Below are 57,671 nucleotides of genomic sequence, written 5' to 3' on the forward strand. Positions count from 1 at the left end.
AGAAGGATGCAATGGAGTAATAACTTTAGGCTGGGTAGGAAAAACTATGCTTGACAAATACAGTTATCTGGCGGCAAGTATTGGATTAATAACAGTTCAAATATTAACGTCTACACATGTAATAGATGTAACAGTACATGAAGATGAAGCAGATAGTGAAGAAAAACTAAAACAAATTGCCATAGATAGAGCTTCTAAACATGCAAAAAATCTCGTTCTATTGGTAAAGGAAGGTAAAAACGCACTTACACCTTATGCAGGAAAAGGATTACGCCAGGGGTATAATAATGCAGGACCAATCGATTAGATTAGGAATAGTTGTGGCAGAGTTTAATTATGATATTACATATCTAATGTTACAAAGAGCTATATCTCATGCAGAATTTCTAGGGGCTACTGTAACAGTAATATTTAAAGTACCAGGTTCTTTTGAAATTCCATTAGCAATAAAGAAACTAATGAAAACTGATTCAGTAGACTGTATAGCAGCATTAGGCGCCATAATTAAAGGAGAAACCAAACACGATGAACTAATAGCTAATCAAATAGCTAGATTAATATCAGATTTAGAAATAGAATATGAAAAACCTATAGGATTAGGAATAATAGGACCAGGCGTAAGCCATGAGCAAGCAGTAGAAAGAATTGAAGAATATGCTACTAGAGCAGTAGAAGCTGCAGTAAAAATGGCAAAAAGATTAAGAAAACTACCAGAAAATATTAACGAAAAAGTGACTATAGAATGAAAATATTTCTTATTGAACAAGAGAACTATCGAGAATGGACAGAAAGTTTAGGCCATGATAGAGAATGGAAAATTCAAGAAATACAGCATCAAATATCTAACTTGCTAAATAGAATAACAGCAGAAAATAATGGATTTCTCCTACCACTAAGATACGATTTTCTTGCAATAATAGCCGATGGATTATCTAATCAATCTTTAATAGACATATATAATAAAGCAACAGAGATCTCTCCTACTAAAATAAAGGCATGTTTAGGATATGGAAAAACACCATTAGAAGCAGAGAGAAATGCGTTTAATTGCATTCATAAAAGCGATCATAATCTCTATCTGGACAAGTTAAATGACGAAATAGTAACTGTATGTCACTTTGATATAGATAATTTCACTAGTTTAACTTTAAATACATCAGCATATGATGCTATAATTCATTTTAATAACATCTACTACAAAATAAATGATAAGTTATATAGATTAGGAGGATTGACGCAATATTTAGGAGGAGATAATTTCATTTCATTTATTAATTATGAGAATATTAAAGATATAATAAGCATGGTAAATGAAATAGACAACATAAAGGTAGGTATTGGAATAGGAACAAATGCAAGAAACGCTATGGAAAACGCTACAAAAGCTCTAGACAATATTAGAAAAACAAGGGACAAAAAATGGGAGATATCACAATCAACGTTAGAATTGCGTTATTAGGCGAAGATCTTGAAATCAACAATGATGTACATATACAAATTGATGAAGACGGAATTATACAACATATTGGTAAAGGACATGTATCCAATTCAAAATCAATAAGTTTCAATAATGGAATTTTATTGCCTGTATTCTCAAATTCTCACGTACATACTGGAGATTTCTCATTCCCTGAAGTAGGAATACGAAATACTATAAAAGAATTAGTAGGAGATCCAGATAGTATAAAATACAAATTCTACTCAAAAATAGATAATTCTCAATTAAAGGATTATATCAAACAATTTATGAAATTAGAAGCTATATTTGGAATAAATAGTGTATTAGACTTCAGAGAGCAAGGATTAGAAGGAAGTATATTAGCGAATTCTGTTAAAGAAGAATATAAAGATAAAATAAACTATTTTATTTTAGGTAGATTAGAAAAAAATCAAATAACTAAAGAAAACCTAGATACATTTAGTAAAATAGCTGATGGATATGGAATATCAAGCATATCAAGCTATAATTTCGAAGAATTAAAAATGATAAGACAATACTTCAGAAATAAAATTATTGCAATTCATATTTCAGAAACATTAAAACAAAACTTACAAAATGATCTTGAATACGCATTAGAATATTTACAACCTAAAATGATAATACATGGAACTAACTTATCTACAGATCAAATTTCCGAAATAAAAGAAAAAGGTATATACTTAGTTGCTTGTCCAAGAAGTAATTTATGGTTTTCTACTGGAATTCCAAAAATATCTGAAATGGCAAAAGATAATAAAAAATTTTTATTAGGTACAGATAATGCGGCGTGGATAAACCCTAATATACTGGAAGAAGCTGAGTTTGCATTATTATTGTCAAGACTTCAAGAACCACAAAGTGATTATTCAAAAGAAGTTTTAAAAGCGATAACAATTAATGCAGAAGAATTTGGAATAAAACCTATAAAAGAAGGAGAAAAAGCCATATTCAATATTATAGAAGGAGAAAATTCAGGAATTTTACGAGCAGAAAATAAATATCCAGCAATAATAAAAAGAGGTAAAAAAATACTTTTTACATACGAGGAGCTATCCAAAAACTTAGACTAGCATCTTTATATAATGTAACTTCAGTCTTCATTGGCATATTATTTCCAAAACTTAGTTTTAGAGTATTTGCAAATCCTACAGCCGTAGATACTGTCTTTAATACTTCACCACTATATACTGCCTTTGCTGAGCTTTCTATAGTCAAATCGTTTAGTGGTTGTTGATTTTTTAAAATAGCCGTATAACTTTTACCAGATTCTTCACTGGTAACCATTAAAGAATCATTCTCAGCAGAAAATTCTATTTCTTCAGAAATCTTCAAAGAATCATCAACTATAGTTTTTAATATATCGCCTTCCAAAGAAGCAGAAACAGAAAGAGATACATTAGGTTCCTTAATTTCTTGAATATCACCTTTTTCTGCCTTTACATAAATATTACTCTTCGTTCCCGTTTTTTCATCTATTATAACTATTTTTAATCCGGATTCTGTCTCACTTAATTCTATACTAGAATTTTTAGATTTTGCTTTAGTCATTATCTTTTTAATATCATTAACACTAATTTTAATTGAAATGGGTTTTTCGATTTCATAATCATCTAACGAATCTTTAGTAAACTTAACTACTCCCATTAATACTTTATCATCTGTTAAATGCCTAATAATTATTCCATTTTCTGTGAAATTAAAAACAGGATTATCCGTAAGTTTAGATAAGGCAGTTAAAATATGATAGAAATCAGACGAACTTGAATAAACTGCCTTAAACATTATTCTTCCTCCTCATTTTCATCTTTGTCTTTCTTTTTCTTTGATTTGCTTTTTATAGGCTTTTTCTTTTTACTATTAGATTTTCTCTTTGTAGTAACTGAAAGCCTAGAATAATTTTCACTAAATAACTGCTTTGCTTCATCAACACTTATTTTACCAGAAATTAATTCATCCCATACTTCTGTGTTCTCCATTAATAATTCTATATCTTGCAGAGATAGAGGAGGAAGTTCCCCTTCTTCTTCCTCTTCTGTTTTATCTTCTTTTTCCTCTAACTTATTTTTCTCTTCAGTATCATTTGATTCGTAATCGTCTGGCATGGATTCCACCTAATTAGAACGAACCAAAATTATCTCATTCCGCAATATATCTCTTGTCATAATCAATCCACGATCTAATCTCTGTAAAGTATTATAGATAGCTTTATATATCTCAACATCTTGTCCACCTAATAATTTACTTAAATACTCAATTTCATTAGGATCTACCATGCTTAGTACTAACACATAAGAAGAATTAGGAATAAGCTTCTTAACATATTCAGCAGTCTGCGAAATTACCATAAATCCAAATCCAAACTTTCTACCTTCAGCAAATAATCTTTCAACTAATTGCTCTCCGCTCTCTTTTGAAAGAATAAAAGGAGCCTCATCAATTACTACAATCTTCCTTAAATCTGATTGCCCAGTTAAATACATATATGATTGGATTGAAGCTAGCAAAGTCTCAATGATAATATATTTTATTTCAGGAATAGTGACTTTTGAAAAATTTATTATGACATTTTTATTTAATATATCAAAAATATCTATAGAAGTATCCATAAACGTATTAGAAACTAAAAACGAAATATAAGGAGAAATAGACTCTAACCTATTTATTTCTTGAGTAGTATTAACTATCCTCTTCTTCTTTTCTACTAAAACCAATACATCTCTAAAATTAGGTGGTTTATTAATCCAGGTCTTTTCATCATCTTCATATATGCCTTTATCTTCATAAGTCTCCAAAATTAAATTATATAAATCAATAGTCTGCAAATTACCTAGATTAAATAAAGATCTTATCATATATGCGACTTCTAAAGCTCTCTGCCTAGGAGACTGACCAAACAATGAAAGCGGATTAATAGAAATCCTTGAAGCATCAATAACTTCCGCATCCCTTATATTATATTCACCATGAATATCAAAAATCAAAAATCCTAGTTTACTGTTAGAAATAATATTCTTAGCTAAATGAGACTTACCAGAACCACTAGTACCTAAAATTATCATATTAAAATTCTTATTATTATGCATATCAAGATAAAACTTAGACCTAGAAGAAACCCACTTATATACACTATTAGTAGTTATTCTTGACGAATTTATAATACTCCTCCTTAGTACACCAACAACATTTCCAATATATATTCCAGATCTGCTCCCACTTGCTCCAATTTGAGATAAAAGATAAGGAAAACTAACCCAACTCAAAAATAATAAAGGCGAGTATTCAACTTCACTAACAAACAATAAAACCAAAAAAGAAAATATTCCACCTATAGCTAGAAAAACATTATGTATAATCAACAAATCTAAAAATACTGATAATACAAAGATTATAGCTAATATAATAGTATTAATATAATTAATTTTAAGTCTAATACTACTTAATTGCGAAACAAAAGATTCATCAACCCTCCTTCTAATTAATGAAATAAAGAAAAAAGAAATACTATCCCCAGCAAAATAAGATGCAACATAAGTAAAACTTAAAATATTAAAATTGAATATACTAAAAATTACAACAATAGATAACAAATATGCCAAAGATATAACTATTGACGAAAATAATATGTAGGAAATAATAGCATCAGCAAAGACTACAAATATCAGAAATAGAGAATCTAAAACATCATAATATAAACTACTTGGATGATAAAAATAAAATCTAGCTACAATCCCCTCCAACAGTATCACAATAGAAAACGCCAAATGCCTAATGTCCTGCATACCCTTATTATCTCCATGATAATATTTTAATTAGATCATGACTACTGAAATCCAATCATTCGCTGATAAATTACACCAATTAGGATATAAAAATCTCACTCCAATCCAAAAGATAGCTATCCCTAAAATTTTATCCGGAAGTAATACTTTGATAATAGCACCAACAGGATTCGGCAAGACAGAAGCAGCAATAATACCAGTCTTTTACTTAATCTTCGCAAAAAGACCAAAAGAAATCTCATCATTATACATAACACCTTTAAGAGCACTAAATAGAGACCTTCAATCTAGATTAGAAAAAATAGGTAACGAACTAGGAATAAAAATAAAGACAAGACACGGAGATACATCAACTAAAGAGAGAAAAAATATAATTCAAGACCCTCCAGACTTACTTATAACAACACCAGAGAGCCTACAATATTTAATTTTAAACAAGAATTATCGTGAATTATTTAGAAACCTTAACTGGATCATAATAGACGAACTACAAGAAATGCTATATGAAAAAAGAGGATATGAACTATCAGTAGCACTACAAAGATTAAAAGCAATAGCAAACAATTTACAAATAATAGGATTATCTGCAACTATAGGTGATTTAAATTTAGCAACAAAATACCTTGACATTCAAAATAACGTAGAAATAGCCAAAATAGACGCAATAAAAGAATTCGATATATCACTAGAAGTACCAGATATTTCATCAGACCAGAGCATAATAGATTTATCAGTAAAACATGGGCTGAACCCTACAACAATAGCAAGATTAAAAACAATCTCAGAAATAATAGAAAAAAACAAACCAACTCTAGTTTTCACAAACACCAGAGAAACAGCAGAATTCCTTGCAAACCAATTACATTCACTATTTAGCCAAAACATATCCACCTACCACGGCTCACTATCCAGAGAAATAAGAGTAGACATAGAGAAAAATTTTAAAAATAAAAAATTAGACGCTATAATTTCAACATCCAGTTTAGAATTAGGAATAGATATAGGATTCATATCCTTAATAGTACAATATATGTCACCAAAACAAACCACTAGATTATTACAAAGAGTAGGAAGAAGCGGCCACTCAATTAATAAGAAATCAAAAGGAATAATCATACCATCAGACTATCCATTTGACATCTTAGAATGTGAAAATCTAATCAAGCTAGCCAAACAAGCATATTTAGAAAAACCAAACTACGAACACTCACCACTAGATGTATTAGCACACCAACTAGTAGGAATGATATTAGAAGGATACTCAAAAAAAGACGAAATAGCAAATATATTACATAAATCAGTTTACTTTTCAGATATAACAGAATCCGAAATAGACGACGTAATAGAATTGCTAGAATCAGAAAAAATAATCAAAAACAAAGACGGCCAACTTAAGCCATCAATGAGAGCATGGAAATATTATTATAATACAAGCATGATACCAGATTCCATCAAAAACTTTGAAGTAATAGAAATTTCATCAAATTCAAAAATAGGAACACTAGACCAAGATTTTGCATTAACACTAGATGAAGACACAATATTCGTCCTAGCTGGAAAACTATGGAAAGTAGTTTCAATTTCCGAAAATAACATATACGTAGAAAAAGCAACATTAAAAAATGGAATATTACCAAGCTGGTTCGGCGAATCAATACCAGTAGAAAAAGAAGTCTCATTAGAAGTTTACAAAGAATTACAAGACATATTAAATGAAAAAACAAAATCAGAATATAAAGAAATTCAGAATATAGTAGAAGAATACAAAAACAAAAAATTCCCCACACTTAAAGAAAACGAAATATTAGTAGAAGTAATACAACAAGATCTAATAGTAATTAACTCACCCTTTGGCAGTAAAGGAAACAATACCTTAGGTTCACTACTATCATTTACCATATCTAAAGAAAAAAACATATCCATCAATTATAGAAATGATCCTTACCATATAGTATTATCATCAGTAATTCCAATATCCACAGAAGACATTCAAAACGCAATAGACTACATACTAAAATTAGATAAAGAAAAAGCAAAAGAAATAATAGAAATCTCAATACAACAAACCCCACAATTCAAATGGAAATTACTTACAGAGGCAGAAAGATTCGGAGCAATAGACAAAGAAAAAGATATAAAAAACATAAGTTCAACCCTATTAAAAGCCTATACAAACACTATCATAGGAAAAGAAGCCATAAAAGAACTTTTAGTCAAAAACCACGACCTAGAAATACTCCACCTTTTAGAAAAATTCTCTTGGAAAATATTAGAAACTCCAATACCGTCACCATTATCGAAAGACTTTCTAGATAAACTCCTAATATTATCACAAAATACAGAATCAGAACCTATAATGCTAGAAATATATAAGAAAAGACTACAAGCAAAAGAAATCCAGATAATATGCCTAGTATGCGGTTGGAATCAACAAACATCAGTTAAAAACACACCAGATAAATGTCCAAAATGTGGCTCAGCATTCCTAACAGCAACATACCCAGAAGACAAACAAACAAAAGAAATAATAAGAAAAAAAATCAAAGGAGAAAAACTAAAAAGAAACGAAACATACAAACTAGAAGAAGCACAAAAAATAGCATCACTATTTTCAAGATACGGAAAAAATACATTCATAGCACTAGCAGTTAATGGAGTAGGACCTAACAATCTAGGAAAAGTATTAGGAAAATTACCAGAAGGAGAAGAAAAATTCTACTTAACCCTCATGGAAGAAGAAAAAAGATTCCTAAGATACAAAAAATACTATACAAAATAAAAAATACAGCACATACTAACTGAATAATACTTCAGCTTTTAGAACAAAGCGCGGCAAAAAGGCGCCGCAGCCGGGATTTGAACCCGGGTCAAGGGCTCGACAGGCCCTCATACTAGGCCACTATACTACTGCGGCATAATTTAATATTGAGTTACCTTATTTAAAGTTAATGAAATAACGAATAAATGTATTCAACAATCCCTTTCACTATGAATTTAGACGCACAAATAAAGTTAAAGAGGAAAAACTAGCTTTACAATATAAATATGCGGTTTACGGGAATTAACGTTTAAGCTTAATTATTTTAATTTATGACGTGATTACAGACATGTCCTTTTTAATTGTTGTTGTCGTCTCCATTTATCGAAAACGTTGAGATAAAAGATAACATATGCTACATCAAATGTAAAATGTGAGAAATTAAGGGCTGAAGGAGGTGTTTCTCCTTCAACGCCAGGGACGGGATTCGGACCCGCGCAGGGATTCCCCTACTGGCTCTCAAGGCCAGCCCCTTAGTCCGCTCGGGCACCCTGGCAATATTTAATTGACTATAATAGTTTTAATTATTAACTATTATGAGTGAATACCCTTTTATTCTTTTTATGACTTTTATGTTGTTGAAGTATTTTGAGAAATATTTTATTACATTTCTTTCTCCTTTATATACTATCATTTGGATAAATCCTTTTTCGTCTAACTTTTGAGAGGATTGTTCTGCAAATTTTTCTAGGAAATCTGTTCCTTTTGACAGCGGTGGGTTTGAATATATGGCTGCTACTTTAGTTTTTAGTTCTGTTAGTACGTCGCTTTTTTGTACTTCTATTCTGTTTTCTAGATGATATCTTTGTACGTTTAATTTTGCTGTTTTTACTGCTAATGGATTTATATCTAACATTATAATTTTCAGTTTCGGATTTTTTAATGCAATGAATATTCCTATTGGACCATATCCACAGCCTAGATCTACTACTGTGCCTTCTTCAGGTAGTATAAGGTTTTCTATAAATGCTCTTGTTCCTAAATCTAGTTTTCTTTTGGAAAATAATCCTGGATGGCTTACTAATGATAGTGGAATTCCTTCTACTACTTCATTAATTACAAAAATGCTCATTTTTTCCATGCCTTTGGATATAGATCTCTTTGTATTAATACTCGTTTTGTAGATATAACTTCTCCTCTGTCTGGAATTTTATCAGAATCTACTTTTGCTATTCCTATGCTTACTGCTTCTCCTTTTAACGTAAGTATTCCTACCATATCTCCTTTTCTGAAGTTTTGGTATGCGACTATTCCTGGAGAATTTAATGGTGCGCCGTAAGATATTGCATCTACTGTATTGTCGTCTATAATTATTTTTGGAATTCCGCAAAGTCCTATTTCCATAGGCATTAGTATTTTTCTTAAATCTGTTTCATCTTTACAGTTTTTCCACATGTATAAAGCTTCTGAAACTTCTTGTAATGTTACTAGGTTGTCTTCTGTAAATATGCCTGATTTTATTCTTCTTAGTTCTCTCATGTGGGCTCCACAGCCTAGGATTATTCCAATATCATGGCATATTTTTCTCATATAAGTTCCTGGATCTGAAGAAATTTTTAGTAAGTATAGTCTTCCTTCAGAGTCAACTATTTCTATATCGTGAATTTTTTTTACTCTTAATCTTCTTTTAACTGATGATCTTACGGGTGGTCTTTGATAGATTTTTCCTTTAAATTGATTTACTACTTCTGCTACTTTTTCTTTTTCTACATCCGAATGTAATTCCATTACGCACATGTAGTCTTTTCCTGCTTTGGTTGTATATGGTAATATTTTCGTGGCATTTTCTAGTCCTATTGGGAGTACTCCGGTTACTTTGGGATTGCCCCGCCTTTTAAGGCTCTAGGGTCCCTCCATGACCTACTTTATTTACTTTAAACATTTGTTTTATCCAAAATGCTACTTCATGGCTTGTTGGGCCTGCTGGTTTATCAATATTTATTATAGAGTTCTTAATTAGAAGAGTAATATCGCGTTTATCTGGAAAAAAACCTATATTTTCAGACGTTTGAGCTTCTTTTCTTATATTCCAATTATTTTTGTATTTACAGTATTCATCTATCTTATATATAAATGGATAAAAATCCATTTAAATCACTGGTATTTTTATCTTTAACTTTTCCTTCATAAATTCTGTAAGATTTGCTTCTTGAATTTTTTTCTCAATATCATCGTCTGAAGCTCCTTTTTGTATATCAATTTTTTTATCTGTTGGTTCTAAGTGTAATATGTTTGCTCTTTTTCTCTTTATTCCTGAAATTTTCTTTGGTCCTGTTATTAACACAAAATTATCGTCTAATATATCTGCTATTACACATTTTTTACCTGCATCTTTACCTCTTGTTTTTACACATATTCTTCCTATTTCTATTGCGGGCATTATAATCAAGAAAAACTTAATGCAAGCAATTTAAATTTAGCGTTTTCTAGAGACAGAAGAAAGTTAAAATGAGACGCCGAGGACGGGATTTGAACCCGTGTGGGGTTTCCCCCATCGGTTCTCCAGACCGACCCCTTAGTCCGCTCGGGCACCTCGGCACGTTTAATAATTAGATAAAAAACTTAAAAATCTTTACACTAACTCTATCTCAATATAAACATCTTCTGGAACTCTAACTCTCATTAATTGTCTCATTACTCTTTCGTCAGCTGAAATATCAATTACTCTTTTATGTATGCTCATCTCCCATTTCTCCCATTTTTTCCTTCCTTCACCGTGTGGCAATCTCATTAATGGAACTTCCATTCTCTTAGTGGGCAATGGCACTGGACCTCTCATACTTATACCAGTTTTATCAACTATAGCTTTGATTTGATTAACCACATAATTAAGATCAGTAACATTATTGCTCCATAATCTGATCCTAGCTTTTGAGGGCATAAAAACACCATAAGTCTAAAAATTATTTGATCTCAACTTTTTGTGGTTTTACGTCATTTATTACTCCTACTCCTACTGTTTTACCCATATCTCTCATTGCAAATCTTCCTAATGCTGGAAAGTCACTGTATTTTTCTGCGCATAAGGGCTTTATTGGTTTAAACTTTACTACTGCAATGTCTCCTTGCTTTATAAATTGTGGATTCTTTTCTGTTTCTTTACCAGTCTTTGGATCTAATTTTGAGACTATTTCAGATATTCTACATGCTACGCTTGCAGTATGAATGTGCAATACTGGTGTATATCCAACTGCTATTGCTGTCGGATGCCATATGACAATAATTCTAGCAGTAAATTCATCAGCAACCGTAGGAGGAACGTCTGTATGTCCTGCTACATCTCCTCTTTTGATATCTTTTTTGTCTACACCTCTAACATTAAATCCAATATTGTCTCCTGGTTCTGCCTTTTCTAATCTAGTATAGTGAGTCTCTATAGATCTTACTTCTCCAGTCTTTCCTGCTGGCATAAACACTAGTTTATCATTTACTTTTAGTACTCCGCTTTCTACTCTTCCCACTGGCACTGTACCTACTCCGGATTTAGAATATACTTCTTGAATTGGAATTCTCAATGGTTTGTCTACTGGTTTTGGTGGGACTTCTAATTTATCCAATGCTTCCTCTAATGTAGGACCATTATACCATTTCATATTTTCTGATCTTTTAGTTACATTTTCATCGGTTATTGCTACTACTGGAACGAATGTTACTTTATTCATATCATACCCAAAGCTTTTCATAAATTTAGTTACTACATCTTTAATTTCATTAAATCTCTTCTCATCATATGGAGGATCTGTTGCGTCCATTTTAGTTACTGCTACTATTACTTGGTTTATTCCCATAGTTTTTGCTAAAATTATATGTTCTCTGGTTTGTCCTTCAGCGCTCATTCCTGATTCAAATTCGCCTTTTTTAGCTGATATGGCTACAATTGCTGCATCAGCTTGGCTAGCTCCTGTAATCATATTCTTTACGAAATCTCTATGCCCTGGTGCATCTATAATCGTAAAGAAGTACTTCTGTGTTTCAAATTTCATGAAAGTTAAATTTATTGTTACGCCTCTTTCTCTTTCTTCTTTTAATCTATCTAATAAGAATGCGTATTTATCTGATTCTTTACCTAACTTCTTTGCTGCGTCTTCGGCTTCTTTGATTGTCTTTTCATCCAAAAATCCTCTTTCCATTAATAGTCTTCCAACTAATGTGCTTTTTCCGTGATCTACGTGGCCTATTACTATTAAATTCAAGTGAGGTTTTTGAGACATTTGTTATTCACTCTCACGCAATCTAATACATTCTTCATTAAAAAATTAGCTTATCTTGAACTTAGAGCAATTCTCTCGGTTTCTTCTTTCTTTCTCACTGCATAGCTTTTTGGATCGTTTGAGGCTGCTGCTAATATTTCCTCAGCTAATGATTCATCAATAGGTTTAGGATTGTTAAATGAGGAGTTTCTAGCTCCTTCTACTAGATATCTTAATGCTAAATCAACTCTTCTCTGTGGCGAAACATCTACTGCTACGTAGTAAACTATTCCTCCATACATTATTCTTGTGACTTCTTCTCTTGGAGCTGAGTTCTGAATTGCATTTACTAAAATTTGTATTGGATTTTGTCCAGTTCTAGCATAAATTATTTCGAAACAAGCTCTTACTATGTTGTAAGCAAGCATTTTTTTGCCTTTATTTTTGCCTGGTCTCATTAATTCGTTAATTAGCCTCTCTATAACTGGCATTTTTCCTTTTCCAAATCTTCTATGTTGATATCTACCACTTGAATGTGGAAGATAGACTGGCATTAATGATATATACTTCTTTAAGCTAGGATCTTTTATTTCTACTTTAGTATCCCATTTTCCAAATATTTTTACATCTAGTTTACTTAACTCGTAATCGCTCATTATACTTACCCATGTATTTCATAGATTAATATAACTAACTATTAATGAAGGGTTTAATATGTTTATAGCTAATATTTATTATGATAATGTCTGAGGAAGAAAGAGGTTACATAAAGGTAAATAAGGTTGATGCATTCATATACCCTCTAGATGGATTGCCTGTAATGGTATGCTATCTAGATGATGGACGAGAATTTAATTTATTTTATGTTCCAGTAGAAATAGTTATAGCAATAAATAAGTTAAAGAAACAGACTGAAGAAGATAGTATTCTAAATGATAAAAGAGAGAATATATTTGATATCTTAGCGTTTATCCCTGAGGTTACTGATGAATTAAGTAAACATATAAATAAAGTTATAATAGATGATATTTCTGGATCTTTATATATTGCTACTATCGAATTGAAGTTTGATGGTGTTATAATTCAAAAAAGGATGATACCTAGTCATGCGATATATCTAGCTTTAATTTCTAATAAGCCAATATATGTCAGGAAGACGCTTGTTGACGATCAAGAAAAAGAAAGAAAACAAGGGGGAGAAGAAAACAAATAGTATGTCTTAGCTATTTAAAGTATAACTAAAAATTATTTTATCTTACTGGTTTTTGTTTCTTTCCTTTGTATAATGCATCTAAAGATACTCCATTAACTAGAACTACTTTATATCTTACTCCAGGTAAGTCTCCCATTGATCTTCCTAATGTTCCACCAATTCCTGCTATTACTACCTCATCATGTTCATCGATAAAGTTAACTCCACCATCGCCAGGTACGAAAGCTGTAACTACTCTTCCATTTTTTACTAATTGAACTCTAACGCATTTTCTAACTGCTGAATTAGGCTGTCTTGACTCTATACCTACTTTCTCTAAAACTATTCCTCTGGCCATTGGAGCCCCTTCTAATGGGTCAAACTTCTTCTTTAATTGCAATACTCTAGTTTTAAATGATCTTTGACTCCATCTAAATCTTAATCTTTTCAATTTTAATTTCCTAGCTGCATATAATCCTTTTGGTGATTTGCCTGACACTTTACAACCCTCAAACTATAATTACTGAGTCTATATCCATATATCTTTTTAAAATTAATTTAGCTCTTAAAACGTTTTTACCACTTTTTCCAATTGCTAAGCCTTTATCTTGAGCATCTACAGTAATATAAACTGATTTTTTACTATCATTATCTACAACTCTTACGCTTTTTACTTTAGCTGGAGCCATGAGGTTTTTAACTAAATCTTCTAAATTATCACTATATGCTACGATTTCTACGTCTTTTCCTAAAATTTTTCTAAGCTTTTTTACATTATCTCCGCTTTTACCTATTGCTACTCCCATATTTTGAGGATTAACTAGGAAAATTATCCTATTATTTTCTTCATCTACTATACAATCTTTTGCTGTTATTTTTGTTACTGTTTGAAAAAGAGATAAATATCTTATTTCATCTTGGGTTATTTTGATTTCTGGCAATATTTACACCTCATGATATGGGCTTTCCTATCTCCATTATTTTAGAATTTCCAACGTCTAAAACACCTATAGTAGATATAAGAAATGGTTTACCTGCTAATTTTCCTAAATCCCATCCACTTCCAGGATACTCATATACTGGTATACCAGATATTTTAGAATAATATATTATATCTTGCCTTAACGTTGACTTTAAAGTAGAGGCTATAACTACCATCTTTAACTTTCCATTTTTTAATAATTTTATAGTTTTTCTACTTCCAAATATTATTTTTCCTGACTTTAATAGATTTTTTATTTCTGATTCTAACGAAATTTGTTGAGACATTTTTATCACCTCGAGGCAGGCTTCATCAGAAGCTCAACCATTCCAGTTCCTAGTTTTATAGGTTGCCCAATAATAATATTTTCTACTACACCTTTAAAGTCTTCAACGTCACCTCTAGCTGCTGCATCTAATAGATGTTTTACTGTAACTTCAAATGCTGCTCTAGCAAATACGCTAGTTTTTTCTCCAGTTACTCCATGTCTACCTATTTGTTTTACTTCTCCTGTTCTTGTCATTATATCAGCAACTAATTCAATGTGCCTTATATCAACATCTAAACCTTGATCATCTAAAACTTTCTTTATTTCTTTCATTATTAGCTCTCTAGCAGCTTCAACACCTAATACGCTTTCTACTTCATGAAGATTATTAGTTTCTACTCTAGATACATCTACACCTTTTATACCAAGCACACCTTCTAAATTTGATCCATCAGTTATAATTATATATTCATCTCCTCTTTTTTGGACTATTGCTCTTTTTATTCCTTTAATTCCTTTAATTTTTGTTCCTAAGATTTTTTCTCTAGCCTTAAATAATCCTGTTATGTTATCCATATTTTGGAATTCTATACTTAAAGTTAAATCATCTGGCTTTTCAATAATAAAATCGCCTAGTTTTAGCTTTTTGATGGTTTTTTCAATTTCGTCAACTTCTATTCCTTTATCTTTAAGCATTTTTTCGTCTAAATGAATTATTAACGCCATTGAAGCAATATCAATACTTGTAGAATCTACAACATTTTCAATTTTAGTATATTCTATTTTTCTTGCTACAGATATTGCTTTATCTCTATCGAATTTATACTCATCCGTAAGATAGATAGTCATCATAGGAGTCGAAGGAGTTTTTCTAGCATCAACAATTTCGATTAATCTAGGCAAACCTAATGTGACGTTTAGCTCTCTAACTCCAGCATAGTGGAACGTTCTTAACGTCATTTGTGTACCTGGTTCCCCTATGGATTGTGCTGCAACTACTCCTGATGCTTCTCCAGGATTTATTAATGAGCGATCATAGTCTTTTAGAATAAGGTTTATTACATTATCAATATCTTCTTTTGTCATTTCTACTGGATAAGATAGCATTTTTTCTTTTACCTTATTTATAAGGTCAGTTGGAAATATTGAACTCAAATAATTTATCTTTTCTTCAAAATATGATTTTGCTTCTTCTTTAATCACTTATTTTCACCTCTTCCAACCTATTGTCCTTTCAAGAATTCTATCTATATCTATTGTTTTACCGTGGGAACTATACATAGGATGGACTCCATCTCCACCATATAAAGTTTGTATTATTTCTCCATATAAACTTCTTATTGTTCCATCATACTCTGTTCTTAAGTCTGATAATGCATTAACTAGCCTTCTTTGCATATATCCGCTTTGCGATGTTCTTACTGCGGTATCTACTAGTCCTTCTCTACCAGCAGCTGCATGGAAGAATGTTTCTATTGGATTTAATCCTGATCTGAAAGATGAGTAAATGAATCCTCTCGCTTCTGGCGATATATCTTCTCTCTTAAAGTGTGGTAATGTTCTTTCATAATATCCTCTAGATATTCTTTCACCTCTAACTGACTGTTGACCTAACATTGCTGCCATCTGGGTAATATTTAATACGCTTCCTCTTGCACCAGTTCTTGCCATAATATAGACATTATTGAATGGATCAAGGTAAGTAGTAGCTATCTCTCCAGCGTCGTTTCTTAACTTATCTAGAGCGTCTAATATGTAATTTTCTAAGCTTTCTTCTAATGTTCTTCCAGGTATTTGCTCTAATTCTCCTTCTTTGTATTTTCTAATTAATTCGTTTACTTCTTGGTTTGCTTGTTTTGATCTCTCTTGAATTTTATTAATTGCTTCTTGACTTATTGTTACATCGTCTAATGTCATTGTTAATCCATACATTTCGACATATCTTATGAAGATTTTGAATATATTATCCATTAGCCATAAGCCATAATCTTCTGGATACTCTCTTATTAACCAATGTAGGATACTTTCTGGTTGTTGATTCCCTAATGCTTTCTTATCAAATACGCCTTCTAATAATTTTCCATTCTTAATTACTATAAATGAATCATGTGGGCAATCCTCATCTTTGCATACTCTAGAACCGCTAGATATATTTGATTGGCCATGGAAATTAAAGTCTTCAGGCAAGAATAGACTTACCAATTGTTTTCCAGTATAAAGCTTCTTAGGAGCTAGAATAGCTGGCTCTCCTATATCTTTAGATATATTTGAAACTCCTAATATTGTTTCAACTTCATCTTTAGTTAGAAGTGTAGTTTTTACTGTTAATAAGTATGCTCCGCTTATATAATCTTGTGCTGAACCCATTATTGGGCCTCCATATCTAGGAGTTAGGATATTTCTGTGAACTATCATTAATTCTTTTGTTTCCGCTATAGCTTCTTCTGATTGTGGAACATGTAAATTCATTTCGTCTCCATCAAAGTCAGCATTATATGGTGGGCATACTAACAAGTTTAATCTAAATGTTTTTCCAGGTAATACTTTTACTTTATGTCCCATCATTGAAATTCTGTGTAATGATGGCTGTCTATTGAAAATTACTACATCGTTATCAATAAGATGCCTTTCTACTATGAAACCTGGAGCTAATGTGGATGCAAACTCTTTTCTATCTTTAACATACCTTAAGTCTATTCTTCTTCCGTCAGACTTAATTACATAATTTGCACCAGGCCATTTATCTGGACCATTAATTACATATTCTCTCATCCTTTCTATGTTCCATTTTGTTACCCTTTCTGGGACTGTTAATGTCTTTGCTATATCAACTGGAACTCCTACTTGGTCTATACTAATATTAGGATCTGGAGATATTACAGTTCTGGCTGAAAAATCAACTCTTTTACCTGATAGGTTTCCTCTAAATCTTCCTTCTTTTCCTTTTAACCTTTGTGCCAGTGTTCTCAAAGGTCTTCCAGATCTATGTTTAGATGTAGGTAATCCAGGAATTTCGTTGTCAAAATATGTTGCTACGTGATATTGTAATAAGTCCCACAAATCTTCTACAATTAGCTGAGGAGCTCCTGCATCAATACTTTCTTTTAATCTTTCGTTAATTCTTACGATATCAACTAGCTTATGAGTTAAATCGTCTTCTGCTCTTATTCCACTTTCTATCATTATAGATGGTCTGATAGTTATAGGTGGAACTGGAAGCACTGTCAAAATCATCCATTCTGGTCTGCTGTTTTTTGGATCATAACCTAATAATTCCACATCATCATCAGGAATTTTTTCTAAACGATCTCTAATGTCAGAAGGCGTTAGTTTAACTACACCTTCTTTTCTTTCTTCGTAAAAACTATAGGGTTTTTCTAACTTTATTTTAAGTTGTTTTTCTGCACAGTGTGGACATACAGTTGATTTCATTGATGTCCTTTTCACATGTTCTATCAATCTTTTGGCTGCTGAAGGCCATCTACCTCTAATTGCTAAATATATTCTTCTATATCTATCTAATTCATCATCAGCTATTTTTATTCTTCCACATCTTCTGCAAGTAGAACGTAAAAGATCATATACATGCTTTACAAATCCTATATGCAGTACTGGTCTTACAAGCTCTATATGGCCAAAATGGCCAGGACATGAACCCATTACATTACCACATGTAGGGCATTTCTGTCCAGGCTCTATGACTCCTAATCTTGGATCCATTACACTACCTTCTATTGGTGTACCGTCTTCGTCATAAACATCTGAGGTTATTATAGCAGTTACTGACATTTTTCTTATATCGTCAGGAGATAATATTCCAAATTTTACTCCTTTAACTATTTTTTCACTCATTATTATCACCTCTTAAAGGAACTTTATCACCTAAAACTAACCTTGGAGCAATTACCATACTCATCAATTCTTGAAGTAATAGTTTAAAAGCATAAGATATTGTTACCGGATATAAGTTTGCTTTATCACCATGAATTGGACAAACTAGTCTATTCTTATTTCTATCATACCAACCTATAAATCCACACTGATCACAGACATATACAGTTGTTTTATCTGAATTATCAAGTAATCTATCTTTAATTACCATGGCAGCTCCATATCCTATCAAGCAATCTCTTTCCATTTCTCCAAATCTTAATCCTCCTTCTCTTGCTCTTCCTTCTGTAGGTTGTCTAGTAAGTATTTGTATTGGACCTCTTGCTCTTCCATGCATTTTATCTGCAACCATATGATGTAATTTCTGATAATAAACAACACCAACTAACACTCTTCCCTTAATTTTCTGTCCAGTTCTTCCATCATATACTACTTCTGATCCATCCTTTAAGTGACCATAATTAACGAATTTTTGTTGTAACTCATCAATAGGAGTATTATAGAATGGAGTCGCATCGACCATCTTACCGGACAATGCTGCGTATTTACCTGCTAAAGCTTCCATTACTTGTCCCAATGTCATTCTAGAAGGTAACGAATGCGGATTCAATATAATATCTGGAACTATACCATCAGTAGTATATGGCATATCTGCTTGAGGGATAAGCATACCTATAACTCCCTTTTGCCCATGTCTAGTGGCAAATTTATCACCTAACTCTGGTATTCTTAGATCTCTTACTCTCACCTTTACTAGCTTGTTGCCGTCTGAGGTTTCTGTTATTAGAACTAAATCTACTATTCCTCTTTCTCCATGTCTAGTTATTATTGATGTATCTCTTTTTGCTTGTTCTGGAGATAATTCCTTAAATTCTTGCAAGAATCTTGGGGGACTTACTTTACCTATTAGCACATCTCCACCTTTTACTTCTACTTCTGGAGATACTATTCCATTATCATCTAAATTACTATAATATTCTTTTCCTTTATACCCTCTTACTCCAGCTTCTGGTAATTCTATTTTATCTTCTTGACCTCCAGCGTATTTTATCTCTTCGGCTGAGTATAATCTAAAGAATGTAGATCTAAACATACCTCTTTCAACTGATGATTTATTCATTATTATTGCATCTTCCATATTATATCCCGTAAATGACATTACTGCTAATACTGCATTATTTCCTGCAGGTCTCTCATTATAGCCTATTGCTTGTATAGCTCTAGTTTGAACTAAAGGTTTTTGTGGATAATGTAATAGATGGGATCTACTATCAGTTCTTAATTGATAATTCGCTGCATATAATCCTAAGGCTTGTTTGGCCATTGCTGATTGGTATGTATTTCTTGGAGATTGATTATGTTCTGGATATGGTATTATAGATGCTGTAATTCCTAGCATTGCTGGAGCCCATATTTCTAAATGTGTATGTTCTGAGGTAATTTTGGAAGGATCTAAAGCAATATACGAGTTTTCCTCTTCTTCTGCATCTAAGAATTCTATTTTGCCTTCTTTTACTAAGCTATCAAAGCTTACTTCTCCTTTCTTTAATTTTTCTATATCTTCTTCTGTTACTAGCGGTTTTCCATCTTTTACTACTATTAATGGCCTTCTTACTCTTCCACTATCACAATTAACATATACTTCATTATAATTTTCTGTAGCTATATATGCAACGTTAACTTCATCACTTATTTCGCCTTGTCTTCTTTTCTCTCTTATTTTATTAGCTAACTCATCTCCATTAGGATAATATCCTATTAATCTACCGTTTAAAATTATTTTACTCCAATTGGAGTATTCTGATTGATCTTCTCCTTCCTCAATTTTAGCTATTATATCTTCTAACTTTACAACTCCTAACTCATAAAGAATCTTTTCGATTATAGTATCATTTATTCCAACTGAAATTTGAGCTAACAAAGCTAGATTTTTAACTAGTCCGCTATTTGGACCTTCTGGTGTTTCAAAGGGACACATTCTACCCCATTGTGTACCATGCAAGTCTCTTGCTTCAAAGTTAGGTTGTCCTCTTGCTAAAGATGATATTACTCTCCTTAAATGACTTAACATTGATAACCAATTAGTTCTATCTAAAAGTTGGCTAACTCCTGTTCTTCCTCCTACCCAATTCCCTGTAGCCATTGCATGCCTTACTCTTTCTGATATTATATCTGGCCTAACTAATGCTGTAAGAGCTAATCTTCTTCCTCTAACTTTTGACTTTTCTAATTGATAATCTAAATCTTTTACAAATGCTTTAAATGCTACTCTAAATAAACTTGAGAACATATCTCCAGCTAATTTTAATCTTTTGTTAGCATAATGGTCTTTATCGTCTGGATCCCTCCTTCCTAACTGTAATTCTATTATCTTAGAAATAGCATATCCAAGGTAGTATGCTTTCTTTTTTCTATCTGCAGGAGTTAAGCCTAAATGTGGCATAAAATATTTATCTAGAATTTGTTCAGCTTTTTGAATTCTGCTTTCTCTTTTCTGACCTATTGCGACTCTATTGCCTATAAAGTCTAGTGCGTCTTCTTGAGTCGTAATTGATGATGCTTGCTCTAAGGAAGGAAGTAGTTCGTTTTGGATTTCAGGATCAAATGATACAGCAAACGTTATGTCTTTATCCGTCTCCAACCCTAATGCTCTCATTAATATTACAAATGGTATTCTGCCCGGAACAGCTGGAAATGAAACATGAATGGTTGAATCTCTTAATCTTTCAATAGTTATTGGAACTCTATAACCAGAAGTACTTGAAATAATCTTTGCTGTTTGCGTAACATTTGAGCCAGATTTTCCCATATCTACTAAAACTCTATTAGTAGCCAAATCTTCTTGAGTCACAATTACTTTCTCAGTTCCATTTATAATGAAATATCCTCCTGGATCTTTAGGGTCCTCTCCAATTTCAACTAATTTTTGGGCATCTAAATCAAGTGTAGGATCTGCTATAGACTTCAACATTATTGGTAAATCTCCGATATATACTTCTACCGGTTCACCTTCAATATTGTTCTCTACTGGTATCATTGTCAAAAATACTGGTGCTGAGTAAGTTAAGTTCCTTAATCTAGCTTCCATTGGTGTAATTTCTCTATCTCCTCTATCTGCTTCTCTAACTCTGGGCTTTCCTATTCTTATCTTACCTAGCTTTATTTTTAAACCAGGTATTTCAGTTGCTATTTCTCCTTGTTCATCAATGATTTCTTGAAGTCTATTCTTAATGAAATCATTAAATGAATCTAAGTGTTGCCTTACTAATCCCCTAGACTTAAAATATGATTCTACAATTGTCCATCTATCATCTATTGAAAGCATATTATCTTATCACCCACTTATAACATATCTATAAATTATAGTTTCGCCTACTGTAGAACTTTTTCTAGATATTTTTATTATATCTCCAGGCTTTGCGCCTATAGCTTTTATAACTGGATCAGACGCTTTTATCCAAGGTAATTGTTCCGGACTAACTCCTAATGTTTTAAGAATTCTATATGCTTCTTCAATGGGAAGAACTTCATGTTTGGGGACTAGATAATGAATTGTAGGATCTATCTTTTTAGAAGATGAACGCATAAACTAACACCCGATAGATAACAGCCTATTAACATAAGTAATATAAAAGGTTTAAGATAATGAAGAAAGAAGTCTTCTTGCGTTTTCTATCATTTCTTTAGCATGCGAATAAATTTCGTTATAACTCATATTATGTCTTGCTATACCTTGCTGTATTGCTTTCAAGCCTACTGCAGCTGCTACTCTTGGATATACTTCCCATTCAGTCATCTTAGGTATAATATAATCGTCTGAGGCACCTTTTTCCCTAACATACGAAGAGAGTTCTCTTGCAGCTTCTATTACCATCTCGTCGGTTATAGTTTTTGCTTTTACGTCTAGAGCGCCTCTAAAAACTGCTGGGAATATAAGGGAATTATTAATTTGATTAGGCAAGTCACTTCTTCCTGTTCCTACAATTCTTGCTCCTGCCTTTTTCGCTTCTTCTGGCCAAATTTCTGGAATAGGATTAGCTAACGCGAATACTATAGAATCTTTATTCATTTTTGATATTAATTTAGGATTTATTGTACCAGGACCTGGTTTAGAAGCAGCTATTAATACATCTGCACCTTCAAACGCTTTTTCTATTTCAGTAATATTATCTTTATTTGTAGATTTAAGTAGCTCATATTTCCAAGGATTGTTTATCTTAATTTCTTCTTCATCTTTTCTTCCTTTATATAAAGGACCTTCTGAATCAATTAATATCATATTTTCGTATGGTATTCCATAAGCTTTTAATAGTCTGGCTGTAGCGATATTTGCTGCACCAACTCCAAAGAATATTAATTTAATATTAGAAGGAGATTTTCCTGTTAATTCTAATGCAGTAATTAATCCTGCTAATGTAGCTCCTGCTGTACCTTGTTGGTCATCATGCCAAACTGGTATTTTTAATTCTTCTCTTAGTTTATCTAAAATATAGAAGCATTTAGGTGATTCTATATCTTCTAAGTTTATTCCTCCAAATGAAGGCTCTAAATTTTTAACTAGCTCGATAATTTTATCTGGATCTTTAGTTCCTACAGGAAGAGGTATTGCATCTACTCCCCCTAAATATTTGAATATTAATGCTTTTCCTTCCATTACTGGCATTGCGGCTTCAGGTCCTATATTGCCTAATCCTAGTACTCTAGTTCCATCAGTAACAATTGCTATAGAGTTCCATCTATAAGTGTATTCAAAAGATAAATCTGGATTTTTACTTATCTCTTTTGATACTGCAGCTACTCCGGGAGTATATAGTACTGCAAAGTCTTCTAACGATTTAATAGGTACTTTAGGTAATATTTGTATTTTTCCCTTATATTTTTTTGATACCTCTAGCGCTTGTTTATCGTAATCCAAATTTCAATCCCACTAAATGAAGAGAATTTGAGCTTAAAAATAATAACATAAAATCAAATCTTAAGATAATAATGGTGATACTATTTTGAGTTCTAAATTAAGACAACCAATAGTAGTAGTTCTAGGTCATGTAGATCATGGAAAGACTACATTGTTAGATAAAATTAGAGGTACAGCATTGGTAAAAAAAGAACCAGGTGAAATGACACAAGAAGTTGGAGCTAGTTTTGTTCCTAGTTCAGTTATAGAAAAATTAGCCGAACCGTTGAAAAATATAATACCAATAAAATTAGATATTCCAGGTTTACTTTTTATAGATACTCCAGGTCATGAGTTATTCTCTAATTTGAGAAGAAGAGGAGGTAGTGTTGCTGACATAGCTATTCTGGTAGTAGATATAGTTGAGGGTTTTCAGAAACAAACTATAGAATCCGTAGAGATCTTAAAAGAAAGGAAAGTGCCATTTTTAGTTGCAGCAAATAAGATTGATCGTATTCCAGGATGGAAAGTTTATGACAATGAGCCTTTTCTCTTTAGCTTTAAGAAACAATCTATCTCTGTACAAAAGAAGTTAGACGAGTTGTTGTACAATAACTTAGTCTTACAATTAGCTTCTTTAAATTTTAATGCAGACAGATTTGATAGAGTTACAGATTTCACTAGAAATATTGCTATTATACCAGTCTCTGGAAAGACTGGAGAAGGAATTCCAGAATTATTAGCTATGCTAGCTGGACTAACTCAACGTTTTATGCAAGGAAAATTAAAATTTGTTGAAGGTCCTGCAAAAGGTGTAATATTAGAAGTAAAGGAAGATCCTGGATTAGGTCATACTATTGATGTAATAATATATGATGGTATACTAAAGAAAAATGATATTATAATATTAGGAGGAGTAAATGGAACAATAGTTACTAAAGTAAGAAGTTTATTGCTTCCTTCTCCTCTTCAAGATATGAGAATAGCTAAGACTGGATATAGAAGTGTAGATGAAGTATCAGCAGCTGCTGGAGTCAAGATTTCTGCTCCTAATTTGGAAGAAGCTTTAGCTGGATCTCCAATCTATTCTGTCGATTCGGATGATAAAATTCCAGAATTTAAGAAAATAATAGAGGATGAAATTTCAAAGGTAAGGTTTTCAAGAGGAGTTACTGGAATAGTAGTAAAAGCTGATAGTTTAGGTGTTTTAGAATCTATCGTATATGGGTTAGAAAAGAGAAATATACCAATAAGAGTAGCAGATATAGGACCTATATCAAAGAAGGATGTAGTAGAGGCAGAGCTTTCTGCTAAGGATGCAGAAGAATATGGTTTAATAGCAGCTTTTAGAGTTAAACCTTTGCCTAATTTGGATACTTCTAAAATAAAAATAATTTATGATGACATTATTTATCAGTTAATTGATGATGTAGAAAAATATATAGAAGATGTTAGAGAAAGAAGAAAAAGAAGGACGTATGATACACTTATTTTGCCTGCTAAAATAAAAATTATGCCTGGATATGTATTTAGAAGAAGTGATCCAGTAATAGCTGGAGTAGAAGTACTAGGAGGAATTATAAAACCTAAATTTCCGTTAATAACAGAAGAAGGTAAAAGGATAGGCGAAGTTTTACAGATACAAGATAATAAGAAAACTATAGATAAAGCTACAAAAGGAATGGAAGTTGCTATGTCAATTAAAGGAAATATAATGATAGGAAGGCAAATAAATGAAGGAGATATTTTGTATTCTGATGTGCCTAAGGAAGATCTAGAGATCCTAGTAAATAATTATAGAGATACTATCACAGACGACATGAAGGAGGTTATACAAGAATTAATAAAAATAAAAAGAGCTGAAGATCCCTTATACGGTTTGACTATTAAGATTTAATTCTTTTTCTGTAAAGAAAATTGACATTTCTCTTTTAGCTTTTTCTGGAGAATCTGATGCATGAATGACATTTTCTGATTTTGATAATGCGTAGTCTCCCCTTATTGTTCCAGGCTGAGCTTCTTTAGGATCTGTAGCGCCTATCATCTTTCTCATTACGCTAACTGCTTCATCTCCTTCTATTACCATGCATACTACTGGACCAGATAAAATGTATGAAATTAAATCTTCGAAGAAAGATTTGCCTTTATGCTCTTCATACAATTTTTCTGCAGTTTCTCTATCCATTCTTAGCATTTTCATAGCTACTATATTTAAGCCTCTTTTCTCTAATCTGCTGATTATTTCGCCAATTAATCTTCTTTTTACTCCATCAGGTTTTATCATAACAAATGTAAGTTGTGATGTCATTTCCTAACCCTTATATATGAAGATGTCCATTTTAATTTTCTTGGATCTTTATGATATTTTAGCATATATTTTCTACATTTGCTTGAACAGAACCATAATATAGTTCCATCGTTTCTTACATACATCATTCCTGTACCCGGAAGTATTTCTTTGCCACAATAGTTGCATTTATGCGTTATTGGAGGCATTTTTACCCAGTTAAAATTTTGAGTGAAGTATTTAAGTGAATTGCTTAAGCTATTATACTGATGTAATATGAGTGAAAAAAAGCAAGAAACGTCCTCAATAATAGAGGAGTTCGGATTTCCAGCAGAGGTAATACAAATATTGGATAGAACTGGAGTAACAGGAGAAGTAACTCAAGTAAGAGTTAGAGTATTAGAAGGAAGAGATAAGGGAAGAATATTAACCAGAAATATAAAAGGACCAGTCAGATTAGGAGATATAGTTATTCTTAGAGAAACTGAAAGAGAAGCAAGAAAGTTAACAACAAAGAGGTAAATCCATGCCTCTATTTTTATTATCTACTCCTCTTTCTTTACATATTTTAACTCAATTGAGAAATAAAGATACTGATCAAATAAATTTTAGAAAAGGTATGGTTAGGCTTGGCAGATTATTAGGATATGAAATAGTAAATACAATGGATTATGAAATGATTGAGGTTGAAACGCCTTTAGGAGTTAAGGCAAAGGGAATCAGAATTTTTGACATGGATAATGTAGTTATAATTAACATTCTTAGAGCTGCCACTCCATTAGTAGAAGGACTATTGAAAGCCTTTCCTGCAGCAAGACAAGGCGTAATTACTGCTAGAAGAAAAGAGTTTGAAGGAAAAGAGCCACCAAAAGAAATGGAGGTTGAAATATCATATGAAAAAATTCCTAAAATTAAAGAAAATATAGACAATGTGATAATTAGTGATCCAATGGTGGCTACTGCGAGCACTATGATGAAAGTTATAGAAAATATAGATAGCACGAAACCAAAAAGAATCTATATCGCTTCTGTAATTGCTTCAGAATATGGAGTAAAAAGAATTCTAGAAAAATATCCTTATGTATACTTTTTTACAATATCAATTGATCCAGAACTAAATAATAATGGATACATTGTACCAGGATTAGGTGATGCAGGTGATAGATCTTTCGGATGAAAAATTAATTGAGATTGCTAAAAAAGCTACTGAAAATTCCTATTCTCCATACTCTAAATTAAAAGTCGGTGCGGCAATAGTTTCAGAGGATGGCCAAATATTTACTGGTTGTAATATCGAAAATTCTTCTTATGGATTATCCATGTGTGCTGAAAGAGTAGCTGTATTCAATGCAGTAAATAATGGAAAGCGAAATTTTAAAAAAATAGCAATAATTACGTCTGATGGTAAAGGAATAATGCCATGCGGAGCTTGTAGACAAGTTCTATCAGAATTTAATGATGATATAGAAATTATCACTTTAGATAGTAATGAAAGAGTAGTAAAGTTTAGATTAAGTAATTTATTACCTTATTCATTTAAATTAAAGAGTGGATAAAGATGCCAAAGGTAGGACTAGAAGTACACGTTCATTTAAACTCGTTAAAAACGAAACTGTTTTGTTCTTGTCCAACAGATTATGTTGGAAAAGATCCTAATACAGTAGTATGTCCTGTCTGTCTTGGTTTACCTGGCGCAATACCAGTATTAAACGAAGAAGCTTTAAGAAAAGCAGTAATGGTTGCAATAGCATTAAATTGTGAGATAGCGCCTAAATTGATTTTTAGTAGAAAACATTATTTTTATCCAGATATGGCTAAGAATTATCAAATTTCTCAGTATGATGGGCCAGGAAGTATGGCTATAGCAAAATCAGGATATTTGATGTTATCGAATGATAAAAAGGTAAGAATTAGAAGAATAAATATAGAAGAAGATCCTGCAAAAATAATTTATCCCACAGGATCAATGCTAACTAGTAATTTTACTTACTTAGACTATAACAGGTCAGGAATAGGATTACTAGAAATTGTTTCTGAACCAGATATATCTAGTCCTAAAGAAGCTAGAGAATTTATAGAAAAATTGAGATCGATTATAGAACATCTAGGAGTATGTGATTGTGAAGCAGAAGGAGCTATGAGAGCTGATGTTAACGTATCAGTAGAGGGTGGAGAAAGAGTAGAAGTGAAAAATGTAGGTTCAATTAAAGATATAGAAGAAGCAATAAAATATGAAATAGCAAGACAAAGAGCAGCAGTTTCTCAAGGATTAAAAGTACTTAGAGAAACTAGACACTGGGATACTGAAAGAAAGGTATCAGTTCCAACTAGATTAAAGGAAGCTGATGAAGATTATAGATACTTCCCTGATCCTGATTTACCTCCCTACATTATAGAACCAGAATATATAGAAAAAGTCAAACAAGAAATGCCAGAATTACCTGATGCTAGAGCTAAACGCATGATAAAGGTATATAATATAACAGAATATGATGCTAAGGTATTAGTTTCAGATAAAGCATTAGCTGATTTATTTGAAAATACCGCAAAAATCTATAAAGATTATAAGAAAATAGCAAATCTGCTAATTAATGATTATCTTAGGTGGATTAATGATAAAGACTTGAAGATTTCAGATTCTAAAGCTACACCCGAAACTTTAAGTGAACTTCTAAAACTTATGGATAAAGGAATAATAAGTATAAAGATACTGAAACAAATTTTGCCAGAAATAATATTAGAGGGTAAGGATCCAAGGGAATTAGTAGAGAAGGAGAACTTAACTGTAATAAAAGATGAAAATTATCTGGAAAAGATAATTGAAGAAGTAATTTCAGAAAATGCTGATGCTGCAAAAATTGCTAAGAATGATCCTAAAGTATTAAACTTCTTGATTGGCCAGGTAATGAAAAAGACTAAAGGAAAGGCAGATCCTAAACTAACTAATGAGTTACTTAAGAGTAAAATTAATAATTTATAAGTATCACCGCGTGGGTTTTTCATCACTATTCAGGACTTAAGTTCTCGATCATCTATATATACATGATATTATTAATTTATTAAAAATGCTTGACTCTAGTAAAGATAAGGAATTAAGGACAAGACTTTTAGCTGTTGAAATTTTAAGAGAATTAAAAAATATATACACATATAAACAACTTTCAGAACTTTTTGGTATTCAAGAAAGTCTACTTTGCAGATATGTAAATGGAAATACTATTCCTAGCGATGTTCAAAGTCTAGAAATACTTAATAAGACTAAAAATAAAATGTTTTTAGATAATCTTTTTAATAAGAAAATAAAAATTTATGAAGATAGTTATGTAGATCTCAGTGAAATGTTATTATATCCAAATCTTCTAAAAATGTTACTAGAAATTTATCTTAATAAGATTCAAGGAATAGAAAATGTTACTAAGGTATACAGTATAGCATCAAATGGTATTCCATTTGCAACTATGATATCATTGATTTTAAACAAACCATTATTAATTGCAAAAAAACATAAAGATTCAATTTTTCTGGAATATTATGAAGAAAGTATAAAAGAGACTGACAGCGTAGTTAACAATATTTACCTTAGAAAGGATTTACTAAAGAAAAATGATAAAGTACTAATAGTAGACGATGTAATAAAGTCTGGAAAAACCATAGCTTCTTCACTGAATTTAATAAGAAAAGCTAATGCTAATGTAATAGGTGCATTTGTAATAGCTGGAAATTTTAACAATATAAAATATATAGATAACTTAGATATATACATTGTTTTCGAAATATGACGTTTGCATATTTAGGCCAAGGAGTTTATATATCTGATATAACCCCTAAGTTTTACATTATTAATACAAATGAAAATGACTATATAATAATAGATAGCTCTGATAATGGCTATAATCAGATTATTCAAGATATTTTAGAAATAACTAATGGAATTAAACCAAAGCTACTAATTTTAACTAGCTGTAAAAAAGACTCAGTAGGTGGTGCTTCTCTAATTTCCAAGTTTTTTAATATTCCAGTGCTTGCACATTATCCAGATAGCGTAGAAATTAGACATGGACAATGTGGAAATGAAATGTATTCTCCTGCTAGAGTTTCTATAGAAATAAAACAAAAAATCTATGAATTACAAGATTCTATTAAAATAATCAATACCAAATCGCCAACCTTAGGATCAATTATAGTAAAATGGAAGGATTTTATATTTGTAGGTAATAATAAAATCTCAAGCCTAGGGAATCATGTTAAATATATTTGCGATACAATAGATTGTATAAAGGTGTAAAAATGGTATATGAAGAATCTTGCGAATCTTGTGGAAGATTTAAGCAGCTAAAATATTGTAAAATTAAAAAAATAAATGTATGTTATGACTGTTGTGTAAATTGTAATATTAGGCACAAATGTGACATAAGAGTATGGTTTAATAGCTTAAAGCCCATGTCAAAATTATAATGTATGTTATAATATTTTCAACAATATCTATAGACGGAAAACTAGCATCAAAAGACTATTTTAGTAATTTAAGCTGCAAATATGATAAAATACGCCAACATATATTACGTTCAGAAGTAGATGCAATAGTAATAGGCGCAAATACTTTAAGAATAGATAACCCAAAATTAACTGTAAAATATGCTCACGGAAAATCTCCGATTAGAGTAGTAATTTCTAAATCACTAAATATAAATCCTGACTCTACTATTTTTGAGATACCCCCTCAAACTATTATATACACTATTCCTACTGATAGTGAAATAAAAGAGAAACTAAAAAGAAAAAATGTAATTATAAGAGAACTAAACAATTTTTCTATATGCAATGTTTTTTCTGATTTAGAGGCTAATTTTAATGTTAAAAAAATTATGGTAGAAGGAGGCGGTAAACTAATATGGAGTATTGTAAGAGAAAATTGTTTTGATGAAATAAGGCTGACTATTTCATCTAGAATATTTGGAAATGGAATAAGCTTAGCAAATGGAGATGGATTTTTAGGCTCTGAATCCCCAAAATTAGAATTATTCGATGCAAAAATTTGTGAATGTAAAAACGAAATTGTATTAAGATATAAAAACCCAAACAAAAAGATTACATAAAATGAGAGTATGTCTTCTTATATATTTCTCCCTTCTCTAGAGAGCTTACTACTCTCTTGTATTTTACTGGGTCTCCAATACTATTTTCTCCATTTTTCTTTATCCATTCGTCTAATGGTATCTGATATTCTTTTAATACTTTATCCCTATACAAATCATTTAGTACGTTATATGTACAGAATGGAATTACACGACCGTCTGGTGTAACATAATGTATATCGCATCTCATTACTCTTTGAATATCATAATTGTATAAATCCATAAAGTGCATAGTACCTAAGAATAGTGTTCTATAGTGCCATTCTCCAAGTGCAGAATAATTATGATTAACAATTATACTGTATAGCATCTTATATACATCGAAGTCTTTTGGTCCTTTCTCTTTGTCTATAAACTTCCTTAAGTTATATAATACCTTTAATCCTATCCAGTATTTGCTAGATCCGTCTTTTAATTCCTCGGACTTTTCTTTGAAATATTCTAGTAATCCTTCTAAATCTATAAAGTGTGATAATGGAATGAAATGAGGCTTATTGTCTCTCCATTCTACAAATATGTAAGTACCTGCACCACAGCTTGGATGATTAGCCATTTCAAATTGTTCTTTACCAGTTAAAGCTTCTATCAACCTTGAAAATACTACTGACGTACCTATTGGATACCAACTATCTCTTGTTACTTCGCCATCTGTTTGATCTTCTATATCCTTTATGATTTCTGGAATTGTAATTCTGAATTTAGCTCTCATATTTCTTTTCATCATACCAGTTAGACTTACTGGCTGGAAGTTAATTGCTCTCACTACATCGAGATTCTCGGCTGCAAATCTTACTATATTACCTAGATCGTTATCATTTGTTGTCCTTATAACTGTAGGAACTAAAACTACACTAGTCATGCTTGCTCTTCTAAATACCTCTAACGTATATGGAATTTCCCAATGATTCTTTGGATTTGTTCTCCTATTAGTTCCATCAAAGCTCATATATATTGTGTTTACTCCAGCTTCTCTCAATTGTACTGCATATCTTATTGCTCTGTCTGGATCTTGCATATACATTTTGGCAAATGTTCCACCCCATGTATTAAGTTGTATATGCTTAACACCTGAATCTCTAAGTAATTTTACTACTTCTATTAAGTCTTCTCTTAATGTAGGCTCTCCGCCTGTAACTTGAATCACTAATGTAATATCCTGCCTCTTTAGCTGATCGACCATAAACTTTACTTGTTCTAGTGTAGGTTCAAAAACATAACCAGCTTTTTCCGCATAGAAGAAGCAGTACCAACAATTTTGATCGCATCTGTTTGTTACTACCAAATTTACTAACGCTGAATGTTGATGATGCATTGGACATAATCCACAATTAAATGGACAAGGAGATTTTAGATCTACATAAGGTACTTTAGGACCTTTACCTTCATATTCCCAATAGTCGAACTTATAATACATTCCTACGTCTCCATAATATAAGTCTTCGAATTCTCCATGCTCTGGACAAATTTTTCTAATATACATTTTTTCGTCTTTTTCAAATATAGTTGCTGGCAATAATCTATAGCAAACGGGGCATAATGAATTTGTAACACGTATTAATTTTTCATTATCTGCTAGTTTTGGTAAAGGGCCACCAATTTTTATTTCTCTATCTCCAAATTTTACTACTCCATTCTCGTACTTCGAAGGAGCTGGCAATAATCTAAATCCGCCTTGTTTCTTTTCTTCTACTTGAGCCATTATGATCTAAGCACAATAATGGGATTAATTATTATATAAGTATATTCTCCTTTTAACCGTATGGTTTGGTTAATACCAACCTTTAAAATTATCCCATCCAGATATTTTTACTTCTGAATTATTATAGATAATTTTATTTCCTTCATTATTTATACTACCAATAATTTTTGGATTAAAACCGTAATATGAGAGGGCTTTTAGAAGGTCTTCTGAAACTTCGTGTTTTACTACTATTAATGATTCGTATTCTTCTCCAGAATATTTTAAAATATCATTAATAGTATAGCCAAAACTAGAAAGATCTGATAATATCTTACTATTAATAGGAAATTCGTTAATTTCTATTGTTTTATTAAGTCGTCTTGATAACGAATACAAAGAGATTAAAATTCCATCACTTATATCAGTAGCTGCTATTATTTTATTACAAAATTGAGAGTATATTTTTATTAGTGCCTTATTTACTATAGGATGTTTAATTTTTAACAAGCAGTTCTTATCTATGGCAATTTTGAAATTGTTTAAATATGAAATAAATACTTTAGATGTATACCCTAAATCACCAGTTATTATTATATCACTTCTTTCTGGATTTGAATTAAAATTACATACTACTTTTCCAGTGCCAGCAATATCAATCCATCCTATTTTATCGCTAGAATTCGTATCTCCACCAACATATTTGAATCCATAATACTTTGACGCATCATATATGCCATGGAATATTAGTTCTAGATCTTCAACGTTAAAATTAGGATCTATACCTAGTGACGACATTACTAGTTCTGGTTTTCCACCACTAGAAATTATATCACTAGCAACTGCAGTAACTGCTTTCCAGCCTATATCATAATAGTCCATAAATGGAAAAATATATGAAAACGAAAAACCATCAATTTTATACATTTTCTTTCCATCAGAATATACGTCGTTATTTAGTACGTTCTCGTTTATATATTTAGATAAATATTTTTGTATAAATTGATGTTCTCCTAAATCTTTTAACCTCATATATTCACCATCAGCCGCTGGCGGGACTCGGACCCGCGACCGCCGGCTTTCACTGACACCTAGCCTTACGAGGCCGGCGCTCTACCAGCTGAGCTACAGCGGCATTAATTATTTTTGATTCTGTGCTTTTAAAACATATGCTTCTTTTATCGAGTTATAATAAGTAATAGCTCTACTAATGAGTTGTTTTGTTTCACCTAGATAATTTTCTGGATTTAGTATATTAAATAACTCATCTTTTGTTAGATATTTTGTAATTTCATCGTCTTTAATTGCCATATCTAATAATGTTTTTCCTTCTTTTTCTGCTTCTCTTGATAATTTCATAGATAATTCATGTGCTTTATGTCTAGGTAATCCTTTCAATGTTAAATTTATCATTAGGCTTTCTGCCATTATCAAGCCGTTAGATATATTTAGATTTGCTTTCATTTTATCTGGATATACTATTAGATTTTCCAGTAAATCTTTAAGGCTATCTAACATTTCATCTATTATCAAAAATGCGTGCGATAATACTATCCTTTCAGATGAACTATTTGTTAGATCTCTCTCATGCCATAAAGGTATATTTTCTAACTCAGTAATACAAAGCCCACGTAAAACTCTTGATAATCCTGAAATTTTTTCAGCTGTAACTGGATTCTCTTTATGTGGCATTGTACTACTTCCTACTCTATTTCCTACTCCTTCGCTTAACTCTCTTATTTCTGGTCTCATTAACTCTCTTATTTCTAAAGCGAATCTATCTAATTGAGATCCTAATATAGATAAATCTGAAATAATTTCAGCAAATCCGTCTCGAGGAGCTACTTGTGTTGCTATTTCATGTGGTGGTAAATCTAAATATTGTGAAACTGATTTCTCTATTTCTAATCCTTTTTCTCCCCATGCTGCCATAGTACCTACTGCACCAGAGAACTTTATTTTAAGTAATCTCTTTTCTGTATCTATTATTCTCTCCAAAGATCTAGAAATTTCATAAATATAATTAGCTATTTTAAACCCAAAAGTTATAGGGAGCGCATGTTGGCCATGTGTTCTACCTATCATTATAGTATCTTCATATTTTATAGCCAAATGAACTAATTTATCTAATATTATTATTAGTTTATCTTTTAAAATTTTTAATGCGTCTCTAAACATTAATGCGTATGCAGTATCCACTATGTCATAGCTGGTTGCACCAAAGTGTATATATCTTCCACTATCACCTACTTTCTCGGCTAACCATATTGTCATAGCCATTACATCATGTCCTACTTTGCTTTCAATTTCGTCTATCTTCTGAAGATCTATATTTTCAGAAGCTTCTTCTACTTTTTTTATATCATTATCAGTAACATAATTATATTTTTTAAGTGCGTATAGTAATGCTATTTCTACTTTAATTCTATAACGTATTATTGATTCCCTGGAGAATATATTTCTCATTTCATTGCTTCCATATCTCCAATCTAAAGGACAAATACTCATTAGCTTTGATAGATTAAAATCAAGCTTAATAGTTTTTGCATCTACCTATTTTTATGTACATAACTACATTAGGAAGCCATTCATCTCTTCAAATTTTACATGGAGCAAAGAAAGAAGGCTTTAATACTATGGTAATAAGTGATGAAAAAAGAGAAAATTTCTATAAAAGATTTCAGTTTATTGATAAAATAAATAAATATTCTACTCTAGATGATGCAGTAAAGCTTATAAATTCTGAGATTGACTCTATATTTATTCCACATGGGAGTCTTATAGAATATTTAAAAATGGAAAGAGTTAAAAAAATAGAAATTCCAATATTTGGAAATAGAAATCTTTTCGAATGGGAATCTAATCAGAAGAAAAAAATGAGTTTACTAAAAGATTCAAATATCCATATTCCAGATTCATTTGAAAACCCAGAAGAAGTTGATAGGCTAGTTATTGTTAAATTACCTGGAGCTAAAGGAGGTAAAGGATATTTCATTGCTAAAAATAAATCTGAGGTAAAGGAAGGTTTAAATAAATTATTAGAATCAAAAGAAATATCTTCTATTGAAGATGTAATAATCCAAGAATATGTAGTTGGAATACCTATGTATTTTCACTTTTTCTACAGTCCTATTTTAAAAAGGGTTGAATTAACTGGAATGGATATAAGGTATGAAACAAATGTTGATGGATTACGTAGGTTACCTTCTAATCTAACTTCTGATATTGAGCCAACTTTTGTAGTAGCTGGTAATATTCCAGTAATAGCTAGAGAAAGTCTATTGCCTAAAGCTTTTGACTATGCAGAGAATTTTGTAAACACTGTTAAAAATAAAGTACCTCCAGGAATGATAGGGCCTTTTTGTCTAGAATCAGTAGTTACTGAAGATCTGGATATAGTAGTTTTTGAGTTCTCAGGTAGAATAGTTGCCGGAACTAATCTATACGTTGAAGGAAGTCCATATAGTTGGCTGTATTGGGATGAACCAATGAGTGTAGGGAGAAGAATAGCGAGAGAAATAAAACTTGCTTCTATACAAAATAAACTAGGTGAAATTACATCATGAAAATAGCTGCATTAGCCAGTCATTCTGCTCTAGATGTTTTTGATGGTGCTAAAGATGAAGGTTTTAGTACTATAGGCTTATGCAAAAAAGGAAGAGAAAGACCATATCTAGAATTTAAGCGGATAGTAGATGAATGTATAATTTTAAATGACTTTAAAGAAATACCAAGCGATAATATTCAACAAAAATTAATAAACGAAAATGCAATTATTGTCCCAAATAGAAGTTTAGCAGTTTATGTTGGATATGACTCACTAGAGCAAATGAAAGTAAAGTTCTTTGGAAATAGGAAAATGCTAAGATGGGAAGAAAGAATAGGGGAGAAAAACTATTACAAGCTTTTAGATGAGGCAAATATAAGGAGACCAAGAATTTATTCTTCTAGTGACGAAATAGATTCTCCAGTGATAGCTAAATTACCAGAGGCTAAAAGAAGAGTTGAAAGAGGATTCTTTTTTGCCAAAGATAGGAATGATTTTGAAAATAAATTAAGAATTCTAAAAGAAAAGAAGATAGTAGATGAAGAAAGTATAAAAGATATGGTAATAGAAGAATTTATATTAGGTGCATATTTCAATATAAATTATTTCTATAGTCCATTATACAATAGAACTGAAATAATTAGTGTAGATAGAAGAGTACAAAGTGATTGGGATTCATTCTATAAGCTACCTGCCGATATTCAGTTAGAATTAAATAGAACGCCTAGATTAATAGAGGTTGGCCATGAGCCAGCTACGATAAGAGAGAGCTTATTAGAAAAAGTGTTTGAAATTGGATACTCTTTTGTAGAAGCTACCAAAAAGCTTGAACCACCAGGTATTATAGGTCCATTTACATTACAATTAACTGTAACACCAGATTTAGATTTGGTAGTTTTCGATGTGGCACCAAGAATAGGAGGAGGAACTAATGCTTATATGGGAATAGGAAGCCAATACTCTAAGTTATATTTTAATAAACCAATAAGTTTAGGGAGAAGAATAGCAATAGAATTAAAAGAAGCAATAAATACAAATAGAGAAAACTTAGTAATAATTTAGAATTATAATTTTACCTTAATTCTTTTTAGTCAGTGTTATATGATAACGAATTTATAATGATAAATTGATTATAGAGATGTTTTTATACTATGGTTAAACATTAATCAAAACGGTGCTTAATGCTAGATATTTTAGTTGGAGGCTTTTATGGGGACGAAGGAAAGGGTAAGATAGCCTCATACCTTGGACTTAAAGATAATCCTTCTATATCAATAAGGACTGGTTCCATAAATGCAGGACATACAGTTATATACAATGGAAAAAAATGGAAAATAAGAATTATACCATCAGCTTTTGTTAATCAAAAAACAAAATTAATGCTAGGACCCGGAGCTTTAACCTCTATAGAAGAATTAACAAAAGAAATAAAGGAAACTAATACTGAAAATAGATTATTTATAGATTATCATACTGGAATAATATCTGAAAAGGATATTTTGGATGAACGAAATGATGAAAACTTAATGAAAGGAGTAGGAAGTACAGGACAAGGAGTTGGTTATGCAGAAAGTAGGAGAATCTTAAGAATAGCAAAATTAGCTAAAGACTATTCTGAGTTATATAAATATCTAACTGATGTTCCCTCTATACTTATAGAAGAATTAACAAAAGGTAATAAAATATTAGCTGAAGGAACACAAGGCACATTCTTAAGCTTATACCATGGAGAGTACCCATATGTAACAAGCAGAAATACTACATCATCTGGAATACTAAGTGAAGTTGGAATAGGGCCTAAGTATGTAAATAATATAATAATTATTTTCAAATCTTTCGTGACTAGAGTAGGTAATGGCACTTTAGAAGGCGAATTAAATGAGGAAGAAGCAAAAAAACTAGGAATATTTGAAACAGCAACTGTAACTGGTAGAGCTAGAAGATCAGCACCATTTAACATAAAATTGGCTAAAAAAGCTATAGAATTAAACTCAGCTACAGAAATAGCAATTACTAAATTAGATGCCATATTCAAGGATGCGTATAAGGTTAGAGAATATGAAAAACTCCCACATGAGGCTAAAAAATGGCTTGAAGATATAGAACAACAACTTAAAGTTCCTATAACCCTTATTGGAACTGGAGAAGATAGCTTAGATACTATAGATTTAAGAAGAGAAAAAATTGGTGAAGAATAATGTATGATGTAGTTATAATAGGTGGAGGACCAGCAGGATTATTTGCTGCTTACGAATTATCTAATTATATAAAAAATAACAATTATAAGATACTATTGGTAGATAAAGGTGTAAGAGCTTCAAAAAGATATTGTCCATTGCTTTCACCTAAAGAAAAGTGCACTTTCTGCGTTCCATGTCATATAAATTATGGGTTAGGAGGAGCTGGAACGTTCAGTAGTGGAATAATAAACTTAAGACCAGATATAGGAGGAGAATTACAAGAATTAATGAGAAGCTGGGACTCCGCACAAGAATTAATAAATTATGTTGATGAAATCTTAGTTAAATTTGGAGCCCCTAAAGATAGACTATTCAAGCCTAATAATGAAAAAGTAAGGGAAATACAAAAGAAAGCTGCTAAAGCTGGAGCGGAATTTGTACCTATTTTACAGAGGCATATTGGTACTGACAAAAGTCCAGAAGTAATAGAGAATATTACGAATTATATAGAAAGAAGTGGTATAGAAATCTCAGAATTAACTGAAGTATTTCAAATAGAAAAATCTGGAAATACATTTAGAATGAAAACTAATAAAGGAGAAATAGAGTCAAAAATAGTTTTAGCAGCACCTGGTAGAGCAGGAGCTAAATGGTTTTATGATCAATCTAAAAAACTAGGTATAGATACAGTACCTGGACCTTTAGATATAGGAGTAAGAGTTGAAGTAGAATCTTTCATAACAGAAGAGCTAACGACAGCAGTTTGGGATCCAAAAATAATAATGTATAGTAGAAAATACGATGATAAAGTACGTACTTTTTGTGTAAATCCTAATGGGTATATTATGAAAGAAGTCTATGATGATGGAACTATAGGAGTTAACGGAGAAACATATGCAAATAAGAAAAGTGGAAATACTAATTTCGCTTTTCTGGCTACAATAAAGCTTTCAGATCCATTAGAGGATACTATAGAATACGGAAAAAGCATAGCAAGACTAATGACTAGATTAGGCGGAGAAAAACCAATTTTACAAAGACTAATTGACTTCGAAAAAGGAAGAAGAAGCACTTGGGAAAGAATTGATAGATCCACAGTAAAGCCCTCATTAAAAGATGTAACTCCAGGTGATATTAGCATGGGTCTGCCTTATAGAGTCGTATCAGACTTAATAGAAGGTTTAGAAAGATTGGATAATATAGCGTCAGGAATATATTCATCTAACACATTGCTATACGCACCAGAAATAAAATACTATAGCGTAAGGACTGTAGTAGATAGTAATATGGAAACAGTAGTTGACAATTTATTTGCAGCAGGAGATGGAGCAGGATTATCAAGAGGAATAAATGTTGCAGCTGCTACAGGAATACTAGCCGCAAGAGGAATAATAAATAAGCTTGGAATAAGTTAACATTTTTATTTTCCATAACCATAATTGTTCTTATGGAACTAGATGAAGAAGATAAACAATTATTGATGGAACTAGAATATAATTTTCCTCTTTCTTCGACTCCTTATTTAGACTTGTCTAGTAAATTAGGAATTAGAGAAGATGAATTATTGAGTAGAATAAAAACTCTAATTGATAATGAAATAATAAAAAGAATTGGAATGTATATTAATTTCAGAGCAAAAGGAATGGAAGGAGCACTAGTAGCTGCTGATATTCCTTTAGATAACTTAGAAAAATACAGAAGAATAAGCTTAGGAATTCATGAGCTAACACATAATTTTATTAGAAATCATCCAAGATATAATGTTTGGCTAGTAATAAAAGCTGAGAATAGAAACCAACTAGATAAGAAAATAGAAAGTTTAATGGAAGAAGTGAATGCTAGGGATTACGTAACTTTGTATTCTAAAAAATCATTAAAATTAAGTGTAAAATATGACATAATTAGAGGAATTTCATGGAGTCAAGTTGAGGAATTAGCAGAAAAAGTACCTACAGCAGAAGAACTAGGGATAAACAAAGAACTACTTAAGCAACTATCTTTACCCTTACCTATAGTAAAAAGGCCTTTTGAGGACATAGCTAAGAAGTTCAATATGTCAGAAGATGAGCTTGTAGACTTGATTTATGAAATGAAAAAGAAGCACGTAGTAAAAGATTATGGAGCTACATTAAATGGTGAGAAAGTAGGAATAAAAGAAAATGCAATGCTATTACTTAATACAGATAATATAGAAGAAGGATGCAACAATATAGCATTAAATTTAAGAGAAGCTACACATGTTGTTCTTAGAGAAAGTAATAAACCCTGGGATTATTTATGCTACTGCATGCTCCATGGAAGAGATAAACCTACAATATATACTGCAGTTAAAAAGGCTATAGAATTAACAAATGCTAGAAGTTATATGTTACTATTTAGTTTAGATAATTTAAAACCAGGAATTGTTATTTGACCATATAGCTTCCCTTTATTTTTAAAATTGGTGTATTTTGCCTTATCTTATTTAATAGACTAAAATTTATACTCCCTTCATATTCTACATAGAAATAATAATGCCAAGGAATTGACTTTAAAGGCCTAGAATATATCATCGTAAGATTTATATTATTTCTATAAAATATTTCTAATATCTTAAATAATCCTCCAGGTCTATCAGGTACAGTAAATAATATAGTTGTCCTTTTTCCACGATAATTCATTTTCTTACTTATAACAGCAAATTTAGTAATGTTTATATGATCTTGTAAATTATCTGCTAGAATATTCAGATTATATAATTTAGCTGCGAATAATGAACATAATGCTGCAGATGAATAATCCTTAGATGACATAATTGCTGCTTTAGAAGTACTTTCTACAGGAATTACGTCTTTAATACCTATTTTTAATAATTTGTTTTGCGCTTCCTTATATGCATAATAATGAGAATAAACTCTTTTTATGTCACTTATCTTTTTCGCTGAAGATGAAGCTAAAACTAATTTAATAGGCAAATGTATAATAGCGTTTATGTATATATTATTATGAATATACAAATTATCTAAAGTTTCATTTACTGGCCCTTCTATACTATTCTCTATTGGGACAACACCTACGTCATTAACAGATTTTATACTATCAAATACATTAGCTATTGTTGCAACATCATTTAGCTTACCTTTTATACTACCTAGAAACTTTATTGCTGCTTCATGTGAAAAACTTCCTTTTGGTCCTAAATAATAAATTCCATGTGGGTCAATATAATGCATAATCTCTTAATTAAAAAATTAATCTATAACTTTAGCTTCAATCCCTTCTTTTGCTAGATCTAACAATAACATGCTAATGGCTTCAGATGAAGAAATCTCGAACATAACATAAATTTTAGTATATCCTGGCTTTACATCACTACTTATTCTGTCATGAATTACATCTATAATATTTCCTCTTATTTTTGCAACATAATTTAGGACTTTATTTAAATATCCTGGCTTATCTGGTACTATTACCTTTACTTTAACAATTCTCTTTGACTTATACAAATATTTTTCCATTATTCTAGCTAGTAATGAAATATCTATATTACCTCCACTTAAAATGCTAATAACCTTTTGGTTATTCCTTATTTTTATTTTTGATGTCAATAAAGCAGCTAAAGATGCAGCTCCTGCTCCTTCAACGATAGTTTTGTTTCTTTCTAGAAGCAATGCCATTGCTTCTGCTATTTCGTCATCATCTACTAAAACAATATCGTCAACTAGATTCTCTATTATATCAAATGTTAATTTGGATGGCGATTTTACTAAGATGCCATCAGCTATGGAATATGATGGATCTACTTCTACTAGCCTTCCTAGATCCTTTGAAACTTTTAAAGAAGGAGATGCAGAAGATTGAACACCAATTATTTTTACATTTCTATTTTTAGCTTTAATAGCTATACTTATACCAGAAATTAAACCCCCTCCACCAATTGGAACTACAACATAATCTGGATTTAAATTAAGTAATTCTAAACCTAAAGTACCTTGGCCTAAAATAACATTAATATCATCATACGGATGAACTAAAACTAGATTCTTTTCTGCTACTAACTCTTCCGCTTTTTTCATACTTTCGTGCAAATACGATCCATATAAAATGACATTTGCGCCATATCCTTTAGTAGCTAGATATTTAGATATTGGAGCTATTTCTGGCATAACTATAGTAGATTTTATTCCTAATGTAGTTGCAGCATAAGCTACACCTTGAGCATGATTACCAGCAGATACTGCTATTACGCCCCTCTTCTTTTCCTCATCAGTTAGTGTTAATATTTTAGAGAATGCACCTCTTACTTTAAATGAGCCAGTCTTCTGTAAATTTTCCATTTTTAAATACACATTTCCTCCAATAAATCTAGAAAAAGTTGAAGAATAATCTATTGGCGTTTCATGAATATAGGAAGAAATTCTTTCCTTAATCTTTACTATTGTATCAAAATATTCAAGGTAATTCATATCAGAGAACCCTGCCATCATCATTTTTCAGAGATCGAGAGTTTCTTCATTACCAATTTTCTGAATTTCTGCCTTTAGTTTATTATATGTATCTTCTAGTGACTCTGGTAGTACTTTAGTATTAGCAATAATAGGCATAAAATTAGCGTCACCATTCCATCTTGGTACAATATGCACGTGCACGTGAGATTCTATTCCTGCACCTGCTACTCTACCTATATTGATACCTACATTAAATCCATCAGGCGAATATATATATCTTATAGCTTTCAAGCTTATTTTCATTAATTTAAAAATTTCTGATGCTTCATCATTAGTTAATAGTTCTAATGTCGAAACATGCCTATATGGGACTATCATTATATGACCAGGATTATAAGGAAATCTATTAAGTATAACAAAAGAATACTTACCTCTATATACTACTAAATTCTCCTTATCATTATCTTGTTTTATAAAATCACAAAATATACAAGAGGAAGATCTTTTACTATTTTTTGATGTATCAGAAACATATGCTGATCTCCAAGGAGCCCAAAGATATTCCATATAGAAAATATCATTATATGCTTTAAAAAAGTCTATTTGCTATTCTTCTGCATCTCTGATTCCATCTTCAGTTATAGCAAATACCACTTCTCCCTCTGGTAAATGCGGTGCATCTATCATTCTAGCTATTCTCTTATTACCTCTACTCTTCTTCACTTGAACTCTTATACCTGGAACATGGTAGAGCGTATGCCCACCTACTGCTACTGTAGGATCACCATAGAACATATCTGGTCTAGCCATTACTTGATTAGTAACTACTATTGCTATATCATAAACTTCTGATAATCTTGTTAACTGATGTAAATGTCTATTCAATTTCTGTTGCCTTACTGCTAAATTTTCTCTTCCAGTATATTCAGCTCTGAAATGAGATGTTACAGAATCTACTATTACTAGTTTTATAGAAGGATTCTTAGCTATGAGTTCTTGCAAATCATCGCTTATTGCTATTTGATGATCTGTATTAATAGCTCTCATGTATAGTATATTATTCATTACTGTATCTGGATCTAATCCAAGCGCCTTAGCCATGGATTCTATTCTTTCCCATCTAAACGTACCTTCAGTATCTATATATACGGCTTTCCCTGATAATCCGCCTTTTTCTGGAGGTAATTGAACATTTACTGAAAGTTGATGACAAATTTGTGTTTTTCCTGAACCAAATTCACCAAAAAACTCTGTCATAGTCCTTGTTTCTATTCCTCCACCTAACAATCCATCTAATGCTTGACTACTTGTTGTTATCTTTCTTACATTTATCCTTTCCTTTTTCACTTCTAATGCAGTCTTAAACCTTATATCTAAAGCATCTCTTGCTTCCTTTATTATACGTTGAGCAGTAGTTAAAGGTATTCCTGCTGCTACACTTAGATCTTGCGGAGAGGCAACAGCAATAGATTCAAGCGTAGAATAACCTGATTCTGTGAGTTTATTTAAAATAGACTGACCTACACCACTTAGATCTTCAATACTCTTTACCTTTTTCTTTTCTTCTACTTCATTAGCCAATTAATTCACCTTGTTCAAACTAAAAACTTCTATAGTAACAAATATATAATTTATCCAGCCTTCCTTAAATACCATCCTATATCTAATTCTGGTATTATCATCGTTTTATTTGCAATCCTCTTTACCTTAACATAAGCTACAAAAATGTTGTTCAACATTAATATAGCATATTTAAATGGATATTTTTCATTAACTTTGACTTCACGTCCATAAATTATTTTCATTACAATAGAACTCGGTAAACATATTTTATTTTTACAGAAATTTTTCATTATATCACCTAATGGCAATAATGGAATGATTCTACCACTAGTATCAATTTTTAAAATAGGAATTCCAACTGAATACGGAAATAAACCAATTCGATTAAGTTCTTTAATTGTTTGATCGAAATCTGAAGTTGTATATAATATTTGAGAAAAATTGGCTCCAGATATTTTCAAAATATGAAAAGTACTAAACATATGAGAAAAATCAACGCAATTATATTTCTTATAAATACTATCCAGCATTTCCTTGAACTCTTCAAAATCTATATTTTTTACATCTATTTTTGTAGAAGACATATAAAAAATCCCTCAGTTCCATGCTTATGTGGATATAATCTTAAACAGTTTTTAAGCTCTTCAGAAAATTTTATCCCATGAAATTCTGTAATACCTTTACATCCTGGAAATTCAGAAATCTTAATTGGCTTCATGCCTAAATTCTCTATGGCAAAATTAATTACTGCTTCATTTTCCTCTGGTGCTATACTACAGGTTGAATAAACTAATCTTCCGTTATCATCCAGTAAAGAAAAAGCTGTTGAAATTAAATTTAGCTGAGTGATAAAGAAATTCCTTAAGTCTAATATCGATGTTCTAGTTTTTCTACTTTGATCTATTGGAATTAATCCTTCTCCAGAACATGGAGCATCTAAAAGAATCTTAGTAAACCTAAAATTAGACTTTTTTAGTACTGTTGCATCTGTTCTAACAATCAATATGTTAGTTGCTCCTAATCTATTTATATTAGATTCTAACGCTCTTATTCTTTTACGCGATTTCTCTACTGCAATAATTTTTCCTTTATTTTCCATTAACTGTGAAAGTTGAGTAGTCTTACCTCCAGGAGCTGCTGCCATATCAAGAACAAAATCTGATGATGAAGGATTAAGTACATAGGCAGGAATCATAGAAGCTAATCCTTGAATATAATAGTATCCTTTCAAATATTCTATCGTAGCTCCAAGTGACGGAGACTTAGGATAAGACAAAACTTCATATCCATGCGGAAGCCAGTCAACTTTTTTCAAATAGAAACCTTTCTTTTTTAGTTCATTCACTAACTTATCGCAAGATATTTTTAATGTATTACATCTAATTGATTTTTTTAAAGGATATCCACATGAGTCCAAGAAATCTTTTGTTGAATCTTTAAACATATCCAAATACCTTTCTATCATGTAATCTAAGAATCCATATTTAATGGCGAGATCTCTTGCTTTCCTTGATGGTGAAACTTCAAATAGCTTATCATATTTTTTTATATAAGCCATAATACTATCCATAAGATTAACAATGAGTGATATAATAGAAAGCGAAATAAAATTAAAGCTAGAAAATAAGAATATAGATGATATCTTTTCATCACTTAAAAATGATGGCATAGAATTTATAGGTGAAGAAAGAGAAACTGATACATATTTTAACTCTAAATATAGAGATTTTAAAAAGACTGACGAAGCGCTAAGAGTTAGACAAATTAGCAATAATAATGAAATAGAATTAACATATAAAGGACCAAAGATAGGAAAAATAAGTAAGTCAAGAGAAGAGATAACTATAAAAATTAAATCAGAAAATATGGATAATCTGTTTAAAATTCTAGAAAGACTAGGATTTAATCCAGTATATAAAGTAATTAAGATTAGAAAATATTTTAGAGATAAGAAATTTATTATTTGCCTTGATAGAGTTGAAAATTTAGGTGATTTCATAGAAATAGAGATAGATAATGGAACAGAAGAAGAATTACTAAACTATGTTAATTCTTTTCTCTACAAATATAACATAAAAGGAAGTAAAATAAGCCAGTCTTATTTAGAATTATTGGTGAATAAAAATGAATAGACGATTAATAGGAATACTTACAGACTTTGGAATAAGCGATAATTATAACGGAGTTATGGAAGGAGTTATAAGGAAAATTAATAAAGACATTGAAATTACGTATATAACACCTAATGCCAAGAATTTTAATATATATAGTGGAGCATATTTGTTATACACTTCTTATTCATTCTTTAGAAGAAATACAATATTTCTTGTAGTAATAGATCCTGGTGTTGGTACTACAAGAAAAGTTCTTTTAATAAAAACTAAAAACTATATTTTTATAGGTCCTGATAATGGAGTTCTATTTCCTGCTGCAAAACAAGACGAAATAAAAGAAATAATTCAAGTAAATAATAATAAATTATATTTATCCAAAAACATTTCAAATACATTCCATGGAAGAGATATATTTGCTACTATAGCAGCATTTGTTTCACTAGATGTAGATATACATATATTTGGAAATATAATATCAGATAAAGAAATTCAGAAAATAGAATATAAAGAATTTAAAAAAGATAATCTAACTTGTGGAGAAATAATCTATATAGATCATTTTGGAAATGTGGCAACTTCAATAAAAGACTTTGATACAAATGCTAAAGTTCATATTAATTCGAATATATTCTACGCAAGAAGAGTTAATACTTTTGGAGAGAGTGAGAATAAAGAATTACTAATATATAAGAATGGATATGGATTTATGGAAATAGGTATTAATAAAGAAAACGCATCTTTAAAGTTGGGTGCAAAAGAAGGTGATGTTGTTTGCTTAGAGGGTTATACCCAGGGAGATTTCAGCCATTTCATTTAGGTCATTTGAGTGTTGTTAAGTGGGCTTTGGAGAGGGTTGATGAGTTGGTTATTCTTGTTGGTAGTAGTCAGGAGAGTCATACTTTGGTTAATCCTTTTACTGCTGGTGAGAGGGTTGAGATGATTAGGTTGGGTTTGGAGGAGGCTGGTGTTTCTTCTAGTAAGTATTTTATTATTCCTATTCCTGATGTTTTGATGAATAGTGTTTGGGCTTATCATGTTAAATTGTATTCTCCTAAGTTTGAGAAGGTTTTTGCTAGGAATCCTTTAGTTCTTAGACTTTTTAAGGAGGCTGGGGTAGAAGTTGAGGAACCTCCAGCATTTAATCGAGAAAAGTATAATTCAACATTAATTAGGAAAATGATTATAACTGGAGAAAATTGGGAAAACCTAGTGCCAGAAAAAGTTTACAAATATATAATAAACATAAAAGGAGACGAAAGACTAAAAGAAATAACAAGAAGTGATAAAAAATGAGCTACAAAACGGAAAATTATTATAATGTATTTCCATGGCATGTGAACCATTTCGGTTCTCTACATGGCGGAATTTATATGAGTTGGCTTATAGATACTGCAGGTATTTTAATGTCAAACGTTAGCAAAGGAAATTATTTATTAGCATCAGTAGATTATCTTTTTCTTTTTAAGCCTGCTAGAATAGGAGACATACTAAGAGTTGTAGCAAAAGCCAATGCAACATGGAACAGTTCAGTAGAGATAGAAGTTAAAGGATGCATCAAAAAAGAAGATAAAGAAGAATTAGGCGCGTTTGGTTTAATGACATATGTAGCAGTAGATGAAAATAACAAACCTAGAAAATTGGATATAAAGATACCTTCTAACGATATAATTGAAAAAAGAAGAATTGAGAGATTAGAAAGAAAAAAGAGATTGACATTAGATAATCAAGATCTTTTGCCTGGAATGTCTTTTGGGAAAAGTTATATACGAACAATATATCCTGAACATGGGTTTGGAAACGGAATATTATACGCTGGAAAAATGTATACAATGTTAGACGAGGCTTTAGCTATTGTAGCTAAGTTATACTCTAAAGGTAATGCATTTACAGTAAGTGCAGGGTATGCTGATTTTATAACACCCGTAAAAATAGGAGATATTCTTGAAATTCAAGGAGCAGTAGAATATACGGGTAATACATCACTAGATGTAGGTGGAAAAGTATTCGCTATAAATCATTATACAGGAGAAAAAAGAGTAGTGACATATACTATTTTTTCATTTGTAGCAATAGATGAAAATGGAAAACCTAGACAAATACAAAGGCTATATCCTGCAAGTGAAAAAGAGAAGCAAATATTCGACATGAGAGAAAAAGAAAGAGAAGAAAGAATAAAAATAAGCAAGAAAATTCAATCAGAAACTACATGTGATTGACCAATACTTTTTCCTATTATATGAGCAGTTTTTATTGGTTCAGGAATTTTAGAGAAAACTTGATAATATTCTATAATATTTCTTGCTACATAAATATCTAAATCTGTATTTATATATACAGATCCATATTTTGTAGATACTTCAATCATATTAGATAAATACGTTTTTATAACATCTACTCTTTCGTCATTATAATGCTCAGAAGCAGCATATAATATGCTATTTAAATTTGGCCTAGAAGAATAAAAGATGATATAGTTTTTTTCTGGTTTAATATAGTTAAATCCACCAACAATTATGCTATCAAAAATTATTATATCTCCCTTTCTTAATCCTTGAAATTTTTCAGTTCCATCCTTACCATCTACTAATATCATGTCAAAATCAACATCTACTATATTATAACCGTTATAAGTTACTGAAACTAACGGACATTTTCCTTTTCCTTTTTTATAATCTAATGGAAAATATCCATCATCTATTCCAGAGACTAGCAATTTTATCATCATTATCTACTAATGCCTTAATAATTGTATCTTCATCAACGGCTAAATTTACCTCTTTTGTTTTACCATATCTGCCTCTATTTATTACCTTGGCAGTTATTATTCCTACCATATCTAGTTCATTAAGAATATCACTAACTCTCCTTTGTGTAACATATTCCGATACTATTAGCTTAGCAATATTCTTATAAATTTCATAAACTTCTCCAGTGGTTAGACTATTCTTATTTTTTAAGCCTTTTAAAATAGCAGCTAAAACTAACTTTGAATGAAAAGGTAAAGTAGAAATTATCTCATAAACTCTATCTCTTTCTATTTCTATTCTTGCTTTCTGTACATCTACCTCTGTAATTTTAGATTCCCCAGATCTTTCTGCTATTTCTCCTGCAACTCTTAACAAATCTAATGCTCTTCTTGCATCTCCATGATCTCTAGCAGCTAAAGCTGCACATAGTTTTATTATACTCTCTGAGATCACATTCTCTTTGAAAGCTAATATAGCTCTTCTGTTAAGTATATCTTCAAGTTCTTCCGCATTGTATGGGGGAAATACTATTTCCTCTTCTCCTAAGCTACTTCTAACTCTAGGATCTAAGTTATCAACAAACTTTACATCGTTAGTAATTCCTATTATTGAAATCTTACTTATGTTTAAATCTGAATTTATCCTAGTGAGTTTATATAATATATCGTCACCATGCTTCTTTACCATAGCGTCTATTTCGTCTAATACTATAACTAAAATTGTATTTTTACTATTTAAAATTTTTATTATCCTTCTATATAATTCTGCTGTAGAAATTCCAGTAAAAGGAACTTTTTCGCCTAAATCTTCTATTATATCTGCTAGAATTCGATACGGAGTATCACTTTGTCTAGTATTTATGTATATATAGCTAAACGTTTTAACTTTCTCATTCAGTTTAGATAAAACGAATCTAGTAACCGCAGTTTTTCCTGTACCTGTTAAACCATAAATAAATATATTATTTGGCCTTTCACCCCTATTAAGCTGAACTAATATACTTGCAATTTTTCTAATCTGATCTTCTCTATGAGGAAGTTCATTAGGAATATAATCTGGAAGCAAATATTGTCTATTCTTAAAGATTAAAGATGACCTAACGCTAGATAAAACATCATCTATAATATCACTCATTACATCATAATCTGTTAAACGTTTTAGCTTTTAAGAGGTATTGCAAATTAACCGGGGAGTAAAATACCCCTCTATTTCCACTGGAGACTCATAGTCAAATACACACACCCCATTGTTTCAAGTGGAAATAAAACAAAATTTTTACTTTTTGGTATGGTTTGTATATTTGTACATGGATAGGTTAATAGAAATTTATTTTTTCGTTTTTTCCAGTGGAAACAAAGGGCTATGTGAGCCTATTTTAGTGAATTATAAGTCTTTAAATATTAAGGAATTATCTAATTTTTCATATATCTTATGATTTATAGACATTATATAAGAGGCAATAAATTTGAAATAATAAATAATATTCAATTAGCAACATGGACCGGCCGGGATTTGAACCCGGGACCTCCCCGATGCCAACGGGGCACTCTTCCAGGCTGAGCTACCGGCCCAAATAATAGATTAATAGCACTGCTTATAAATGTTTCTAGCCACTTTTTATTTTTCAGATATTTTTAGTCTATTCTTACGAGTACGTTGTTAAAAATTTTTATATATCTAATTCTATAGAGCTAGAGTTTTTTTATTAGTTCTCCTAAGATTTCAGTATCATATAATCTATTTAAATTTAAATCTAAAAAAATTGGTTTAGTTAAATGTCTATAATATCTACTTTGATAAATTCCTATGGATACTTGTCTTGGCATTTTTGTTTTTACTTTAGGAGCGATAAATCTATGACCACATTTTTTACATCTAAGACCTTTATTAGTTCCTACCGATTCACTGGGTCCACCGCATATAGGGCATCTAGGATTACTGAAAACTATTTTTTCTTTCAGTTCTTCTACTTGTAATCGTTCGACTTCTATAATTTTGCCGAATTTTGAGGACGGTTTTTCAGCTCCTATTACTGTTATTTTGTCGCCATTTTCAAGATATTTTGAAAGTAAGTTTAACTCCCCGGTTTCTTTATATACAATTATTATATCATTTTCATTTTCTGGTTTTATTAATACGTCTCCGCCAGTTAGTACTTTAATTTCTTTCACTATAACTTGTTTTGAAATAGTTTGATATGGTTTTTCTCCTGTTTTCAATAAATGTGCATCAGTAGCTTGATTTGATTTAAATATCATGAATTTTTCTATGTCTTCATCGATTACTTTTATGTCATAGAGTCCATTAAGTAGTATTTTAGGTTCTAGTCCTCTTATTCCGTATAATACAGGATCTGTTCCATGTGAAAGTATAAGTGGTTTTTTTCTAATATAATCAACATTAGCAAATACAAAAGGAAAATATTTCGAATCAAATTCTATTAAACTATCCAAATCTATTTTTCTTTGCTTAAACCAGTTTTCCTTAAATCTGTATGTTAATAATTCAAATGTAGTTATTCCATAAAAGCCAATTGCTGCTAGGGATCCTATTATACCTCTACTACCTCTAATTTCTACTTTTAAACTATTAGCTATATTCATTGCTAAATCTAAAGGTATTACATCACTTACTGCTTTAATATAAAATGGAAAAAGGTCTTTTGATTTGTTGCTTTCGACTATTGCTACTCCGGGTTTTCTATTATATTCAAATCCTTTTGATATTTCTTCAACATATTTTATAGATTCATTCCAAATTATATCTGCTATTTCATTTTTATCTCTTTCAGATTCTATAATTAACTTTATTGCGGCATTTCCTCTAGTTTTCCACGGAATATTAGGGTTAAGTCTTATCAGATATGGAAAATCTAGTAATTTAATATTGTTTTTATAGAGTATTTTAATAAGGCTTGTACTAAAATGTGTTGTGCAACCTAATTTTGGTGAATCGTGGTCATCAATGCCTATAATGTATTTCATTTTTTAGTCGTCTTTTCCTCCATTATTATCATTGTTAGTGTGGATCTTACTTTAGGTAATTTTCTTATTGTAGAACTTACAAAATTTCTTAATGTATCCATATCTTGTGATTCAATCTTTGCTACAATATCATAAACGCCATATACTATATATGCCTCTGTAATTTCTTTCATTTCCTTTAATTTTTCATATACTTCTTCTTCTCCTCCTGCATCAGTATTTATTAGAACTATTGCAGATACAGATTTTCCTTCATCTGTAGAAGGTATCAAATTGATTCCCAATAGCTTTAATAATATAGTACTATAAGAACTTTACTATGTGCAGATTTACGTAATTGAATTAGGTCAAGACGACCCAAAGAAATGTACTAGTAGGAAGATGGTTCATTTTGGCTATGCAAGATTTACAGTCAAACCTAAGGGGATAATTCTAAATCCATTATCTAGAATTCTTTTATCTGATGAGGATAAATATTTGGTTGATCGCATAGGTTTAACTGTTATTGATTCTTCATGGAAGAAGAGCGATACTAATTTTTTCCAGAAGTTTAATGATAAAAATGCTAGGCGTCTTCCATTCTTATTAGCTGGTAATCCTACAAATTACGCTAAACCATTTATGTTATCTTCATTAGAAGCTGTAGCTGCATCATTATACATTTTAGAATATACTGATTTAGCTATTAAGATTCTCTCCTTATATAAGTGGGGAAATACATTTTATCAATTAAATTTAGATCTATTAGAGAGTTATAAGGGAAAATCAAGAGAAGAAATAGAAAAAATCGAGAAGGAATATATAGGAGAGCCCCAATAATAACCCAGCTTTTGTAATTTGGGGAAATTTAACTGAGGCGTCACTGGGAGCCTCAGGCTCTTTTCATAAGCTCCCATACTTGCTCCGAAGAGGTCTACTTTTCAACTCTTAGGAATTCTCATCATTTCTTCTACTCTATTGCTAGAGTAGAAGTTAAAATCATTTTCATGTGAATTCCTAAGAGTATTTTTCTGTGTAGGAGCCAAGGATACTATCCTTGTCTCTCTAGAGACTCTTCTGAGCCTGGAGGCTGGAGTTTCCTCGGATTTCTCCGTCTTCCCCTTATTGGGGCTCCCCCAATCTATGTTTTATTATAAATTCTATTAAATCACTTCTTGTTATAATTCCGATGGGATGTAGAAGCTTATCTGTAACTAAAACTACAGAATGTGTACTTAATAATTTCATAATTTCAGATATAGATGTATTTTCAGATATTAAAGGAGGTAAAGGAGTCATTACTTTAGAAGCAGTAAGCTTATATATGTTATTGCTGTAATATTTGCTTATTTTTCGTAAAATTGTATAATCATAAATTATTCCTTGTAGTTTGTTTTCAATATTTATAACTGGAATCTGTGATATTGCATTTTTTTCCATCTTAGTAACTATATCTATAACATTTTCGTCTGTATAAGCGCAAATAACTGGGCGATGCATTATTGAGTTAGCAGTATCTTTTATATCTAGAATATTATTTAATTCATAAAAAATTTTCTTTATTACAGAAAATTTTGGATCAATTTTCCCATTTTCAAGTTTAGCTATAAAAGATTGTGAAACACCTACTCGCTTAGCTAATTCTGCCTGAGTTAATCCTGCTAACTCTCTTAGTTTTTTAATCTCTATAAACTCTGTTAGCATAAAAACTCCTTAAGGTGGAGGAATTATCTTTGATATAGCTATTATAACTGCTATTAGTATTATACTACCTATAAAGACAACTTTTGGATCAATCTTGAACTTTTCTGTATCTTCATCATAGTATCTTATTAATCCTGCCATTGAAACTAAGGGGACATTTTCCTTTTTCTTTTTAGATGAGGGCATATTTTAATCCACCCTTATTTTGTTAATTGTATCTATTATTTTTATTGCTTTTCCTATATCATCTTCTATTATATTTCCGGTTACTATTATATTAGCACCAGCTTTTGCTATTTCTTCTGCTGTATTTATATTTCTTATTCCCCCTCCAGCAATAATTTTTATGTTAGAATATTTTTTAATTCTTCTTATCATTTCTGGATTAATAGGTTCAGGAGATCCAGATCCTGCTTCAAGATATAGAAATTGCATTCCCATATATTCTGCAGCTAATGCATAAGAAATAGCCAAATCGTAATTATCGAAAGGAATAACTCTTGCTCTTCCTATATGTCCTGCTGTTCCTCCATATCCTACGATTAAATAACCAGTAGGTATTGGCTCTATTTGAAGCTTTTTGATTATTGGTGCAGCAACTACTTGAGCTCCTATTACGTAATACAGATCGTCTGAATTTAATAGTGATAAAAATAGAATGGCATCAGCTTTTTCTGAAATAAGATTTACGTTACTAGGAAATATTATTCTTGGTATTTTATAATCTCCTAGTATATCTAGAATTTCATCTAATCTATCTTTTGATACTCCTAATGTACCACCAATTAAAAAGGCTGAAGTTCCAGCTTCATACAATTTTTTAGCTATACTGTTAAGTTTATCTATGTCATTAATTTTATCTGGATCTATTAATGAAAAATGTAATACCTTTTGACTATTAAGTTGATGTATGTAGCTCGCTACTTTCATTATTGTCTTCCTCTTGATTTTCATTATTGGATTCTTTTATGTCCAATTTTCCATCTAGATATAAATCTATAAATTTTCCATACGCATTTGCTTCGTCGTATACTGGAGGTACTTCAATTTCTGTATATAATCCACAATTTCCGCATTTTATTTTTGCTATACCTTCCTTAATTTCTATGCTAATTGCGATTCTTCCGCATCTAGGACATTCAAATGTTTTGGGTAATTTTGGTTTTGGTTTTATAATTTTAGTCCTCTTTTTCCTCTTACCTCCCATTCTTTTTACCTCTTTTTCTTACTTGCTTTGGTACTTACTAAATGTTTTCTCTTACCTTCTTCGATAAAAATTTCTGTAAAAGATACATAAATTATTCCAGCAATAAGTGCTATTATTGTTACTATCAAGGTTAATTCTATGATATCCATTCTATGTATAAATGAGCTTTCTCAGTTTTAATGATTTTCCATAATTGTATATTTCTAGTAAAATTTGATTGAATGTAGAAAAATCAGTTTTAATTGTAATTATATTTTTTTCTGATTCTAATGAATATTTTAATGCAAGAACATGATAGCAGAAACATTTATTTAAATAAATCTTATTGAAAATAAAATATTTACAATCACAAGAGTTTTCAGTCATTATATGATCTCTATGTCTTCGAATATCATTTGTTAGAAATATATATACTGACAGAAAGCTATTCTCTACTTCAATTTTTACTATTCTTTTATTTTCTACTGCTAATTTAGCTTTTCTTAATAACCTCGATTTTTCCATTATCGTCTGCTAGTATAATTATATCATAAAGATTATTACAAAATATTCCAGTTTCAATTACACCTGGGATTTGATGTATTTCAGAGTCTAACTTGCATAGTTCAGTGTTTTTATCCATAGGGAAATTAATATCAATTAATATATTTCCATTATCTGATATTATAGGTCCCATTTTACCTGATCCACTTCGTATTTCTACCTCAAAATTCATGCTTTGTATTGCTTTAAGTATATAGTTTACTGAGACAGGAACTACTTCAATAGGTATTTTAATTATTGAATGATTATTATTTATAATTTTATTAAATTCTCCAATAAATAATCTGAATTTTGCATTATAACTTAATAATTTCTCTCTAAGTAGAGCTCCTCCGCCTCCTTTTATCATTATTGGTTGTTTACTTTCGTGTGTAATCAAGTAATCGAAACTATCCACATAAATATCTGGCAAAATACCAGAAAATAAAGATAAAACATTAAACCCATTAGACGATAATTGTATTTCACTATCAATTGAACTTGAAATATATCTTTTTGATAGAAAAAGTGATTTATTAGATATAATTTCTTTTATAACTCTTGTGCTTGTCTTTCCAGTGCCTATTCCAATTATATTAGAATCCTTTAAATATTCAATAGCCCTTTTTGCAAGAATTTCTTTAGCATCCATAACTTTGAATAATTTAACAATAAATAAAAATGTGAGCCCGTAGCTTAGCCAGGACAAAGCGAGAGCCTCCGGAGCTCTAGAACCCGGGTTCAAATCCCGGCGGGCTCATAATGATGAAAAATATATTTACGTACTAAAAACTGTTTAGTTAGACTAAGTTCTAGTTATAAAATAGACGTAATTAACGGTAGTTAATGTTAAAATAATATCTTTATTTTATACTTTTAAATAAATCTTTTTATCGATGATAGTATAGATACGTCATTAATAAATTAGGTTTAAGGTAAGAAAAAAATAAGTACTATTTATCTAAGGTTTGTTTGGTGCCTATAATGATGGAAGAAGATTGGGAAGAAGACTTAGAAGAAGAAGATTGGGAAGAAGATACTGAAGAAGATTGGGAAGAAGATGAATGGTAAAGCTAATTTTTGATTTATTATTTTTTATACTTAGGTGAAGATTGTGAGAGTTGCAGTAATTAATTATGATTTTTGTAAGCCCGATAAATGCAATTTAGAGTGTATAAGATTTTGTCCAATCAATAGATCAGGAAGTAAAGCAATAGAATTAGCAGAAATAGTAAAAGGAAAACCTGTTATATACGAAGAGACGTGTATAGGTTGTGGTATTTGTGTAAAAAAATGTCCATTTGAAGCTATTTCCATTGTGAATTTACCTGATAAATTATCCGGAGAAATTATACATAGATATAAAATTAATGGATTCGAATTATTTGGAATTCCTATATTGAAACAAGGTTATATGATGGGGATTCTAGGAAAGAATGGTACGGGCAAGACAACAATATTTAAAATATTGAGTGGAGAAATATTGCCAAACTTTGGAGACCCAAGTATAACTTCAACAAAAGATCTTGTACTTTCCAAATTTAAAGGTAAAGAGATTTATGATTACTTCTACAAATTATATAATAAGCAATTAAAAATTGTTCATAAAATACAATATATAGAATATGCAGCAAGGTTATTAAAAGGCAATGTTTCTGAAATTCTAAAAAAGATTGATGAACGAGGTAAAATAGATGAAGTAAAATCTTTACTTTTTATGGAAAATATGTGGAATAAAGATGTTCAAAATTTAAGTGGTGGAGAGTTACAAAAACTATTAGTAGGTGCTGCTTTACTTAAAGATGCAGATGTTTATTTTTTTGATGAACCTTCATCCTACTTAGATGTAAGAGAAAGGTTAAATGTTGCAAAAGGGATAAAAGAATTAACAAAAAATAAGTATGTAAGCATTATTGATCACGATTTAATTGTTCTGGATTATATAGCAGATATGATAAGTATTATATATGGAGAAAGTAGTGTATACGGTAGGGTATCAAAAGCATATTCAGCAAGAGTCGGAATAAATAATTTCCTTTCTGGCTATCTTCCTGCGGAAAATGTTCAATTTAGGCAAGATTCTATAAAATTTATGACTAGAGA

The 57,671-nt window shown here is 30.9% G+C and carries 65 protein-coding genes, 6 tRNA genes and 1 other RNA gene (2 of these 72 only partly in view); 26 read left to right on the forward strand and 46 right to left on the reverse strand.

Going from position 1 to position 57,671, the window contains the following annotated elements; genetic code table 11:
* The 4 genes in view from ribC to B6F84_RS07075 are tightly spaced (each overlapping or abutting the next) and all read left to right on the forward strand, a layout consistent with a single transcriptional unit that may run on beyond the window.
* On the forward strand, positions 1-307 hold the 3' portion of the coding sequence (gene ribC / locus B6F84_RS07060) for a riboflavin synthase (protein ID WP_148691601.1). 161 nt of this gene lie to the left of the window's left edge; 307 of the gene's 468 nt are visible here — the last part of the coding sequence; its start codon lies off the left edge, out of view; the stop codon is at positions 305-307.
* A complete protein-coding gene (gene ribH, locus B6F84_RS07065; RefSeq protein WP_148691602.1) occupies positions 288-746 on the forward strand; it encodes a 6,7-dimethyl-8-ribityllumazine synthase in 459 nt (152 codons plus the stop codon). Before ribC ends, ribH begins: the two co-directional genes overlap by 20 nt.
* On the forward strand, positions 743-1,459 hold the full coding sequence (locus B6F84_RS07070; protein WP_148691603.1) for a GTP cyclohydrolase IIa: 717 nt from the start codon (positions 743-745) through the stop codon (positions 1,457-1,459). The genes ribH and B6F84_RS07070 overlap by 4 nt, the downstream gene beginning before the upstream one ends.
* Positions 1,420-2,550, forward strand: coding sequence for an amidohydrolase family protein (locus tag B6F84_RS07075; RefSeq protein WP_148691604.1), 1,131 nt, complete (start codon positions 1,420-1,422; stop codon positions 2,548-2,550). The genes B6F84_RS07070 and B6F84_RS07075 overlap by 40 nt, the downstream gene beginning before the upstream one ends.
* Here B6F84_RS07075 and B6F84_RS07080 read toward each other — a convergent pair.
* From B6F84_RS07080 to B6F84_RS07090, 3 genes are read right to left on the reverse strand one after another with little or no spacing between them, the layout of a single operon-like run.
* Positions 2,516-3,262, reverse strand: a complete 747-nt coding sequence (locus tag B6F84_RS07080; protein ID WP_148691605.1) for a DNA polymerase sliding clamp — start codon at positions 3,260-3,262, stop codon at positions 2,516-2,518. The genes B6F84_RS07075 and B6F84_RS07080 overlap by 35 nt on opposite strands.
* Positions 3,262-3,582: an RNA polymerase subunit Rpo13 gene (locus B6F84_RS07085; RefSeq protein ID WP_148691606.1), complete on the reverse strand. Its 321-nt coding sequence runs from the start codon at positions 3,580-3,582 to the stop codon at positions 3,262-3,264. Before B6F84_RS07085 ends, B6F84_RS07080 begins: the two co-directional genes overlap by 1 nt.
* Before the next feature lie 9 nt (positions 3,583-3,591).
* Positions 3,592-5,259 (reverse strand): ATP-binding protein, encoded by a 1,668-nt coding sequence (locus tag B6F84_RS07090; RefSeq protein ID WP_148691607.1) that lies wholly within the window; start codon positions 5,257-5,259, stop codon positions 3,592-3,594.
* A gap of 37 nt (positions 5,260-5,296) precedes the next feature.
* Between B6F84_RS07090 and B6F84_RS07095 the strand changes: the two genes are divergently transcribed.
* Entirely contained in the window at positions 5,297-8,038 is a 2,742-nt protein-coding gene (locus B6F84_RS07095) for a DEAD/DEAH box helicase (RefSeq protein ID WP_148691608.1), read from the forward strand.
* 62 nt (positions 8,039-8,100) lie between these two features.
* On the opposite strand, the gene B6F84_RS07100 is transcribed toward B6F84_RS07095, so the two are convergent.
* The 10 genes from B6F84_RS07100 to B6F84_RS07145 all read right to left on the reverse strand — a co-directional run bounded on the left by B6F84_RS07100 (position 8,101) and on the right by B6F84_RS07145 (position 12,923).
* A tRNA-Asp gene (locus tag B6F84_RS07100) sits at positions 8,101-8,173 on the reverse strand.
* A 316-nt stretch (positions 8,174-8,489) separates the two neighbouring features.
* Positions 8,490-8,573, reverse strand: a tRNA-Ser gene (locus B6F84_RS07105).
* Positions 8,574-8,597: 24 nt separating this feature from the next.
* The gene (locus B6F84_RS07110; protein WP_148691609.1) at positions 8,598-9,149 is read right to left on the reverse strand and encodes a class I SAM-dependent methyltransferase; all 552 of its coding nucleotides are present in this window, start codon (positions 9,147-9,149) and stop codon (positions 8,598-8,600) included.
* Entirely contained in the window at positions 9,146-9,874 is a 729-nt protein-coding gene (locus B6F84_RS07115; protein ID WP_148691610.1) for an RNA-guided pseudouridylation complex pseudouridine synthase subunit Cbf5, read from the reverse strand. Before B6F84_RS07115 ends, B6F84_RS07110 begins: the two co-directional genes overlap by 4 nt.
* Before the next feature lie 37 nt (positions 9,875-9,911).
* Positions 9,912-10,166, reverse strand: a complete 255-nt coding sequence (locus B6F84_RS07120; RefSeq protein WP_148691611.1) for a tRNA pseudouridine synthase A — start codon at positions 10,164-10,166, stop codon at positions 9,912-9,914.
* Complete coding sequence (locus tag B6F84_RS07125) at positions 10,167-10,457, reverse strand: 50S ribosomal protein L14e (RefSeq protein ID WP_148692859.1); 291 nt, start codon at positions 10,455-10,457, stop codon at positions 10,167-10,169.
* Positions 10,458-10,531: 74 nt separating this feature from the next.
* Positions 10,532-10,615: transfer RNA gene (locus B6F84_RS07130), tRNA-Ser, on the reverse strand.
* 34 nt (positions 10,616-10,649) lie between these two features.
* Positions 10,650-10,958 carry a 30S ribosomal protein S10 gene (gene rpsJ / locus B6F84_RS07135; protein ID WP_148691612.1) on the reverse strand — a complete coding sequence of 103 codons (309 nt, stop codon included), beginning with the start codon at positions 10,956-10,958 and terminating at the stop codon, positions 10,650-10,652.
* Between the two features lie 22 nt (positions 10,959-10,980).
* Positions 10,981-12,288 carry a translation elongation factor EF-1 subunit alpha gene (gene tuf, locus B6F84_RS07140; RefSeq protein WP_148691613.1) on the reverse strand — a complete coding sequence of 436 codons (1,308 nt, stop codon included), beginning with the start codon at positions 12,286-12,288 and terminating at the stop codon, positions 10,981-10,983.
* 50 nt (positions 12,289-12,338) lie between these two features.
* Positions 12,339-12,923 carry a 30S ribosomal protein S7 gene (locus B6F84_RS07145; protein ID WP_148691614.1) on the reverse strand — a complete coding sequence of 195 codons (585 nt, stop codon included), beginning with the start codon at positions 12,921-12,923 and terminating at the stop codon, positions 12,339-12,341.
* A gap of 86 nt (positions 12,924-13,009) precedes the next feature.
* Between B6F84_RS07145 and B6F84_RS07150 the strand changes: the two genes are divergently transcribed.
* Positions 13,010-13,480 carry a bifunctional nuclease family protein gene (locus B6F84_RS07150; RefSeq protein WP_148692860.1) on the forward strand — a complete coding sequence of 157 codons (471 nt, stop codon included), beginning with the start codon at positions 13,010-13,012 and terminating at the stop codon, positions 13,478-13,480.
* A 37-nt stretch (positions 13,481-13,517) separates the two neighbouring features.
* On the opposite strand, the gene B6F84_RS07155 is transcribed toward B6F84_RS07150, so the two are convergent.
* From B6F84_RS07155 to B6F84_RS07190, 8 genes are read right to left on the reverse strand one after another with little or no spacing between them, the layout of a single operon-like run.
* Positions 13,518-13,958 carry a 30S ribosomal protein S12 gene (locus tag B6F84_RS07155; protein ID WP_148691615.1) on the reverse strand — a complete coding sequence of 147 codons (441 nt, stop codon included), beginning with the start codon at positions 13,956-13,958 and terminating at the stop codon, positions 13,518-13,520.
* Between the two features lie 10 nt (positions 13,959-13,968).
* A complete protein-coding gene (locus B6F84_RS07160; protein WP_148691616.1) occupies positions 13,969-14,400 on the reverse strand; it encodes a NusA-like transcription termination signal-binding factor in 432 nt (143 codons plus the stop codon).
* Positions 14,401-14,410: 10 nt separating this feature from the next.
* The gene (locus B6F84_RS07165) at positions 14,411-14,728 is read right to left on the reverse strand and encodes a 50S ribosomal protein L30e (protein WP_148691617.1); all 318 of its coding nucleotides are present in this window, start codon (positions 14,726-14,728) and stop codon (positions 14,411-14,413) included.
* Between the two features lie 5 nt (positions 14,729-14,733).
* Positions 14,734-15,912, reverse strand: a complete 1,179-nt coding sequence (rpoA2, locus tag B6F84_RS07170; RefSeq protein ID WP_148691618.1) for a DNA-directed RNA polymerase subunit A'' — start codon at positions 15,910-15,912, stop codon at positions 14,734-14,736.
* 6 nt (positions 15,913-15,918) lie between these two features.
* A complete protein-coding gene (gene rpoA1, locus B6F84_RS07175) occupies positions 15,919-18,561 on the reverse strand; it encodes a DNA-directed RNA polymerase subunit A' (RefSeq protein WP_148691619.1) in 2,643 nt (880 codons plus the stop codon).
* The gene (locus B6F84_RS07180; RefSeq protein WP_148691620.1) at positions 18,554-21,925 is read right to left on the reverse strand and encodes a DNA-directed RNA polymerase subunit B; all 3,372 of its coding nucleotides are present in this window, start codon (positions 21,923-21,925) and stop codon (positions 18,554-18,556) included. The genes rpoA1 and B6F84_RS07180 overlap by 8 nt, the downstream gene beginning before the upstream one ends.
* A 9-nt stretch (positions 21,926-21,934) precedes the next feature.
* A complete protein-coding gene (locus B6F84_RS07185) occupies positions 21,935-22,186 on the reverse strand; it encodes a DNA-directed RNA polymerase subunit H (protein WP_148691621.1) in 252 nt (83 codons plus the stop codon).
* A 51-nt stretch (positions 22,187-22,237) separates the two neighbouring features.
* Positions 22,238-23,515 carry an NAD(P)-dependent malic enzyme gene (locus B6F84_RS07190; RefSeq protein WP_148691622.1) on the reverse strand — a complete coding sequence of 426 codons (1,278 nt, stop codon included), beginning with the start codon at positions 23,513-23,515 and terminating at the stop codon, positions 22,238-22,240.
* A gap of 82 nt (positions 23,516-23,597) precedes the next feature.
* Here B6F84_RS07190 and infB point away from each other — a divergent pair, with 82 nt between their 5' ends.
* Positions 23,598-25,391, forward strand: a complete 1,794-nt coding sequence (gene infB, locus B6F84_RS07195; protein WP_148691623.1) for a translation initiation factor IF-2 — start codon at positions 23,598-23,600, stop codon at positions 25,389-25,391.
* Here the strand turns inward: infB and ndk are convergent.
* Positions 25,365-25,802 (reverse strand): nucleoside-diphosphate kinase, encoded by a 438-nt coding sequence (gene ndk / locus B6F84_RS07200; RefSeq protein WP_148691624.1) that lies wholly within the window; start codon positions 25,800-25,802, stop codon positions 25,365-25,367. The genes infB and ndk overlap by 27 nt on opposite strands.
* Positions 25,799-25,990 carry a 50S ribosomal protein L24e gene (locus tag B6F84_RS07205; RefSeq protein ID WP_110380093.1) on the reverse strand — a complete coding sequence of 64 codons (192 nt, stop codon included), beginning with the start codon at positions 25,988-25,990 and terminating at the stop codon, positions 25,799-25,801. Before B6F84_RS07205 ends, ndk begins: the two co-directional genes overlap by 4 nt.
* A 67-nt stretch (positions 25,991-26,057) precedes the next feature.
* On the opposite strand from B6F84_RS07205, the gene B6F84_RS07210 reads away from it, so the two are divergent.
* From B6F84_RS07210 to B6F84_RS07240, 7 genes are all read left to right on the forward strand, one after another.
* Positions 26,058-26,303, forward strand: coding sequence for a 30S ribosomal protein S28e (locus B6F84_RS07210; protein ID WP_110380094.1), 246 nt, complete (start codon positions 26,058-26,060; stop codon positions 26,301-26,303).
* Between the two features lie 4 nt (positions 26,304-26,307).
* Positions 26,308-26,958: a uracil phosphoribosyltransferase gene (gene upp, locus B6F84_RS07215; protein ID WP_148691625.1), complete on the forward strand. Its 651-nt coding sequence runs from the start codon at positions 26,308-26,310 to the stop codon at positions 26,956-26,958.
* On the forward strand, positions 26,933-27,337 hold the full coding sequence (gene cdd, locus B6F84_RS07220; RefSeq protein WP_148691626.1) for a cytidine deaminase: 405 nt from the start codon (positions 26,933-26,935) through the stop codon (positions 27,335-27,337). Before upp ends, cdd begins: the two co-directional genes overlap by 26 nt.
* A 2-nt stretch (positions 27,338-27,339) precedes the next feature.
* Positions 27,340-28,761 carry an Asp-tRNA(Asn)/Glu-tRNA(Gln) amidotransferase subunit GatB gene (gene gatB / locus B6F84_RS07225; RefSeq protein WP_148691627.1) on the forward strand — a complete coding sequence of 474 codons (1,422 nt, stop codon included), beginning with the start codon at positions 27,340-27,342 and terminating at the stop codon, positions 28,759-28,761.
* Positions 28,762-28,831: 70 nt separating this feature from the next.
* Entirely contained in the window at positions 28,832-29,560 is a 729-nt protein-coding gene (locus B6F84_RS07230) for a phosphoribosyltransferase family protein (RefSeq protein ID WP_148691628.1), read from the forward strand.
* Positions 29,557-30,066, forward strand: coding sequence for an MBL fold metallo-hydrolase (locus B6F84_RS07235; RefSeq protein WP_148691629.1), 510 nt, complete (start codon positions 29,557-29,559; stop codon positions 30,064-30,066). Before B6F84_RS07230 ends, B6F84_RS07235 begins: the two co-directional genes overlap by 4 nt.
* A gap of 169 nt (positions 30,067-30,235) precedes the next feature.
* Entirely contained in the window at positions 30,236-30,877 is a 642-nt protein-coding gene (locus B6F84_RS07240) for a 2,5-diamino-6-(ribosylamino)-4(3H)-pyrimidinone 5'-phosphate reductase (protein WP_420807154.1), read from the forward strand.
* On the opposite strand, the gene tes is transcribed toward B6F84_RS07240, so the two are convergent.
* From tes to purB, 4 genes are all read right to left on the reverse strand, one after another.
* The gene (gene tes, locus B6F84_RS07245; protein ID WP_148691631.1) at positions 30,870-32,615 is read right to left on the reverse strand and encodes a tetraether lipid synthase Tes; all 1,746 of its coding nucleotides are present in this window, start codon (positions 32,613-32,615) and stop codon (positions 30,870-30,872) included. The genes B6F84_RS07240 and tes overlap by 8 nt on opposite strands.
* 69 nt (positions 32,616-32,684) lie before the next feature.
* A complete protein-coding gene (locus B6F84_RS07250) occupies positions 32,685-33,626 on the reverse strand; it encodes a thiamine-phosphate kinase (protein WP_148691632.1) in 942 nt (313 codons plus the stop codon).
* Between the two features lie 12 nt (positions 33,627-33,638).
* Positions 33,639-33,729: transfer RNA gene (locus B6F84_RS07255), tRNA-Thr, on the reverse strand.
* A 5-nt stretch (positions 33,730-33,734) separates the two neighbouring features.
* On the reverse strand, positions 33,735-35,102 hold the full coding sequence (gene purB / locus B6F84_RS07260; protein ID WP_148691633.1) for an adenylosuccinate lyase: 1,368 nt from the start codon (positions 35,100-35,102) through the stop codon (positions 33,735-33,737).
* Positions 35,103-35,155: 53 nt separating this feature from the next.
* Between purB and B6F84_RS07265 the strand changes: the two genes are divergently transcribed.
* From B6F84_RS07265 to B6F84_RS07285, 5 genes are all read left to right on the forward strand, one after another.
* Entirely contained in the window at positions 35,156-36,160 is a 1,005-nt protein-coding gene (locus tag B6F84_RS07265) for a formate--phosphoribosylaminoimidazolecarboxamide ligase (protein ID WP_148691634.1), read from the forward strand.
* The gene (locus B6F84_RS07270) at positions 36,157-37,203 is read left to right on the forward strand and encodes a formate--phosphoribosylaminoimidazolecarboxamide ligase family protein (RefSeq protein WP_148691635.1); all 1,047 of its coding nucleotides are present in this window, start codon (positions 36,157-36,159) and stop codon (positions 37,201-37,203) included. Before B6F84_RS07265 ends, B6F84_RS07270 begins: the two co-directional genes overlap by 4 nt.
* Positions 37,204-37,322: 119 nt before the next feature.
* On the forward strand, positions 37,323-38,339 hold the full coding sequence (locus B6F84_RS07275; protein ID WP_148691636.1) for an adenylosuccinate synthetase: 1,017 nt from the start codon (positions 37,323-37,325) through the stop codon (positions 38,337-38,339).
* On the forward strand, positions 38,339-39,736 hold the full coding sequence (locus B6F84_RS07280) for an NAD(P)/FAD-dependent oxidoreductase (RefSeq protein WP_148691637.1): 1,398 nt from the start codon (positions 38,339-38,341) through the stop codon (positions 39,734-39,736). Before B6F84_RS07275 ends, B6F84_RS07280 begins: the two co-directional genes overlap by 1 nt.
* 23 nt (positions 39,737-39,759) lie before the next feature.
* On the forward strand, positions 39,760-40,734 hold the full coding sequence (locus tag B6F84_RS07285; protein WP_236749110.1) for an Lrp/AsnC family transcriptional regulator: 975 nt from the start codon (positions 39,760-39,762) through the stop codon (positions 40,732-40,734).
* Here B6F84_RS07285 and B6F84_RS07290 read toward each other — a convergent pair.
* The 6 genes from B6F84_RS07290 to B6F84_RS07315 are packed head-to-tail and all read right to left on the reverse strand — an operon-like array spanning position 40,727 to position 45,881.
* Complete coding sequence (locus tag B6F84_RS07290; protein WP_148691638.1) at positions 40,727-41,533, reverse strand: prephenate dehydratase; 807 nt, start codon at positions 41,531-41,533, stop codon at positions 40,727-40,729. The two genes, B6F84_RS07285 and B6F84_RS07290, sit on opposite strands and share 8 nt — an antisense overlap.
* Before the next feature lie 18 nt (positions 41,534-41,551).
* Entirely contained in the window at positions 41,552-42,766 is a 1,215-nt protein-coding gene (gene ilvA, locus B6F84_RS07295; RefSeq protein ID WP_148691639.1) for a threonine ammonia-lyase, read from the reverse strand.
* A 27-nt stretch (positions 42,767-42,793) separates the two neighbouring features.
* Positions 42,794-43,315 carry an HIT family protein gene (locus B6F84_RS07300; protein WP_148691640.1) on the reverse strand — a complete coding sequence of 174 codons (522 nt, stop codon included), beginning with the start codon at positions 43,313-43,315 and terminating at the stop codon, positions 42,794-42,796.
* Between the two features lie 39 nt (positions 43,316-43,354).
* Positions 43,355-44,329 (reverse strand): DNA repair and recombination protein RadA, encoded by a 975-nt coding sequence (gene radA / locus B6F84_RS07305; RefSeq protein WP_148691641.1) that lies wholly within the window; start codon positions 44,327-44,329, stop codon positions 43,355-43,357.
* 50 nt (positions 44,330-44,379) lie between these two features.
* Positions 44,380-44,895 carry a hypothetical protein gene (locus B6F84_RS07310; RefSeq protein WP_148691642.1) on the reverse strand — a complete coding sequence of 172 codons (516 nt, stop codon included), beginning with the start codon at positions 44,893-44,895 and terminating at the stop codon, positions 44,380-44,382.
* Positions 44,877-45,881, reverse strand: a complete 1,005-nt coding sequence (locus B6F84_RS07315) for an RsmB/NOP family class I SAM-dependent RNA methyltransferase (RefSeq protein ID WP_148691643.1) — start codon at positions 45,879-45,881, stop codon at positions 44,877-44,879. Before B6F84_RS07315 ends, B6F84_RS07310 begins: the two co-directional genes overlap by 19 nt.
* Positions 45,882-45,891: 10 nt before the next feature.
* Here B6F84_RS07315 and cyaB point away from each other — a divergent pair, with 10 nt between their 5' ends.
* The 4 genes from cyaB to B6F84_RS07335 are packed head-to-tail and all read left to right on the forward strand — an operon-like array spanning position 45,892 to position 48,641.
* Positions 45,892-46,443, forward strand: a complete 552-nt coding sequence (gene cyaB / locus B6F84_RS07320; RefSeq protein WP_148691644.1) for a class IV adenylate cyclase — start codon at positions 45,892-45,894, stop codon at positions 46,441-46,443.
* Positions 46,430-47,242, forward strand: a complete 813-nt coding sequence (locus tag B6F84_RS07325) for an SAM hydrolase/SAM-dependent halogenase family protein (protein WP_420807172.1) — start codon at positions 46,430-46,432, stop codon at positions 47,240-47,242. Before cyaB ends, B6F84_RS07325 begins: the two co-directional genes overlap by 14 nt.
* Positions 47,197-47,718 carry a nicotinamide-nucleotide adenylyltransferase gene (locus B6F84_RS07330; RefSeq protein ID WP_148691646.1) on the forward strand — a complete coding sequence of 174 codons (522 nt, stop codon included), beginning with the start codon at positions 47,197-47,199 and terminating at the stop codon, positions 47,716-47,718. The genes B6F84_RS07325 and B6F84_RS07330 overlap by 46 nt, the downstream gene beginning before the upstream one ends.
* A complete protein-coding gene (locus tag B6F84_RS07335) occupies positions 47,715-48,641 on the forward strand; it encodes an acyl-CoA thioesterase (RefSeq protein WP_148691647.1) in 927 nt (308 codons plus the stop codon). The genes B6F84_RS07330 and B6F84_RS07335 overlap by 4 nt, the downstream gene beginning before the upstream one ends.
* Here B6F84_RS07335 and B6F84_RS07340 read toward each other — a convergent pair.
* The 5 genes from B6F84_RS07340 to B6F84_RS07360 all read right to left on the reverse strand — a co-directional run bounded on the left by B6F84_RS07340 (position 48,617) and on the right by B6F84_RS07360 (position 52,425).
* Positions 48,617-49,150, reverse strand: coding sequence for an endonuclease dU (locus tag B6F84_RS07340; RefSeq protein WP_236748917.1), 534 nt, complete (start codon positions 49,148-49,150; stop codon positions 48,617-48,619). The genes B6F84_RS07335 and B6F84_RS07340 overlap by 25 nt on opposite strands.
* Positions 49,116-50,306, reverse strand: coding sequence for a Cdc6/Cdc18 family protein (locus tag B6F84_RS07345; RefSeq protein WP_148691648.1), 1,191 nt, complete (start codon positions 50,304-50,306; stop codon positions 49,116-49,118). Before B6F84_RS07345 ends, B6F84_RS07340 begins: the two co-directional genes overlap by 35 nt.
* A 363-nt stretch (positions 50,307-50,669) precedes the next feature.
* Positions 50,670-50,743 (reverse strand) — tRNA-Ala (locus tag B6F84_RS07350).
* Positions 50,744-50,863: 120 nt separating this feature from the next.
* Positions 50,864-52,156, reverse strand: a complete 1,293-nt coding sequence (locus tag B6F84_RS07355; RefSeq protein WP_148691649.1) for a tRNA(Ile)(2)-agmatinylcytidine synthase — start codon at positions 52,154-52,156, stop codon at positions 50,864-50,866.
* Positions 52,153-52,425 (reverse strand): Lrp/AsnC family transcriptional regulator, encoded by a 273-nt coding sequence (locus B6F84_RS07360; protein WP_148692863.1) that lies wholly within the window; start codon positions 52,423-52,425, stop codon positions 52,153-52,155. Before B6F84_RS07360 ends, B6F84_RS07355 begins: the two co-directional genes overlap by 4 nt.
* Positions 52,426-52,477: 52 nt before the next feature.
* Between B6F84_RS07360 and B6F84_RS07365 the strand changes: the two genes are divergently transcribed.
* Positions 52,478-52,975: a DUF367 family protein gene (locus tag B6F84_RS07365; protein WP_148691650.1), complete on the forward strand. Its 498-nt coding sequence runs from the start codon at positions 52,478-52,480 to the stop codon at positions 52,973-52,975.
* Here B6F84_RS07365 and rnpB read toward each other — a convergent pair.
* The 8 genes from rnpB to rpiA all read right to left on the reverse strand — a co-directional run bounded on the left by rnpB (position 52,964) and on the right by rpiA (position 56,220).
* Positions 52,964-53,269, reverse strand: an RNA gene (gene rnpB / locus B6F84_RS07370) — RNase P RNA component. The two genes, B6F84_RS07365 and rnpB, sit on opposite strands and share 12 nt — an antisense overlap.
* Positions 53,258-53,839, reverse strand: a complete 582-nt coding sequence (locus B6F84_RS07375; protein ID WP_148691651.1) for a CBS domain-containing protein — start codon at positions 53,837-53,839, stop codon at positions 53,258-53,260. Before B6F84_RS07375 ends, rnpB begins: the two co-directional genes overlap by 12 nt.
* Positions 53,840-53,848: 9 nt before the next feature.
* On the reverse strand, positions 53,849-54,025 hold the full coding sequence (locus B6F84_RS07380) for a preprotein translocase subunit Sec61beta (protein WP_148691652.1): 177 nt from the start codon (positions 54,023-54,025) through the stop codon (positions 53,849-53,851).
* 3 nt (positions 54,026-54,028) lie between these two features.
* Positions 54,029-54,769, reverse strand: a complete 741-nt coding sequence (locus tag B6F84_RS07385; RefSeq protein ID WP_476692190.1) for a phosphoglycerol geranylgeranyltransferase — start codon at positions 54,767-54,769, stop codon at positions 54,029-54,031.
* A complete protein-coding gene (locus B6F84_RS07390) occupies positions 54,738-55,046 on the reverse strand; it encodes a transcription elongation factor (protein ID WP_148691654.1) in 309 nt (102 codons plus the stop codon). The genes B6F84_RS07385 and B6F84_RS07390 overlap by 32 nt, the downstream gene beginning before the upstream one ends.
* 5 nt (positions 55,047-55,051) lie before the next feature.
* Positions 55,052-55,195 (reverse strand): hypothetical protein, encoded by a 144-nt coding sequence (locus B6F84_RS13855; RefSeq protein ID WP_187152656.1) that lies wholly within the window; start codon positions 55,193-55,195, stop codon positions 55,052-55,054.
* Between the two features lies 1 nt (position 55,196).
* A complete protein-coding gene (locus tag B6F84_RS07395; protein WP_148691655.1) occupies positions 55,197-55,550 on the reverse strand; it encodes a hypothetical protein in 354 nt (117 codons plus the stop codon).
* On the reverse strand, positions 55,519-56,220 hold the full coding sequence (rpiA, locus tag B6F84_RS07400) for a ribose 5-phosphate isomerase A (RefSeq protein WP_148691656.1): 702 nt from the start codon (positions 56,218-56,220) through the stop codon (positions 55,519-55,521). Before rpiA ends, B6F84_RS07395 begins: the two co-directional genes overlap by 32 nt.
* A 33-nt stretch (positions 56,221-56,253) precedes the next feature.
* On the opposite strand from rpiA, the gene B6F84_RS07405 reads away from it, so the two are divergent.
* Together B6F84_RS07405 and B6F84_RS07410 are read left to right on the forward strand one after the other, a co-directional pair.
* Positions 56,254-56,328 (forward strand) — tRNA-Arg (locus tag B6F84_RS07405).
* A gap of 354 nt (positions 56,329-56,682) precedes the next feature.
* Positions 56,683-57,671: the 5' portion of a ribosome biogenesis/translation initiation ATPase RLI gene (locus tag B6F84_RS07410; protein WP_148691657.1), read on the forward strand. Its footprint extends 814 nt past the window's final position; 989 of the gene's 1,803 nt are visible here — the first part of the coding sequence; it begins with the start codon at positions 56,683-56,685; the stop codon falls past the right edge of the window.

This window comes from Acidianus manzaensis (genome assembly GCF_002116695.1).
GTDB classification, from domain to species: Archaea; Thermoproteota; Thermoprotei_A; order Sulfolobales; family Sulfolobaceae; genus Acidianus; species Acidianus manzaensis.

Bases quoted from the DNA above. Each gene is read 5' to 3' on its own strand.
- ribH (WP_148691602.1), top strand. From the start codon at position 288: ATGCAGGACCAATCGATTAGATTAGGAATAGTTGTGGCAGAGTTTAAT.
- B6F84_RS07070 (WP_148691603.1), top strand. From the start codon at position 743: ATGAAAATATTTCTTATTGAACAAGAGAACTATCGAGAATGGACAGAA.
- B6F84_RS07075 (WP_148691604.1), top strand. From the start codon at position 1,420: ATGGGAGATATCACAATCAACGTTAGAATTGCGTTATTAGGCGAAGAT.
- B6F84_RS07080 (WP_148691605.1), bottom strand. From the start codon at position 3,262: ATGTTTAAGGCAGTTTATTCAAGTTCGTCTGATTTCTATCATATTTTA.
- B6F84_RS07085 (WP_148691606.1), bottom strand. From the start codon at position 3,582: ATGCCAGACGATTACGAATCAAATGATACTGAAGAGAAAAATAAGTTA.
- B6F84_RS07090 (WP_148691607.1), bottom strand. From the start codon at position 5,259: ATGCAGGACATTAGGCATTTGGCGTTTTCTATTGTGATACTGTTGGAG.
- B6F84_RS07095 (WP_148691608.1), top strand. From the start codon at position 5,297: ATGACTACTGAAATCCAATCATTCGCTGATAAATTACACCAATTAGGA.
- B6F84_RS07110 (WP_148691609.1), bottom strand. From the start codon at position 9,149: ATGAGCATTTTTGTAATTAATGAAGTAGTAGAAGGAATTCCACTATCA.
- B6F84_RS07120 (WP_148691611.1), bottom strand. From the start codon at position 10,166: ATGGATTTTTATCCATTTATATATAAGATAGATGAATACTGTAAATAC.
- B6F84_RS07125 (WP_148692859.1), bottom strand. From the start codon at position 10,457: ATGCCCGCAATAGAAATAGGAAGAATATGTGTAAAAACAAGAGGTAAA.
- rpsJ (WP_148691612.1), bottom strand. From the start codon at position 10,958: ATGCCCTCAAAAGCTAGGATCAGATTATGGAGCAATAATGTTACTGAT.
- tuf (WP_148691613.1), bottom strand. From the start codon at position 12,288: ATGTCTCAAAAACCTCACTTGAATTTAATAGTAATAGGCCACGTAGAT.
- B6F84_RS07145 (WP_148691614.1), bottom strand. From the start codon at position 12,923: ATGAGCGATTACGAGTTAAGTAAACTAGATGTAAAAATATTTGGAAAA.
- B6F84_RS07150 (WP_148692860.1), top strand. From the start codon at position 13,010: ATGTCTGAGGAAGAAAGAGGTTACATAAAGGTAAATAAGGTTGATGCA.
- B6F84_RS07165 (WP_148691617.1), bottom strand. From the start codon at position 14,728: ATGTCTCAACAAATTTCGTTAGAATCAGAAATAAAAAATCTATTAAAG.
- rpoA1 (WP_148691619.1), bottom strand. From the start codon at position 18,561: ATGAGTGAAAAAATAGTTAAAGGAGTAAAATTTGGAATATTATCTCCT.
- B6F84_RS07180 (WP_148691620.1), bottom strand. From the start codon at position 21,925: ATGCTTTCAATAGATGATAGATGGACAATTGTAGAATCATATTTTAAG.
- B6F84_RS07185 (WP_148691621.1), bottom strand. From the start codon at position 22,186: ATGCGTTCATCTTCTAAAAAGATAGATCCTACAATTCATTATCTAGTC.
- ndk (WP_148691624.1), bottom strand. From the start codon at position 25,802: ATGACATCACAACTTACATTTGTTATGATAAAACCTGATGGAGTAAAA.
- B6F84_RS07205 (WP_110380093.1), bottom strand. From the start codon at position 25,990: ATGCCTCCAATAACGCATAAATGCAACTATTGTGGCAAAGAAATACTT.
- B6F84_RS07210 (WP_110380094.1), top strand. From the start codon at position 26,058: ATGAGTGAAAAAAAGCAAGAAACGTCCTCAATAATAGAGGAGTTCGGA.
- upp (WP_148691625.1), top strand. From the start codon at position 26,308: ATGCCTCTATTTTTATTATCTACTCCTCTTTCTTTACATATTTTAACT.
- cdd (WP_148691626.1), top strand. From the start codon at position 26,933: ATGCAGGTGATAGATCTTTCGGATGAAAAATTAATTGAGATTGCTAAA.
- gatB (WP_148691627.1), top strand. From the start codon at position 27,340: ATGCCAAAGGTAGGACTAGAAGTACACGTTCATTTAAACTCGTTAAAA.
- B6F84_RS07235 (WP_148691629.1), top strand. From the start codon at position 29,557: ATGACGTTTGCATATTTAGGCCAAGGAGTTTATATATCTGATATAACC.
- B6F84_RS07240 (WP_420807154.1), top strand. From the start codon at position 30,236: ATGTATGTTATAATATTTTCAACAATATCTATAGACGGAAAACTAGCA.
- tes (WP_148691631.1), bottom strand. From the start codon at position 32,615: ATGGCTCAAGTAGAAGAAAAGAAACAAGGCGGATTTAGATTATTGCCA.
- B6F84_RS07250 (WP_148691632.1), bottom strand. From the start codon at position 33,626: ATGAGGTTAAAAGATTTAGGAGAACATCAATTTATACAAAAATATTTA.
- purB (WP_148691633.1), bottom strand. From the start codon at position 35,102: ATGAGTATTTGTCCTTTAGATTGGAGATATGGAAGCAATGAAATGAGA.
- B6F84_RS07265 (WP_148691634.1), top strand. From the start codon at position 35,156: ATGTACATAACTACATTAGGAAGCCATTCATCTCTTCAAATTTTACAT.
- B6F84_RS07270 (WP_148691635.1), top strand. From the start codon at position 36,157: ATGAAAATAGCTGCATTAGCCAGTCATTCTGCTCTAGATGTTTTTGAT.
- B6F84_RS07275 (WP_148691636.1), top strand. From the start codon at position 37,323: ATGCTAGATATTTTAGTTGGAGGCTTTTATGGGGACGAAGGAAAGGGT.
- B6F84_RS07280 (WP_148691637.1), top strand. From the start codon at position 38,339: ATGTATGATGTAGTTATAATAGGTGGAGGACCAGCAGGATTATTTGCT.
- B6F84_RS07290 (WP_148691638.1), bottom strand. From the start codon at position 41,533: ATGCATTATATTGACCCACATGGAATTTATTATTTAGGACCAAAAGGA.
- ilvA (WP_148691639.1), bottom strand. From the start codon at position 42,766: ATGAATTACCTTGAATATTTTGATACAATAGTAAAGATTAAGGAAAGA.
- B6F84_RS07300 (WP_148691640.1), bottom strand. From the start codon at position 43,315: ATGGAATATCTTTGGGCTCCTTGGAGATCAGCATATGTTTCTGATACA.
- B6F84_RS07310 (WP_148691642.1), bottom strand. From the start codon at position 44,895: ATGTCTTCTACAAAAATAGATGTAAAAAATATAGATTTTGAAGAGTTC.
- B6F84_RS07315 (WP_148691643.1), bottom strand. From the start codon at position 45,881: ATGGATAGTATTATGGCTTATATAAAAAAATATGATAAGCTATTTGAA.
- cyaB (WP_148691644.1), top strand. From the start codon at position 45,892: ATGAGTGATATAATAGAAAGCGAAATAAAATTAAAGCTAGAAAATAAG.
- B6F84_RS07335 (WP_148691647.1), top strand. From the start codon at position 47,715: ATGAGCTACAAAACGGAAAATTATTATAATGTATTTCCATGGCATGTG.
- B6F84_RS07340 (WP_236748917.1), bottom strand. From the start codon at position 49,150: ATGATGATAAAATTGCTAGTCTCTGGAATAGATGATGGATATTTTCCA.
- B6F84_RS07345 (WP_148691648.1), bottom strand. From the start codon at position 50,306: ATGAGTGATATTATAGATGATGTTTTATCTAGCGTTAGGTCATCTTTA.
- B6F84_RS07355 (WP_148691649.1), bottom strand. From the start codon at position 52,156: ATGAAATACATTATAGGCATTGATGACCACGATTCACCAAAATTAGGT.
- B6F84_RS07375 (WP_148691651.1), bottom strand. From the start codon at position 53,839: ATGCTAACAGAGTTTATAGAGATTAAAAAACTAAGAGAGTTAGCAGGA.
- B6F84_RS07380 (WP_148691652.1), bottom strand. From the start codon at position 54,025: ATGCCCTCATCTAAAAAGAAAAAGGAAAATGTCCCCTTAGTTTCAATG.
- B6F84_RS07385 (WP_476692190.1), bottom strand. From the start codon at position 54,769: ATGAAAGTAGCGAGCTACATACATCAACTTAATAGTCAAAAGGTATTA.
- B6F84_RS07390 (WP_148691654.1), bottom strand. From the start codon at position 55,046: ATGGGAGGTAAGAGGAAAAAGAGGACTAAAATTATAAAACCAAAACCA.
- B6F84_RS13855 (WP_187152656.1), bottom strand. From the start codon at position 55,195: ATGGATATCATAGAATTAACCTTGATAGTAACAATAATAGCACTTATT.
- B6F84_RS07395 (WP_148691655.1), bottom strand. From the start codon at position 55,550: ATGGAAAAATCGAGGTTATTAAGAAAAGCTAAATTAGCAGTAGAAAAT.
- rpiA (WP_148691656.1), bottom strand. From the start codon at position 56,220: ATGGATGCTAAAGAAATTCTTGCAAAAAGGGCTATTGAATATTTAAAG.